We start from the raw sequence: 55668 nt of genomic DNA, 5'->3' as shown, positions 1-55668 counted from the left end.
GGAGCGGGCGCCGAGGTCGCGACGGTGGTCGACCACCTGGTAGATCTGCACCGGCCGGCTGAAGCCCTTGACCGTGATCTGGCCCTTGTCGCGGCACATGATCAGGTCCTTGATCAGCGAGTAGGTCTCGTGGGAGATCAGGATCTCGCCGGCTTCCGAGGAGCTTTCCAGGCGGCTGGCCAGGTTCACTTCGCGGCCGATGATGGTGTAGTCCATGCGCGTGTCGGCGCCGAAGTTGCCCACCGTGCAGTAGCCGGTGTTCAGGCCCATGCGGATTTCCAGCGGCTTGGTGATGCCCTGGGCGCGCCACTGCTGGCGCAGCACCTTCATGTGCTTGCGCATGGCGATGGCCATCGACACGGCATTGTGCGCGTCCTTCTTGGCGCCCTGGCTGGTCGGGTCGCCGAAGAACACCAGCACGCTGTCGCCGACGAACTTGTCGATGGTGCCGCCGTACTTGAGGGCGATCTTCGACATCTCGTTGAGGTAGGTGTTGAGCAGGTCGGTGAGTTGCTCGGCTTCCAGCTCCTCGGACAGCTCGGTGAAGCCCTTGATGTCGGAGAAGAACACGGTGAGCTTCTTGCGCTGGGTTTCCAGGCGCACGTGCTTCTTGCCGCTGAAGATCATTTCCCAGACCTGCGGCGACAGGTACTTTGCAAGGTTGCGCGCCAGCCGCGCGGCTTTCTCCTGCTCGCGCTTGATCTCGCTGCGCGCCAGGGTCAGGCGCATGCCCTGTTCGTGGACGAAGTAGGCGGCGATGCAGATATATAGAGTGGTCAGCAGGATGCTGGTGAGGGCTACCAGGCTGGGCGTGGCGACGCGTGGTTCCGGCTGGATCAGGGCGAAGCTCAGGGCCATGCTGCCGGTCGCCACCAGCAGCGCCAGGCCCATCCTGCGCAAACCGCCGGCAATCAGCGAGCTGAAGGCCAGGGTCAGCAGGAACATCAGCGTCGGCACCACCGAGAAGCTCATCAGCACGGCGGCGGCTCCCGCGTGCAGGGAATCGACGAAAGTCAGCACCAGGGCCGTCTGCTGCGGATGGTCGCGCTTGAAACGGTTGCCCAGGTGGTAGGCCAGGTGCGGGTAGAGCAGGGCGTAGGGCACCAGCCACAGGATGTCGTAACCGAAATGGTTGACATAGGTTCCGGCGGCCACGGCCGCAGCCGGAGCGATATAGGCCAGGACCCGCGAGTAGTATTCACGGAGCAAGGGGGCAGGCTGCGCCCGGGGCACGGCATTTTTATTCAATTGCGACTATCCCTGCTGAATTTCTGACGCCTCTGGTGGGCGTTTGGCAGCTCTGCAAGAGGCGAGCCAGGCAGGGATCATAACGGGACGCCGGTCACAGGACCAGCGTCGGGTGCCGAATGGCGCGGGCCGGACGACGGGCGCCACCCGGCCCATCGCTCAGAAGCGGATGCGCCCGGTGAAGGCATCCTTGAGCATCACCCAGTCGCCCATGAAGCTGTACAGCGGATACTTGAAGGTGGCGGGCTTATTCTTCTCGAACACGAAGTGGCCGACCCAGGCGAAGCCATAACCGGCAAAGGGCAGGGCCAGCAGCCACAGCCATTGCTGGGTGAACAGCGCGTAGCCGAGGATGCTGAGCACCAGCAGGCTGCCGACGTAGTGCAGGCGGCGGCACACGTCGTTGCTGTGTTCTTGCAGGTAGTAGGGGTAGAACTCGGCAAAGCTGGTGAAGCGGGCGGTGGTTTCAGCGCTCATGGCGTACCTCCTGTCATTGTTGACCGGCAGTCTAGGCGAGCTGTCTCCTGCGGCCAGTGACATACAGTGCCAGTTTAGTATCCTCTCGGCGCCAGACCGTGCATTAGCCACTACAAGAAGAATCATGAGCGAACGTACCACTTCCTCCAGCTGGGCTTCCGGCATCGTCCAGGCATTGGAGCTGGGCGGCGTCGACTGCCGCCAGCTGTTCGCCCGCCTGGGCCTGGATTACGCCGCCCTGAGCGATCCGGACGCGCGCTTCCCGCAGGATGGCATGACCCGCCTCTGGCACCTGGCGGTGGAAACCTCGGGCAACTCGGCGATCGGCCTGAACATGGCCAGCGTGGTGCGCCCCTCGTCCTTCCATGTGGTGGGCTACGCGCTGATGTCCAGCCGCAACCTGCTGGAGGGCTTCAACCGCCTGGTGCGCTACCAGCGGATCATCGCCGAAGGCTCTGACCTCAGCCTGCGCGCGCTGCCGGAAGGCTTCGAGCTGATCCAGGCGATCCACGGCGATCGACTGCCGCCGGCTCGGCAAAGCTCCGAGGCCTCGTTGGCCTACTCGCTGGCCTTCTGCCGCTGGCTCACCGGCAAGCCGATCACGCCGCTGCGGGTCAGCTTCCAGGGGCCACCGCCGGCCAATCTGGAACTGTACCGGCAGGTGTTCCAGGCACCGCTGCAGTTCAATGCCGAGCACTATTCGCTGCTCTACGCGCGCGCCGACCTGGAAGCGCCGCTGCCCAGTGCCAACGAGGCGCTGGCGCAGCTGCACGACCGTTTCGCCGGTGAGTACCTGGCGCGCTTCTCGGAGAGCCGGGTGACCCATCAGGTGCGCCAGGTGCTGTGCCGCCTGCTGCCGCAGGGCGAGCCCAAGCGCGAGGCGGTGGCCCAGGCGTTGCTGCTGTCCGAGCGCACCCTGCAGCGGCGCTTGCAGGAGGAGGGCACCAGCTACCAGCAACTGCTCGACGACACCCGCCGCGAGCTGGCCGAGCAGTACCTGGCGCAGCCCAACCTGCCACTGCTGGAGATCGCCTACCTGCTCGGCTTCGCCGACCCCAGCAACTTCTTCCGCGCCTTCCGCCGCTGGTTCGACGCGACGCCGGGCGAGTACCGCGCGCGGCTGTGATGCCTCCCTCAATCCTTCTAGGGGGGAGGAGTCGAGGGTGAGGGGCCCCCAGGCCGCTCGTTGCCTATCCCTCACCCCAGCCCTCTCCTGGGGGGAGAGGGAGTGGCACCTCCGTGGTATCAGGTGGCGTGCTTTGGGGGAGCCCGTTTTGGGCGAAAAATCCGTTCCGACCGTCGCGAGCGCGCTTCGGCTGGCTCGGCGCTGCGCCGCGCGGTAAAGCGTAGCGAGCAGGCCTGCTGGCTAGGCGTCCCGCAGCGAGAGGCGAGACATAGCGCCTGCTAGGCGAGCCTGGAGCGAGGACGCAACGACGCCAGCGGGACGCGCAGCAGCTTTGCTGCGTGGCGCCTCAGTGGCGCCAGAAGGCGGGGAACAGCAGGACCAGTACCGTCAGGATTTCCAGGCGCCCCAGCAGCATGCCGATGGTCAGCAGCCACTTGGCGATCTCCGGCAGGCCGGCGTAGTTGCCGGCCGGGCCGATGATCGGACCCATGCCCGGGCCGACGCCGGAGACGGTGGCGGCGGCGCCGGTCAGCGCGGTGATCCAGTCCAGCCCGCACAGGGTAAGGGCCAGGGCGAGCACGGCGATGGTGATGGTGAAAAAGAAGGAGAAGGCCAGTATCGAGCGGGCGATGTCTTCGTCCAGGCGATGGCGGTTGTAGTTCTGCTTGATCACCGCGCGCGGGTGCACCAGCTGCTTGAGGTTGGCCTTGAGCAGGATGTAGGCGACCTGGAAGCGGAAGATCTTCAGGCCGCCGGCGGTGGAGCCGGAACAGCCACCGACGAAGCCCAGGTAGAAGAAGATCATGCTGGCGAAGGGGCCCCACAGGTGGTAGTCGCCCAGGGCGAAGCCGGTGGTGGTCATCACCGAGGTGATGTTCACCGCCACAAGGCGCAGCGCTTCCAGCCAGTGCAGTTCGGTGGTCAGGGTGTACCAGCTGGCCAGCGCCAGCCAGCTGATCAGCAGCACCTTGATGAAGCCGCGCACCTGTTCGTCGCGCAGCAGCGCCCGGTAGTTACCTCGCAGGGTAGCGACGTAGAGCACGAAGGGCAGGCTGCCGAGGATCATCACCACGACCGCCACCCAATGCACGGCCGGTTGCTGCCACTTGCCGAGCGAGGCGTCGGAGGTGGAGAAACCGCCGGTGGCAATGGCCGACATGGCATGGTTGACCGCATCGAACGCGCCCATGCCGGCCAGCCAGAAGCCCAGCACGGCCAGGCCGCTGAGGCCGACGTAGGCCACCACCATGTACTTGGCGACCATGTGCGAGCGCGGCATGACCTTGTCCGAGCGGTCCGAGGATTCGGTCTGGAACAGGCGCATGCCGCCGATGCGTAGCATCGGCAGGATCGCCACGGCCATGGCGATGAAGCCGATGCCGCCTAGCCAGTGCAGCAGCGAGCGCCAGATCAGGGTGCCCGGCGACATGCTGTCCAGGCCGGTGAAGATGGTCGCCCCGGTGGCGGTGATGCCGGACATGCTTTCGAAGTAGGCGTCGGTGATGCTCGCGTGTTCAGCGAAAATGAACGGCAGCGCCGCGAAGATCGACACCATCACCCAGCTCGACACGGTCAGCATGTACATGTCGCGCGGGCGCAGCTGGCCTTCCTGCGGGCGCCCCTGGGCGACCAGGGCGATACCGGCGATGAAGGTGATCAGGCTGGACCAGAGGAAGGCATTGATGCCGCGGGTCTGCTCGAACACCAGCAACGTGCCCACCGGCACCAGCATGCTCACCGCCAGGGTGATCAGGAAAATGCCGTTGATGAAGGCCAGGGTGCGCAGGCTGGAGAGGGACAAGGCTCAGTGCTTCCAGAAGGTGCGGGTGAACAGCACCAGTACGGTGAGGATTTCCAGGCGGCCGAGCAGCATGCCGATGGTCAGCAGCCACTTGGCCGAGTCCGGCAGGCTGGCGAAGTTGCCGACCGGGCCGATGATCGGTCCCAGGCCCGGGCCGACGTTGCATACCGCCGTGGCGGCGCCGGTCAGCGCGGTCACCCAGTCCAGTCCGGCCAGGGTCAGGGCCAGGGCCAGCACGCCGATGGTGATGGTGAAGAAGAAGGAGAAGGTGATCAGCGAGCGGACGATGTCCTCGTCCAGGCTGTGGTTGTTGTACTGCTGCTTGATCACCGCGCGCGGGTGCACCAGCTGCATCAGGTTGGCCTTGAGCAGTACGTAGGCGACCTGGAAGCGGAAGATCTTCAGGCCGCCGGAGGTGGAGCCGGAGCAGCCGCCGATGAAGGTCAGGTAGAAGAACAGCAGTACCGCGAAGCTGCCCCAGGTGGTGTAGTCGCCCAGGGCGAAGCCAGTGGTGGTAACCACCGAGGTGACGTTGACCGCGACGATGCGCACGGCATCCAGCCAGCTGTGCTCCGAGTGGCTCCACAGCCAGGTGCCGAAGATCAGCCAGGTGACCAGCAGAAAGCCGATGAAGCCGCGTACCTGATGGTCCCTGAACAGCGCCCGGCGATTGCCGCGCAGGAAGGCGACATAGAGCATGAAGGGCAGGCCGCCGAGGATCATCACCGCCACGGCCACCCAGTGCACGGCCGGCTGCTGCCAGTTGGCCAGCGACAGGTCGGAGGTGGAGAAACCGCCGGTGGAAATCGACGCCATCGAGTGGTTGATCGCCTCGAAGGGCGTCATGCCGGCCCACCAGAAGGCCAGGAAGCCGAGGCCGGTGAGGCCGACATAGACCAGCAGGATGTACTTGGCGGCCATGTGCGAGCGCGGCATGACTTTCTCGCCCCAGTCCGAGGATTCGGTCTGGAACAGACGCATGCCGCCGACCCGCAACAGCGGCAGAATGGCCACCGCCATGCCGATGAAGCCGATGCCGCCCAGCCAGTGCAGCATCGAGCGCCAGATCAGGATGCCTGGCGACATCTTGTCCAGGCCCACCAGCACGGTAGAGCCGGTGGTGGTGACGCCGGACATGGTTTCGAAGAAGGCATCGGTGTAGCTGATGTGGGCGATCAGCACCATCGGCAACGCGGCGAAACAGCACACCACCACCCAGCTGGCGGTGGTCAGCAGGTACATGTCGCGCGGGCGCAGCTGGACGTGCTTGGGCTTACCGGGCAGCGCCAGGGCCATGCCGGCGCCGAAGGTGATCAGGCTGGACCAGAGGAAGGCCGTGAGGTCGTCGGTGCGCTCATAGGCCAGCAGGGTCAGCATGGGGATGACCATGCTGGCGGCCAGGGTAATGAGGAAGATGCCGATGATGAAGCCGATGATACGGAGAGTCGGCAGGGCCATTGGGCGCGCTCTGACGTGAACGAGGGCGCCATTCTACCCGCGCCGGCTGGGCTGTAAATCCGTCGGCGGGGGCTTCACAGCGCCCTGCCGATTCATAGAATAGCGCCCCGGTCGCCGGCCTTCCCCGGCTTTTCCAGTCGCCCGTCCATGTCCGAACCCCATCCTTGCCTCCGTTGTGGTGCCTGCTGCGCCAATTTTCGCGTGTCCTTCTACTGGGGCGAATGCCGGTCCGCCGGCGGCACCGTGCCCGATCAGTGGGTCGAGCAGATCGCTCCCCACCATGTCGCCATGCGCGGTACCACGGGCAAGCCGGTGCGTTGCATCGCGCTGCACGGCGAGGTCGGCTGTGGCACGCACTGCAGCATGTATGAGCAGCGCTCCAGCACCTGCCGCGAATTCACCGCCAGCTGGGAAGATGGCCGGCACAACCCGCATTGCGACGCGGCACGCGCCGCCTATGGGCTGCCGCCGCTGACGCCGCAACACTTCGGCTAGAATGCCGTTCTGCATTCTCTGGAGGTGGTCATGCAAGCCCTCGATCTGCTGCTCAACCGTGTATCCGTCGGCCGTCTGCTGGAACCGGCACCCGATGCCGCCCAGCGTGAGCTGATGTTCCGTGCCGCCCTGCGCGCGCCGGACCACGGCCAGCTGCGGCCCTGGCGTTTCATCACGGTGGACGGCGAGGCGCGTGCGCGCCTGGGTGAGTTGTTCGCCGAGGCCCAGGCGCAGGACCCGGCCAGCAAGCCGGAAGCGCTGGACAAGGCGCGCGCCATGCCACTGCGCGCACCGTTGCTGGTTGTGGTGGTGGCGCGCATCGCCGAGCATCCCAAGGTGCCGCAGGAAGAGCAGCTGCTGTCGGCCGGTTGCGCCGCCCACAGCCTGTTGCTGGCCACCCAGGCGCTGGGCTTCGGCGCCATCTGGCGCACCGGCGCGCTGGCGCAACATCCGCATGTGCTGGCCGGGCTCGGCCTGGAGGCCGGGGAGAAGATCGTCGGCTTCCTCTATGTCGGCAGCTTCGAGGGCGAGCGGCGCACCCCCCCGGCGCTGCAACCGCTCGACTTCGTCAGCGCCTGGCAGGGCTGACGCGCGTCATTCCGCCAGCGGCAACTCCAGGGTGGCGATGAAGCCGCCCTGCGGGTGATTGGCCAGCAGCAGCCGGCCGCCATGCCGCTCCGCCGCGCGGCGGGCGATGGCCAAGCCCAGGCCATGACCTGCCGCCTGCTGGTGCGGGGCGCGGAAGAAGGGTTCGCCAAGCCGCTGGAGGAGTTCCTCGGGCGCGCCGGGGCCGTGATCGCGTACTGCAATATGCAGCTGGCCGGCCTGGCGAGTCACCGTCACCTCGATCGGTTTTCCCTCCGGGTTGAAGCGCAGCGCATTGCGCAGCAGATTGTCCAGTGCGCGTGCCAGCATGTCCGGCCAGCCCTGCAGGGGGCTCGGGCCATCGTCCAGGTGCAGCTCCACCCTCTGCTCCGGTGCCGCCAGCGCCGCATCGGCGAGCAGGCCGTCGAGCAGCGGGCGTAGCTCGATGCTGTGGGCGCTGCCGGGGTCGGCGTCCAGGCGGGCGAGGGCGAGAATCTCGCCGATCAGCGCTTCCAGGCGGTCGCACTCCTGGGTCAGGCGCCCCCACAGTTGCTCGCGTTCCGCCGGCCCGGCCCGTTCGGCCAGGGCCAGCGCCACGCGCAGGCGCGCCAGCGGCGAGCGCAGCTCGTGGGAGACGTCGCGCAGCAGCTGGCGCTGGCTGCCGATCAAGTCCTGCAGGCGCGCGCCCATGCGGTTGAAGTCGCGGGCCAGCACGCCGAACTCGTCGCGCCGTGCCGCCAGGCGGGCCAGGCTGTGCTGCTGATAGGCGGTCTGCCCGAGGTCGTGCACGGCGCCGCGCAGGCGGCCCAGCGGGCGGGTGATGGAGAGGGTCAGCAGCAGGCTGAGCAGGGTCAAAACCACCAGGGCGATGGCCAGGGCGCTGAGCGGCCAGAACAGGCTCTGGCGATGCCAGTCCATCAGCTCCGGGTGGGGAATGCGGTAGATGAACAGGTAGGTCTGGCCACTGCTGGGGCTGACGTATTCCTCGGTCAGGCGGCGCCAGGGCAGCCGCTGCGGGTTGTCCTGGCGAGCCTCGAAGGCGGCGGCGCGTGGCGGGAAGGTGCCGTACACCAGGGAGCGACCGCTGTCATCCAGTACCTGGGTGTCTACCCGGTAGCGCTTCTTGCGCTTCTCTAGGAAGTTCTGCGCGGTCTGCGGCCCCTCTTGCTCGTAGAGCTGGGTCCAGAGCTCCGCCAGGTCACTGACAGCCGGGTGATGGCCGATGACCCAGGCATCCTGATTGAGCGCGCGTCCCAGCAGCATGGACAGCCCGGCGACCAGGGCGATGGCCAGCCAGAAGCTGGCGAAGATGCGCCAGAACAGTGAACGCATGGGGGCTCCTCAAAACAGGAAGCCCGGCTGGATGAGCCGGGCGGGAGTGGGGGCGGGCGGTTACTGCGCCCGCTTGTCCTTCTCGGCCTTCCAGGCCTCGAATTCGGCGCGCTCGGCGCGGCGTTTCTCCATTTCGGCCTTGCGGCTGTCGAAGGTCTTCTGCTGCTCGGCGGTGAGAATGCCACGGATGGCCTTGTCATGCTCCAGGCGGGCGGTTTCCAGCTCCTTCTTCAAGGCGTCCTGGTCGGCCTGTGGCAGCTTGCCCAGGTACTTCTGGGTGATCTCGCGCGGGTCGTCCTTGCGCTCGCGCATCAGCTTGCCCAGCTGCTCGCGTTGTTCGGCGCTGAGGTCGAGGCCCTTGAGCGGGCCGCCGCCACGGTGTTCGCCGTGCATCGACTTGTGGCAGGGGGCGGGACCGTCTTGCGGCATGGCCAGGGCGAGGGTCGGCAGGCTGGCGGCCAGGATCAGGGCGGTGAGGGTCTTGCGCATGCTGTATCTCCTTGTCTCTGAACCGGTGGGTTACCGGATGAGCCCAGTCTAGGGCGGGCAAGGTCAAGCGCAGTCAGGTCTGGGTAAAGGCTGGGTAAAGCCGAACCTGCCCAGAAGCCCGCTGCGCGTCGGGCCTGCTGCGTTAAAGCTGTGCTCAGAAGGCCGCTTGCGGCCAACGCACGTCAGTGCGGCCCCATGGGGCGAGCGCAGCGAGTCATGCTCATTTACTCTCGTAAACTGCGCTTCTTCACCCAGCTTTGCCTTGCATACCTCTAGCTCGCGGTCTTCTGAGCAGTTTCTCAGGGCGCGTAGTAATAGCCGCGGCTGCGCAAGGCGACGATGCGCGGGCGGCCGTCCGGGTGCGGGCCGAGCTTCTTGCGCAGGTTGCTGACGTGCATGTCCAGGCTGCGGTCGTAGAGGGTCAGCTTGCGGCCCAGCGCCAGCTGCGCCAGGGCCTGCTTGTCCAGCGGCTCGCCGGGTTGCTGCAGCAGGGCTTCGAGGATGCGGCCCTCGGACAGCGTCAGGGTGATCTCCTGCTCGCCCAGGCTGGCCACGCCGCGCTGCGGGCTGTAGCTGATGTCGCCCAGCTCCAGGCGCGATGGCATGGCCGGCGGTTGGCTGCGGCGCAGTACGGCGCGCAGGCGGGCGGTCAGCTCGCGCGGGTCGCAGGGCTTGGCCAGGTAGTCGTCGGCGCCCAGTTCCAGGCCGAGGATGCGGTCCAGCGGCTCGCCGCGTGCCGAGAGCATCAGCACCGGCAGCTCGGCATGCTCGCTGCGCAGCTGCTTGAGCAGTTCCAGGCCGCTGCCGTCCGGCAGCATCACGTCGAGAATCACCGCCGCCGGGGCCGGTTCGGCCAGGGCGCTGCGGGCGCTGGCGCCGTCATGGCAGGCGCGGACGCTGAAACCTTCCTGCTGCAGCCAGCTGGCCAGCAGCTCGCACAGTTCGCGGTCGTCGTCGATCAGCAGCAGGTCGGTCATGGTGTTGGTGTCTGGTTTCGGCGCGGGTCAGACCCACTCGCTGCGGCGTTTGTTCCGTCCACCGGCACTCAGGCGGCCGATGACGAAGGCGAGCAGCGCGGTGCCGGCGCCGATGGCGTACCACAGCTGCTGCTCGCTGAGCAGGCGCGGCGGCTGCTCGGCCTGGGCCTGCTTGAGTTGCAGCTTGAGGCGCTGGTTGTCCTGGCGCAGGCGGCTGATCTGGGCGGTCTCGCGTTCGCCGGATTGCAACTCGCCGAGCTGGCGCTGGCTCTCGGCCAGTTGCTGTTGCAGGGCGGCGATCTGGCTGGCGCTGTCGGTGGCCGGAGCCGGCGTGGCGGCCTGGGCCGCCGGCACGGGGTTGAGCGCCAGTGGCTGCGACTCTTCGGCATGCACGGCGGAGGTGACGCAGAGCGTGGTGAGCAACAGGTAGAGCGGGCCTTGGCGCATGGGGAACTCCGGTTTCCTAGTTATTGTTATGGGCCTGCGTCGTGGGTCAGATCAGGGCAGCACCTGCTTGAACGGTTTGACCAGCACGCTGGCATAGACGCCGGCTGCACGGTAGGGGTCGGCATCGGCCCAGCTCTGGGCGGCGGCCAGGGACTCGAACTCGGCGACGATCAGGCTGCCGGAAAAGCCGGCCGACCCTGGGTCGTTGCTGTCGATGGCCGGGTGCGGGCCGGCCAGTACCAGGCGGCCCTCGTTCTTCAGCTGTTCCAGACGGGCCAGGTGCGCCGGGCGGGTAGCCAGGCGCTTGTCCAGGGACTCGGGGGCATCGCTGGCGATGATGGCGTAGAGCATGTCAGTCCTTGCTTTGCTGGGGGGCGTCGTCATGGATATGGCGCGCCAGGTAGACGCCCTGGGCGACCAGGAACAGCACGGTCATGCCGAGGCTGCCGAAGACTTTGAAGTCGACCCAGATATCGTGGAAGGTGAAGGCGACGAACAGGTTGGCGCAGCCGCTGAAGACGAAGAAGGCGATCCACGCCAGGTTCAGGCGGGTCCAGATTGCTTGCGGCAACTGGATGGCGTGGCCCATGACGCGCTGGATCAGCACCTTGTCGCCGATGAAGTGGCTGCCGGCGAAGCCCAGGGCGAACAGCCAGTTCACCACCGGGGCCTTCCACTTGAGGAAGGTCTCGCTGTGGAAGGCCAGGGTCATACCGCCGAACACCAGGCAGGCCACCAGAGTCAGCCACTGGCCTTTCTCCAGTTTGCGCTGGACCAGGAACAGGGTGCCGTAGACCAGGATGGAGCTGATGATCAGCACCGCGGTGGCGCTGAAGATGCCACCCAGTTCGAAGGCCTGGCCGGCCAGTTCGACGTTGCGGGGATCGAGCTTGTAGACGATGAAGAACAGGATAAGCGGGATGAAATCGATGAATTGTTTCACGGCGGCAGCCAGAAGCGGGATGTGGCGGCATAATAACAAACAACCTTATTAACGAAAGACGCGCCATGAAGGTCGATCTGCACTGCCACAGCACCGCATCCGACGGCGTTCTCGCGCCCGCCGAGGTGGTCGCGCGCGCCCACGGGCGTGGCGTCGAGCTGCTGGCCCTGACCGATCACGACACCCTGGAGGGCCTGGACGAGGCACGTCAGGCCGCGGACGGGCTGGGGCTGCGCCTGGTCAACGGCGTGGAACTGTCCTGTACCTGGGGCGGGGCGACCATCCATGTGCTCGGCTACGCCTTCGCCGCCGACGCCCCGGCCCTGCGCCAGGCCATCGCCGAACTGCACCAGGGGCGCTGGCTGCGCGCCGAGGAGATAGACCGGCGCCTGGCGGCCAAGGGCATGCCCGGTGCGCTGGAGGGGGCTCGCGAAGTGCAGCAGGGCCTGGGCGACAGCGGCAATGCGCCGGCGCGACCGCACTTCGCCGAGTTCCTGGTGCGGGCCGGGCATGTACGTGACCATGCCGAGGCGTTCCGCAAATGGCTCGGCTCGGGCAAGCTCGGTGACGTCAAACAGCACTGGCCGACCCTGGAGCAGGCCGTCGGCACCCTGAAGTCGGCTGGCGCCTGGATCAGCCTGGCGCACCCCTGGCAGTACGATTTCACCCGCAGCAAGCGGCGGCGCCTGGTGGCCGACTTCATCGCCGCCGGTGGCCACGCATTGGAAGTGGTCAACGGTCTGCAGCCGGCCGAGCAGGTCGGTGGCCTGGCCATCCTGGCCCGCGAGTTCGGCATGCTGGCCAGTGTCGGCAGCGATTTTCACGCCCCGGGAGACTGGTCGGAGCTGGGCATGTACCGTCCGTTGCCGGAAGATCTGTCTCCTCTATGGGAGCGCTTCGACCATGCACGCGCTACTACCGCCTGAGCAGGGAGAGTTCATGAGCCAGTTCTTCCAGGTCCACCCGGAAAACCCCCAGCCGCGCCTGATCAAGCAGGCCGTGGAAATCCTCCGCAGCGGCGGGGTGATCGTTTATCCGACCGATTCCTCCTACGCCATCGGCTGTCTGATCGGCGACAAGGGCGCGGTGGAGCGCATCCGCCGCCTGCGTCAGCTGGACGACAAGCACAACTTCACCCTGGTGTGCAGCGACCTGTCGCAGATCGGCCTGTTCGCCAAGGTCGATACCGGTGCTTTCCGCCTGCTCAAGGCGCATACGCCGGGGCCCTACACCTTCATCCTCAGTGCCACCCGCGAAGTGCCGCGCATGCTGCTGCACCCCAAGCGCCGCACCATCGGCCTGCGCGTGCCGGCGCACCCGATTGCCCTGGCCCTGGCCGAGCAGCTGGGCGAGCCGCTGATGAGCGTGAGCCTGATCCTGCCCGGCGAAGAGCTGCCGATGAGCGATCCCTACGAGATGCGCCAGATCCTCGAGCATCAGGTCGACCTGATCATCGACGGCGGCTACGGCGGCCTGGAGGCCTCCACCGTGATCAACCTGGCCGAGGGTGAGCCGGAAGTGATCCGCGTGGGCTGCGGCGACCCGACGCCCTTCCAGGAGCACGAGGCGTGAGCGAGCAGGTCGACAGCCAGGCTGGTGCGCAACAGGAACTGCCGTTCGCACTCGTCTACGGCCAGGCGGTCACCCAGCTGCCGATCGACCTGTATATCCCGCCGGACGCCCTGGAAGTCTTCCTCGAAGCCTTCGAAGGCCCGCTCGACCTGCTGCTGTACCTGATCCGCAAGCAGAACATCGACATCCTCGACATCCCGGTGGCCGAAATCACCAAGCAGTACATGGGCTATGTCGAGCTGATGAAGTCGGTGCGCCTGGAGCTGGCCGCCGAGTATCTGGTGATGGCCGCCATGCTGGCCGAGATCAAGTCGCGCATGCTGCTGCCGCGCTCGGCCGAGACCGAAGAAGAGGAAGATGACCCGCGCGCCGAGCTGATTCGCCGCCTGCAGGAATACGAACGCTACAAGGCTGCTGCCGAAGGTCTGGACGAGATCCCGCGGCTCGGTCGCGACCTCAGCGTGCCGCGCCTGGATGCGCCGGAGGCGCGGGCGCGCAAGCTGCTGCCGGATGTCAGCCTGGAGGAGGTGCTGCTGTCCATGGCCGAGGTGCTGCGCCGCGCCGACATGTTCGAGAGCCACCAGGTGACGCGCGAGGCACTGTCCACCCGCGAACGCATGAGCGAGGTGCTGGAGCGGCTCAAGGGCAACGGCTTCGTGCCGTTCGTTACGCTGTTCACGGTGGAGGAGGGGCGGCTCGGTGTGGTTGTCACCTTCATGGCAGTGCTCGAACTGATCAAGGGACAACTGGTGGAACTGGTGCAGAATGAGCCCTTCGCGCCTATCCACGTCCGTGCCCGAGCCGAATAGATGAACCTGAACGACCCCAAGGAACTCGCCTCCCTGCTGGAAGCCTGGCTGCTGGCCCTGGGCCGGCCGCTGTCGCTGGAGCGCCTGGGCGAGCTGTTCGAGGAAGGCGAGCGGCCGGAGCCGGCGCAGATTCGCGAGGCTTTGGAGGTGTTGCGCCAATCCTGCGAGGGCCGTGCCTTCGAACTCAAGGAAGTGGCCAGCGGCTACCGCCTGCAGGTGCGCGAGAAGTTCGCCCCCTGGGTTGGTCGCCTCTGGGAGGAGCGCCCGCAGCGCTACTCGCGCGCCATGCTGGAGACCCTGGCGCTGATCGCCTACCGCCAGCCGATCACCCGTGGCGAGATCGAGGATATCCGCGGCGTGGCGGTCAACAGCCAGATCATCAAGACCCTGCAGGAGCGCGACTGGATTCGCGTGGTCGGTTACCGCGACGTTCCTGGTCGGCCAGCCATGCTGGCCACCACCAAGGCCTTCCTCGACTACTTCAACCTCAAGAGCCTGGAAGAGCTGCCGCCGCTGGCCGCCCTGCGCGAACTGGAGCCGGAGCCGATGCTGGCGCTGGACGACGACCTGCCGGTGCCACCTGGCCTGCAGGCGCGGGTGGATGCCGAGCAGGGCGAGGAGTTGCCGGCCGAGCCGCGCGAGGAAACCAGCTTCCGCAGCCTGCTGGTCGAGCTGGACCAGATGGAGCAGGGCCTGAAGACCGATTTCAGCGACCTGCCGTCCTCTGCCGACGACACGGAAGAAGCGCAGGGCGAAACGCTGGATAGCGGCGAATCCCTGCATTGAGGGGATTGAGACTTTCAATCCCGAGCTGAGGCCTTCTCGGCCTAAGCTGGCGGCGCCTTCCCCGAACGGTTGCCGTCATGAGCAAGAACCCCTGCATCAAGATTTGTCAGTTCGACGCCGACATCTGCGTCGGCTGCGGCCGCAGCAAGCGCGAGATCAAGGCCTGGAAGAAGCTCGACAAGGCCGAGCGCCTGAGCCTGCTGGCCGAAGCCGACATGCGCCTGCTGGCGCTACAGGCGACCGGGCGGCGCAAGCACCGCTGAGCGGGCTATAGTCAGTCAGCCGTGCGTGCTGTCGGCGATCCGCGTATGATGCGCGACCTTTTTCATCCTCAGTTACACCGGGAGGTGCCCAGATGAGCGAATCCGAATTCGAACCCCGTCCCAGCGGCGAGAAGCTGCAGAAAGTCCTGGCCCGTGCTGGCCTCGGCTCGCGCCGTGACATCGAGCAGTGGATCACTGACGGCCGCGTCAAGGTCAACGGCGTGGTCGCCAGCCTCGGCGCCCGCGTCGAGCTGCGCGACGCGATCAGCGTCGACGGCCAGCTGCTCAAGCGCGAAGACATGCAGCAGACCGTGCGCCGCGTGCTGATCTACAACAAGCCGGAAGGCGAGATCTGCACCCGCGACGACCCGGAAGGCCGCCCGACCGTGTTCGACCGTCTGCCGCGGCCGAAAGAGGGGCGCTGGATCAACATCGGTCGTCTGGACATCAACACCACCGGCCTGCTGCTGTTCACCACCGATGGCGAGCTGGCCAACCGCCTGATGCACCCCTCCTACGAAATGGACCGCGAGTACGCCGTGCGCGTGCGTGGCGAGGTCACCGAGGAGATGATCGAGCAGCTCAAGGCCGGCGTGATGCTGGAAGACGGCCCGGCCAAGTTCACCGACATCAAGGAAGCGCCGGGTGGTGAAGGCTTCAACCGCTGGTTCCACTGCGTGGTGATGGAAGGCCGCAACCGCGAGGTGCGTCGCCTGTGGGAGTCCCAGGGCGTGGTGGTCAGCCGCCTCAAACGCGTGCGTTTCGGTCCGGTGTTCATGACCTCCGACCTGCCCATGGGCCGCTGGCGCGAGATGGGTCAGCGCGAGCTGGACATCCTCAGCGAGGAAGTCGGCCTCAAGCCCATGGCCCTGCCGGCGATGAACGAGAAGATGCGCGACAAGCTCGACCGCCTGCAGCGCAAGGCGGCCAGGCCGCTGGCGCGTGGCGAGCGGCCCAAGCGCGTATTGCGCCCGGCGAGCGAAGCTGGCGAGGCGCGCGATGCCACGCGTGGCGAACGTGCCCCGCGCGGGCCGCGCAAGGACGGTGAGCAGCGCGCGCCGCGAGCTCCGCGTAAGGAGTCCGGCGGCCGTCGCGAGGGTGACCGTGGTACGCCAGTGGCCGAGCGCCCGGCCGACGTGAACAAGAAGCGCACACCGCGCCCGGCAAGCGAGACGAGCGAACGTCCGGCCCGCAAGCCGCGCCCGGCGGCGCCCGGCAAGCGCCCACCGGCGGGCGATGGCCAGCGTCCAGGCTTCGGTCGCAAGCGCTGATCGCCAGCCAATGAAAAAGGGGCTCCATGGAGCCCCTTTTTGTTGGCGGGTGTTTCTCAGCCCGCCATCGACAGGCGGTTGCGCCCTTCGCGCTTGGACACGTACAGCGCATTGTCGGCACGGCGCAGCAGGCTGTCCGGCGACTCGCCGGCCAGCAGGGTGGCGCAACCCAGGCTGATGGAGAGTTCCAGAGCGCGCCCTTCCTCGACGTGCTGCAGGCCCAGCACGGCCAGGCGCAGGCGCTCGCCGACCATCTGTGCGGCTTCGCGGCTGGTGTTGGACAGCAGCACCAGGAACTCTTCGCCGCCGTAGCGGAACACCATGTCGATGTTGCGCAGGCTGTCCTTGAGGACGGTGGCCACGGCTTTCAGTACTTCGTCGCCGGTGGCATGGCCGAAGCGGTCGTTGATGCTCTTGAAGTGGTCGATGTCGAGCATCAGCACCGACAGCGGCTGCAGGTTGCGGCGGGCCAGATCGACCTCGCGCTGCAGCGACTGGTTCATGGCGATGCGGTTGCCGGTGTCGGTCAGCGGGTCGCGCAGCGCGCTCTGCAGGGCGGCGCGATACAGCAGGGCATTACGCAGCGGGAACAGCAGGCTGGCCAGGAGAGATTCCAGCTGGCCCAGTTCGTCGTCGCTGAAGCGCTGGTTGCGGCGGAAGGTCAGCTCGCCCAGGTATTCGCCTTCGTGGCTCAGGCGGTAGCCGGCCGAATGATTGGCGCGCTCGCCCAGATCCAGGCGCAGGTCGCTTGCGGCCAGCTGGTAGCTCAGAGCGTTCAGCGGCACCAGACGCTGCACTTCCTGGAAGAACAGGCCAAGGATGCGATCGACTTCCAGCGATGTCTGCAGCTGCAGGCTGAGCTGCTGGCGCAGCTGGGCCAGGCTGACCGGCTTGAGCAGGCGCTGGCCGCGGCTGGCATAGCCGAGACGTTGCAGTTTGGCGGCATCGAAATCGATGGTGTTGGAAGGGGTGTGAGGAACCATGTAACTCGACCTCTGGCGCTGGTGCGCCCTGACAGCCGAGATATAGCGAGTTCTGTGCCAGCTTTATAAAAGTCTTTTAAATCAGGGTTTTAGGCTGAAATTCAGACGTCTTCCGGCAAGGGATTGCCGCTTCTTTGGCGCGGGTGCTGGCAATCTGATGCCGGCTGGCGAGGAGGCCGCCGGAAAACCGGCGGCCTGTCGTTCTGGCTTACTGGGCGTCAAAGGCCTGGCCGTTGACGCCGCGGCTGTCCGGCCCCATCAGGTACAGGTAGACCGGCATGATGGCTTCCGGCAGCGGGTTGCTCGCCGGGTTTTCGCCCGGGTAGGCCTGGGCGCGCATGCCGGTGCGGGTGGCGCCGGGGTTGACGCTGTTGGCGCGTACCGGGGCGACGCCCTCCACTTCATCGGCCAGAGTCTGCATCAGGCCCTCGGTGGCGAACTTGGACACGCCGTAAGCGCCCCAGTAGGCGCGGCCCTTGCGGCCGACGCTGCTGGAGGTGAATACCACGGAGGCGTCTTCGGACAGTTTGAGCAGCGGCAGCAGGGTGCTGGTCAGCATGAACATGGCGTTGACGTTGACCTGCATGACGCGCATGAAGTTGTCGCCGGACAGCTGCTCCAGCGGCGTGCGCGGGCCGATGATGGCGGCGTTGTGCAGCAGGCCGTCGAGGCGGCCGAACTCGGCCTCGATGGTGGCGGCCAGCTCGTCGTACTGGTGCGGCAGGGCGGTTTCCAGGTTGAACGGGATGACTACCGGCTGCGGGTGGCCGGCGGATTCGATCTCGTCATACAGCTGGTTGAGATTGCCCTCGGTCTTGCCCAGCAGCAGCACGGTGGCGCCGTGGGCGGCGAAGGTCTTGGCGGCGGCGGCACCGATGCCGCGACCGGCGCCGGTGACCAGAATCACGCGGCCCTTGAGCAGGTCGGGGCGGGCGCTGTAGTCGAACATGGGCAGAATCTCGTTGTTGCGTGAAAAGGGTCAGCAGCTGCACAGGGCGCGGTCGAGCACGGCGCGCAGCTCCAGGGGGTGGTCCACCACCACATCGGCGCCCCAGTGGCGCGGATTATCGTCGGGGTGGATGTAGCCGTAGGTGACGGCGGCGGTCTTGCAACCGGCAGCGCGGCCGGCCTCGATGTCGCGGGCATCGTCGCCGACGAACAGCACATCGCCTGGGGCGATGCCCATCTGCTCGCAGGCCAGCAGGAGCATGTCCGGCGCTGGTTTGCTGCGCGGCACGTGATCCGGGCACACCAGCACGGCCGAGCGCTCAGCGAGATTCAGCTGCTGCATGATGGGTTCGGCGAAGGTTACCGGTTTGTTGGTGGCCACGCCCCATTGCAGGTGCGCGCGCTCGATGTCCTCGAGCAGCTCGGGCATGCCGTCGAACGGCCTGCTGAGTACGGCGCAGTGCTGCTGGTAGCGCTCGAGGAACTCCAGGCGCAAGGCCTCGAAGCCCTCGGCGCCGACCTCCAGGCCGAAGGTGACGGACACCATGGCGCGGGCGCCGCCGGAGACCACGTCGCGGATCAGTTGCTCATCCAGTGGCGGCAGGTCGCACGCGGCGCGCATGGCCTGGCACACGGCGACGAAGTCGGGGGCGGTATCCAGCAGGGTACCGTCCATGTCGAAGAGAACTGCTCGCAGGGCCATGCGCCTCAGTCCTCGCGCAGGGTCTGGATCATGTAGTTGACGTCGACGTCCGCTTCCAGCTTGTAGCGCTTGGTCAGCGGGTTGTAGGTCAGGCCGATGATGTCCTGCACGTTCAGGCCGGCAGCACGGCTCCAGGCACCCAGCTCGGACGGGCGGATGAACTTCTTGAAGTCGTGGGTACCGCGCGGCAGCAGGCGCATCACGTACTCGGCGCCGATGATGGCGAACAGGTAGGCCTTGGGATTGCGGTTGATGGTGGAGAAGAACACCTGGCCGCCGGGCTTGACCAGCTTGTGGCAGGCGCGGATGACCGAGGACGGGTCCGGCACGTGTTCGAGCATTTCCAGGCAGGTGACCACGTCGAACTGGCCAGGCATCTCCTCGGCCAGGGCCTCGGCGGTGATCTGCCGGTACTCCACGGCCACGCCGGACTCCAGCTGGTGCAGCTGGGCCACGGCCAGCGGCGCCTCGCCCATGTCGATGCCGGTTACCTTTGCGCCGCGCTGGGCCATCGACTCGCTGAGGATGCCGCCGCCGCAGCCGACGTCCAGTACTTTCTTGCCGGCCAGGCCAACACGCTCGTCGATCCAGTTGACGCGCAGCGGGTTGATGTCGTGCAGCGGCTTGAACTCGCTCTCGCGGTCCCACCAGCGGTGGGCGAGGGCTTCGAATTTGGCGATTTCGGCGTGGTCGACGTTGCTCATGGTGTGCTCTTGAAAATAAAGGGTGTCGAAAACGAACTCAGCATTTGCCGGCGATGCGCTCGCCCCAGGCGCGGGCATTGGCGACGATGCGCTGCTCGTCCAGGCGCGTCAGGCGCCCGTCATCGAGCAGCTGCTTGCCGCCGACCCAGAGATGTTTCACGCAGCTGCGGCTGCCGGCGTAGACCAGTTGCGAAACCGGATCGTAGACCGGTTGCTGGGCCAGGCCGGACAGGTCGAAGGCGACCAGGTCGGCCAGTTTGCCCAGCTCCAGGGAGCCGGTGCAGTAGTCCAGGCCCAGGGCGCGGGCGCCGTTCAGGGTGGCCATGCGCAGGGCGCTGTGGGCGCCGAGCGCGGTGGCGCTGCCGGCCACGGCCTTGGCCAGCAGCGCCGCGGTGCGGGTTTCGCCGAGCAGGTCCAGGTCATTGTTGCTGGCCGCGCCGTCGGTGCCGATAGCGACGTTGACCCCGGCCTGCCAGAGCTTCTCCACCGGGCAGAAGCCGCTGGCCAGCTTGAGGTTGGATTCCGGGCAATGGATCACGCTGCTGTTGCTTTCTACCAGCAGGGCGATGTCTTCGTCGCTGATCTGGGTCATGTGCACGGCCTGGAAGCGCGGGCCGAGCAGGCCCAGGCTGGCCAGGCGCTGTAGCGGGCGCACGCCGTGCAGCTCCAGGCTCTGCTGCACCTCGAAGGCGGTCTCGTGGACATGCATGTGGATGCCGGAGTCCAGCTCCTCAGCCAGCATCAGCACGTTCTTCAGTTTGTCGTCGCTGACCGAGTAGGGCGCGTGGGGACCGAAGGCTACCTTGATCCGTGGGTGCTGCTTGAGGTCGTCGAACAGGCGCAGGCCCTTGCGCAGGGCTTCTTCGGCGTCGCGCGCGCCAGGGGTGGGGAAGTCCAGCACCGGGATGGTCAGCTGGGCACGGATGCCGCTCTTGTGCACCTGCTCGCTGGCCACTTCCGGGAAGAAGTACATGTCGGAGAAGCAGCTGACGCCGCCCTTGAGCTGCTCGGCGATGGCCAGCTCGGTGCCGTCGCGCACGAACGCTTCGTCGACCCACTTGGCCTCGGCGGGCCAGATGTGGTCCTGCAGCCAGTTCATCAGCGGCAGATCGTCGGCCAGGCCACGGAACAGGGTCATGGCGGCATGGCCGTGGGCGTTGACCAGACCGGGGGTGAGCACGCAGTTCGGCAGCTCGCGCACTTGCGTGGCGGGATGGCGCAGCGCCTCGGTGCGCGGAGCGATCAGGGCGATGCGGCCGTCGCGAATACCCAGGCCGTGCTCGCGCAACACCACGCCGGCGGGCTCGATGGGCACCAGCCAGGAGGGCAGGAGCAACAGATCGAGCTGCTGGCGCGGTTCGGGCATGGCATTTGTCCGGGCAAATGAAAAGTCGCGGCAGTATAACTGAGCCTTGGAGAGGGCGGCTCGCTATAATCCGCGGCTTTTCGTTTCGGCGTTGGGGATGTCATGCGCGACAAACTGTTGGCGGCAGAGAAGGTAAAGGCCATCGAATGGCGCGACGTCAAGTTGGGCCTGCTGGACCAGCGCGTACTGCCGCGCGAGGAAACCTGGTTGACCTACGATTCGGCGGCCGGCGTGGCCGAGGCCATTCGCAGCATGGTGGTGCGCGGGGCGCCGGCCATCGGCATTGCCGCCGCTTTCGGCCTGGTGCTAGGCGCGCGGGCACGCCTGGCCGCCGGTGGCGACTGGCAGGCGGCGCTGGAGGAGGATTTCAAGGTGCTGGCCGAGTCGCGGCCGACCGCCGTCAACCTGTTCTGGGCCCTGGATCGCATGCGTGAGCGCCTGCAGCGCTTGAAAGAGGGCGAAAATGCCCTTGCAGCGCTAGAGGCGGAGGCTGTCGGCATCTTCGACAGCGACCGCGAGGCCAATCTGACCATGGCGCAGCTGGGCCTGGAGCTGATCCGCAAGCATCAGGACAGCCCGCAGAAACTGCTGACCCACTGCAACACCGGTGCTCTGGCCACCGGCGGCTTCGGCACCGCGCTCGGCGTGATCCGAGCCGCCCACCTGGCAGGGCTGGTCGAGCGGGTATTCGCCGACGAGACCCGGCCCTGGTTGCAGGGCTCGCGCCTGACGGCCTGGGAGCTGGCCGGCGAGGGCGTGCCGGTCAGCCTCAATGCCGACTCCGCCGCCGCGCACCTGATGAAGACCGAGGGCATCACCTGGGTCATAGTCGGCGCTGACCGCATCACCGCCAATGGCGATGTGGCCAACAAGATCGGTACCTACCAGCTGGCGGTCAACGCCATGCACCACGGCGTGCGTTTCATGGTGGTGGCGCCCAGTTCGACCATCGACATGAGTCTGGAAGAGGGTGAAGACATCCCGATCGAGGAGCGCGACGGTCGCGAGCTGCTGGATGTCGGCGGCCAGCGCATCGCCGCCGAGGTGCATGCGGTCAATCCGGTGTTCGACGTGACGCCGGCCGACCTGATCGACGCGATCGTCACCGAAAAGGGCGTGGTCGAGCGGCCGGATGCGGCGAAAATGGCGCAACTCATGTGTCGCAAGCGCCTGCACTGAGCCCGCCCGGCGGGGTAGGTCTGGGCGGGTGACTGTGGTAAGCTCCGGCAGTTCTCGGGTGGCCCCGTGCGGGCCACTCCAATAGCGCCAATAACCGACTTAACTCGTTGATTTGTCGTGAGTCGCCGCCAAGCAGGGGCGACTACGGCGGACTCCGGTCTGACCCAGGAAGGGTACGACGGGGTTTCACCAGAATAAGGAACCAGGCTTCTCATGGGCGAACTGGCCAAAGAAATCCTCCCGGTCAATATCGAAGACGAGCTGAAACAGTCCTACCTCGACTACGCCATGAGCGTGATCGTCGGGCGTGCGCTGCCGGATGCGCGCGACGGCCTGAAGCCGGTGCACCGTCGCGTGCTCTACGCCATGAGCGAGCTGGGCAACGACTGGAACAAGGCCTACAAGAAGTCCGCCCGTGTGGTCGGTGACGTGATCGGTAAGTACCACCCGCACGGCGACACGGCTGTCTACGACACCATCGTGCGCATGGCCCAGCCCTTCTCCCTGCGCTACATGCTGGTCGACGGCCAGGGCAACTTCGGTTCGGTGGACGGCGACAACGCCGCGGCCATGCGATACACCGAAGTGCGCATGGCCAAGCTGGCCCACGAGCTGCTGGCCGACCTGGACAAGGAAACCGTTGACTGGGTGCCCAACTACGACGGCACCGAGCAGATTCCGGCGGTCATGCCGACCAAGATCCCCAACCTGCTGGTCAATGGCTCGTCGGGTATCGCCGTGGGCATGGCGACCAACATCCCGCCGCACAACCTGACCGAGGTGATCGACGGCTGCCTGGCGCTGATCGACAACCCCGAGCTGACCGTCGATGAGCTGATGCAGTACATCCCCGGTCCGGACTTCCCCACCGCAGGCATCATCAACGGTCGCGCCGGCATCATCGAGGCCTACCGTACCGGCCGTGGGCGCATCTATATGCGCGCCCGCGCCACCGTCGAGGATATGGAGAAGGGCGGAAGCCGCCAGCAGATCATCGTCACCGAGCTGCCCTACCAGCTGAACAAGGCGCGTCTGATCGAGAAGATCGCCGAGCTGGTCAAAGAGAAGAAGATCGAAGGCATCACCGAGCTGCGCGACGAGTCCGACAAGGACGGCATGCGCGTGGTCATCGAGCTGCGTCGTGGCGAAGTCGGCGAGGTTGTGCTGAACAACCTCTACGCCCAGACCCAGATGCAGAGCGTGTTTGGTATCAACGTGGTGGCTCTGGTCGACGGCCAGCCGCGCACGCTGAACCTGAAAGACATGCTCGAGGTCTTCGTCCGTCACCGCCGTGAAGTGGTGACCCGCCGCACCGTCTACGAGCTGCGCAAGGCCCGCGAGCGCGGCCACATCCTCGAAGGCCAGGCGGTTGCCCTGTCCAACATCGATCCGGTCATCGAGCTGATCAAGACCTCGCCGACACCGGCCGAAGCCAAGGAGCGCCTGATCGCCACTGCCTGGGCCTCCAGCGCCGTGGAGGCCATGGTCGAGCGCGCCGGCGCCGATTCCTGCCGTCCGGAAGACTTGGACCCGCAATACGGCCTGCGCGATGGCAAGTACTACCTGTCGCCCGAGCAGGCTCAGGCCATCCTCGAGCTGCGCCTGCACCGCCTGACCGGTCTGGAGCACGAGAAGCTGCTGGCCGAGTACCAGGAGATCCTCACCCAGATCGGCGAGCTGATCCGCATCCTGACCAGCGCCGAGCGCCTGATGGAAGTCATCCGCGAGGAGCTGGAGAAGGTCAAGGCCGAGTTCGGCGATGCCCGTCGCACCGAGATCATGGCCTCGCAGATGGACCTGACCATCGCCGACCTGATCACCGAGGAAGAGCGTGTCGTCACCATCTCCCACGGCGGCTACGCCAAGTCCCAGCCGCTGGCCGCCTACCAGGCGCAGCGTCGTGGCGGCAAGGGCAAGTCGGCTACCGGGGTGAAGGACGAGGACTACATCGAACACCTGCTGGTCGCCAACAGTCACGCCACCCTGCTGCTGTTCTCCAGCAAGGGCAAGGTCTACTGGCTGCGTACCTTCGAGATTCCCGAGGCCTCGCGCGCCGCGCGTGGCCGTCCGCTGGTCAACCTGCTGCCGCTGGACGAGGGTGAGCGCATCACCGCCATGCTACAGATCGACCTGGAGGCCGTGCGTGCCCGCTTTGCCGACGAGGAGAGCGAGGACGACGACGTGGTTTCCGAGGTGGTCGAGGTGGAGGAAGCCGAGGAAGGCGATGAATCCGACTTCAGTCAGGACGAGCCGACCGGCGCCTACATCTTCATGGCCACCGCCTACGGCACCGTGAAGAAGACCCCGCTGATCCAGTTCACCAAGCCGCGCTCCAACGGCCTGATCGCCCTGAAGCTGGAAGAGGGCGACTCGCTGATCGCCGCCGCCATCACCGATGGCTCGAAGGACGTGATGATGTTCTCCGACGCCGGAAAGGTGATCCGCTTCAAGGAGAGCAAGGTGCGCATCATGGGCCGTCTGGCCCGCGGCGTGCGCGGCATGCGTCTGGCCGAAGACCAGCGCATCATCTCCATGCTGATTCCGGAAGCCGGCGCGCAGATCCTCTCTGCCTCCGCGCGTGGCTATGGCAAGCGCACCCCGCTGGCCGACTACCCGCGCCGCGGTCGTGGCGGCCAGGGCGTGATCGCCATGGTGATCAACGAGCGTAACGGCAAGCTGGTCGGTGCCGTGCAGGTGCTGGATGGCGAGGAGATCATGCTGATCTCCGATCAGGGCACCCTGGTGCGTACCCGTGTCGATGAAGTTCGTGGTGCCGGCCGTAACACCCAGGGTGTGATCCTGATCAAGCTGGCCGAGGACGAGACCCTGGTCGGCCTGGAGCGCGTACAGGAGCCGTCCGGCGGTGACGAGGATGAGCTGGAAGTGCTGGAAGGCGAAGTCGTCGAGCAGAACGAAGAAGCGGTGACCGAGGCCGAAGACGGCGCGGAGACCGGTAACAGCGAAGAGTGAGAGAGTCGAAGTGAGCAAACGCGCCCATAACTTCTGCGCCGGCCCGGCCGCGCTTCCCACCGCCGTTCTGGAGCGTGCCCAGGCGGAGATGCTCGACTGGCAGGGCAAGGGCCTGTCCGTGATGGAAATGAGCCATCGCAGCGACGAGTACGTGGCCATCGCCGAGAAGGCCGAACAGGATCTGCGCGACCTGCTGAGCATCCCCAGCGACTACAAGGTGCTGTTCCTGCAGGGTGGCGCCAGCCAGCAGTTCGCCGAGATCCCGCTCAACCTGCTGCCGGAAGACGGCGTGGCCGACTACATCGAGACCGGCATCTGGTCGAAGAAGGCCATCGAGGAGGCGCAGCGCTACGGCAACATCAATGTCGCCGCCAGCGCCAAGGGCTACGACTACTTCGCCATTCCCGGGCAGAACGAGTGGCAGCTGTCGAAAGACGCCGCCTACGTGCACTACGCCAGCAACGAGACAATCGGCGGCCTGCAGTTCGACTGGATCCCCGAGGTGGGCGACACCCCGCTGGTGGTGGACATGTCCTCGGACATCCTCTCCCGCGAGATCGACGTTTCCAAGTTCGGCCTGATCTACGCCGGCGCGCAGAAGAACATCGGCCCCAGCGGGCTGGTCGTCGCGATCATCCGCGAAGACCTGCTGGGTCGCGCCCGCAGCGTCTGCCCGACCATGCTCAACTACAAGGTCGCCGCCGATAACGGCTCCATGTACAACACTCCGGCGACCTATTCCTGGTACCTCTCCGGCCTGGTCTTCGAGTGGCTGAAGGAGCAGGGCGGCGTCGCCGCGATGGAGAAGCGCAACAAGGCCAAGAAGGACCTGCTGTACAAGGCCATCGACGCCAGCGACTTCTACACCAACCCGATCCAGCCGAGCGCGCGCTCGTGGATGAACGTGCCGTTCCGCCTGGCCGACGAGAAGCTGGACAAGGCCTTCCTGGTCGGCGCCGAAGCGCGCGGCCTGCTCAACCTCAAGGGCCATCGCTCGGTGGGTGGCATGCGTGCCTCCATCTATAACGCCACCGGCCTGGATGCCGTGGAGGCCCTGGTGGCCTACATGGCGGAGTTCGAGAAGGAGCACGGCTGATGAGTGACGCCGATCAGCTCAAGGCGCTGCGGGTTCGCATCGACAGCCTCGACGAGAAGATCCTCGAGCTGATCAGCGAGCGCGCACGCTGCGCCCAGGACGTGGCGCGGGTGAAGATGGCTTCTCTGCCGGAGGGCGAGAAGCCGGTGTTCTACCGCCCCGAGCGCGAAGCCTGGGTGCTCAAGCACATCATGGAGCTGAACAAGGGTCCGCTGGACAACGAGGAGATGGCGCGGCTGTTCCGCGAGATCATGTCCTCCTGCCTGGCGCTGGAGCAGCCGCTCAAGGTCGCCTACCTCGGCCCGGAAGGCACCTTCAGCCAGGCCGCGGCGATGAAGCACTTCGGTCATTCGGTGATCAGCGTGCCGATGGCCGCCATCGACGAGGTGTTCCGCGAAGTGGCCGCCGGCGCGGTCAACTTTGGCGTGGTGCCGGTGGAGAACTCCACCGAGGGTGCGATCAACCACACCCTGGACAGCTTCCTCGAGCACGACATGGTGATCTGTGGCGAGGTGGAGCTGCGCATCCACCATCACCTGCTGGTCGGTGATACGACCAAGACCGACAAGATCACCCGCATCTACTCCCACGCCCAGTCCCTGGCGCAATGCCGCAAGTGGCTGGACGCGCACTACCCGAACGTCGAGCGCGTAGCCGTTTCCAGCAACGCCGAAGCGGCCAAGCGGGTGAAGAGCGAGTGGAACTCGGCGGCGATAGCCGGCGACATGGCGGCGAGTCTCTACGGCCTGACCAAGCTGCAGGAAAAGATCGAGGATCGCCCGGACAACTCCACGCGCTTCCTCATCATCGGCAGCCAGGAAGTGCCGCCGACCGGCGACGACAAGACCTCGGTCATCGTCTCCATGCGCAACAAGCCGGGTGCCCTGCACGAGCTGCTGGTGCCGTTCCACACCAACGGCATCGACCTGACCCGCATCGAGACCCGCCCGTCGCGCAGCGGCAAGTGGACCTACGTGTTCTTCATCGACTTCGTCGGCCACCACCAGGACCCGCTGATCAAGGACGTGCTGGAAAAGATCAACAGCGAAGCCGTCGCCCTGAAGGTGCTGGGTTCCTACCCGAAAGCGGTTCTCTGAGGAGCCATCATGAGTTGCGATTTCCTCGCCCTGGCCGTGCCGGGCGTGCAGAAACTCTCGCCCTATGTGCCGGGCAAGCCGGTCGACGAGCTGGCCCGTGAGCTGAATCTCGACCCGGCCGGCATCGTCAAGCTGGCCAGCAACGAGAACCCGCTGGGCCCGTCGCCCAAGGCGCTGGAGGCGATCCGTGCCGAGCTGGCCGAGCTGACCCGCTACCCGGACGGCAACGGCTTCGAGCTGAAGACCAAACTGGCTGCCCGCTGCGGCGTGACTCCGGCCCAGGTGACCCTGGGCAACGGCTCCAACGACATTCTCGACCTGGTCGCCCGCGCCTGGCTGGCGCCAGGCCTCAACGCCGTGTTCAGCCAGTACGCCTTCGCCGTGTACCCGATCGCCACCCAGGCTGTCGGCGCCCAGGGCAAGGTGGTGCCGGCCAAGGCGCATGGCCACGACCTGGAGGCCATGCTGGCCGCCATCGACGCCAATACCCGCGTGGTGTTCGTCGCCAACCCGAACAACCCGACCGGTACCTGGTTCGGCCCGGACGCGCTGGAGTCCTTCCTCGCCCGCGTGCCGCAGAGCGTGCTGGTGGTGCTGGACGAGGCCTATATCGAGTACGCCGAGGGTGACGAACTGCCGGACGGCCTCGACTACCTGGCGCGCTACCCGAACCTGCTGGTCTCGCGCACCTTCTCCAAGGCCTATGGCCTGGCCTCGCTGCGCGTCGGCTATGCACTGAGCTCTCCGCAGGTGGCCGATGTGCTCAATCGCGTGCGTGCGCCGTTCAACGTCAACAGCCTGGCCCTCGCCGCCGCCTGCGCGGCGCTGGACGATGCCGACTACCTGGCGGCCAGCCGCCGCACCAATGATGCCGGCATGGCGCAGCTGGAGGCGGGCTTCCGTCGCCTGGGGCTGAGCTGGATTCCGTCCAAAGGCAACTTCATCGCCGTCGACTTCGGCTGCGACGCCGCACCGATCAACCAGGCGCTGCTGCAAGCTGGGGTCATCGTGCGCCCGGTGGCCGGCTACGGTATGCCGACCTTCCTGCGCGTCTCCATCGGTACCGAGGGCGAGAACGCCCGCTTCCTCGAGGCGCTGGAGCAGATTCTCCGTGGCTGATGCAATGCCGCTGCAACACGCGCCGGGCAAACTCGGCCGCCTGGTGGTGGTGGGGCTCGGCCTGATCGGCGGCTCCTTCGCCAAAGGTATGCGCGAGAAGGGGCTGTTCGACGAAGTGGTCGGCGTGGATCTGGATGCCGAGTCGCGGCGCCTGGCCGTGGAGCTGGGCGTGGTCGACCGCTGCGAAACCGAGCTGACGGCCGCCTGTCAGGGCGCCGCGGTGATCCAGCTGGCGGTGCCTATCCTGGCCATGGAAAAGCTGCTGGGCCAGCTAGCCAGGCTGGAGCTGGGCGACGCTGTGCTGACTGATGTCGGCAGCGCCAAGGGCAATGTGGTGCGCGCGGCGCGCCTGGCCTTCGACGGTAAGGTGGCACGCTTTGTACCGGGGCATCCGATCGCCGGCTCCGAGCAGAGCGGGGTGGAGGCCTCCAATGCCGAGCTGTTCCGCCGTCACAAGGTCATTCTCACGCCGCAGGCCTCCACCGATGCCTCGGCGCTGGCGCTGATCGACGGCCTGTGGCGCGCCCTGGGTGCCGATGTGGAACACATGGAGGTGGAGCACCACGATCAGGTGCTGGCCGCCACCAGCCACCTGCCGCACCTGCTGGCCTTCACCCTGGTCGACTCGCTGGCCAAGCGCAGCGAGAACCTGGAAATCTTCCGATACGCCGCCGGTGGTTTCCGCGACTTCACGCGGATTGCCGGCAGCGACCCGGTGATGTGGCACGACATCTTCCTCGCCAACCGCGAGGCGGTGCTGCGCACCCTCGACGCATTTCGCGATGACCTCGACGCCCTGCGCGGCGCGGTCGACGCTGGGGACGGGCATCAGTTGCTGGGCGTGTTCACCCGCGCCCGGCATGCCCGCGAGCATTTCAGCAAAATCCTGGCCCGCAGGGCCTATGTGGACGCCATGCACTCGAACGACCTGATCTATCTCGCCAATCCCGGTGGCTCGCTCTCCGGCCGCATCCGCGTACCGGGCGACAAGTCCATCTCGCACCGCTCGATCATGCTCGGCTCGCTGGCCGAAGGCGTGACCCAGGTGGAGGGCTTCCTTGAGGGCGAGGACGCCCTGGCCACTCTGCAGGCCTTCCGCGACATGGGCGTGGTGATCGAGGGGCCGCACCACGGCAAGGTGACCATTCATGGCGTGGGGCTGAATGGCTTGCAGCCGCCACCCGGCCCGCTGTACCTGGGCAACTCCGGTACCTCCATGCGCCTGCTCTCCGGTCTGCTGGCTGCACAGCCGTTCGACACCGTGCTGACCGGCGACGCTTCGCTGTCCAAGCGTCCGATGAACCGCGTGGCCAAGCCGCTGCGCGAGATGGGCGCGGTGATCGAGACCGGTCCGGAAGGTCGTCCGCCGCTGACCATTCGCGGTGGCCAGCGCCTGACCGGCATGAGCTACGAAATGCCGATGGCCAGTGCCCAGGTCAAATCCTGCCTGCTGCTGGCCGGCCTGTATGCCGCCGGCGAGACCAGTGTCACCGAACCGGCACCGACCCGTGACCATACCGAGCGCATGCTGCGCGGTTTCGGCTACCCGGTAACGGTGGATGGCAATGTCGCCAGCGTCGAGTCCGGTCACAAGCTCAGCGCTACCCATATCGAAGTGCCGGCGGACATCTCCTCGGCTGCCTTCTTCCTGGTTGCTGCCAGCATCGCCGAGGGTTCCGAGCTGGTGCTGGAGCATGTCGGCATCAACCCGACGCGCACCGGCGTGATCGACATCCTCAAGCTGATGGGCGCCGACCTGACCCTGGAAAACCAGCGCGAAGTCGGCGGCGAGCCCGTCGCGGACATCCGCGTGCGCGCGGCCAAACTCAAGGGTATCGACATCCCCGAGGACCTGGTGCCGCTGGCCATCGACGAGTTCCCGGTGCTGTTCGTCGCTGCCGCCTGTGCCGAAGGCCGCACCGTGCTGCGCGGTGCCGAGGAGCTGCGGGTGAAGGAGTCCGACCGCATCCAGGTGATGGCTGACGGCCTGATCGCTCTGGGCGTGAAGGCCGAGCCGACCCCGGACGGCATCATCATCGAGGGCGGCCCGATCGGTGGTGGCGAGGTGTGGAGCCACGGCGACCACCGTATCGCCATGTCCTTCAGCGTCGCCTCGCTGCGCGCCACGGCACCGATCCGCATCCACGACTGCGCCAACGTCGCCACGTCGTTCCCCAACTTCCTCGGTTTGGCCGCTGGCGCCGGTATCCGCGTGGCGGAGGAGGGCAAATGAGCGCCGTAGTCATCACCATCGACGGACCGAGCGGCTCGGGCAAGGGCACCATCGCCGGTCTGCTGGCCGCCAAGCTGGGCTGGAAGCTGCTGGATTCCGGCGCGCTCTATCGCCTGCTGGCCTTCGCCGCCGGTAATCACGGTATCGACCTGACCAACGAGGAAGCGCTGAAGACGCTAGCCGCCCATCTGGACGTGCAGTTCGTCGACAAGCGCATCATTCTCGAGGGCGAGGAAGTCACTGACGCCATCCGCAACGAGCAGGTCGGCGCCGGTGCTTCCATGGTCGCTTCGTTGCCGGCGGTGCGCGAGGCGCTGCTGCAGCGCCAGCGCGCTTTCCGCGAGGCGCCGGGCCTGGTGGCCGACGGTCGCGACATGGGCACCGTGGTATTTCCGGACGCGCCGCTGAAGATTTACCTGACCGCCAGTGCCGAGGAGCGTGCCCGCCGCCGCTACCTGCAGTTGAAAGGCAAGGTGGAAGGTGTTAGCCTGCCGAGTCTGCTAGACGAGATTCGTGCGCGCGACGAGCGCGACATGCAACGCGCAGTGGCGCCCCTGAAGCCGGCAGTAGATGCCGTTCAGCTGGATTCCACCGAGTTGAGCATCGAGCAGGTAATGGAAAGAATTCTCAGCGAAGTCGCCAATCGCGATCTCGTCGGGTAAATGAGTCACGGCTGTCTTAAGTCGAAAGGCTCGCAAGGAGGCAGGCGGGAGACCAGTCATAGTCCCGCAGGCCTCTTTTTACATGAACGAACCCACATTGTCTGGAGTGTGGTTTGGGCGAATCCCCGCCCTTGATCAACAGGAATCAACATGAGCGAAAGCTTTGCAGAACTATTTGAAGAAAGCCTAAAGACCCTCAATCTTCAGGCTGGCGCGATCATCACCGCGATTGTCGTCGATATCGACTACCAATCTGGCTGGGTCACCGTCCACGCTGGTCTGAAGTCCGAAGGCCTGATCCCGCTTGAGCAGTTCTACAACGATGCTGGCGAACTGGCCATCAACGTCGGTGATGAAGTGCACGTGGCGCTGGACGCGGTTGAAGATGGCTTTGGTGAAACCAAGCTGTCCCGCGAAAAAGCCAAGCGTGCTGAGTGCTGGATCGTTCTGGAAGCAGCTTTCGCCGCTGAAGAAGTGGTCAAGGGCGTTATCAACGGTAAGGTCAAAGGCGGCTTCACCGTCGACGTCAGCGGTATCCGTGCGTTCCTGCCGGGCTCCCTGGTCGATGTCCGTCCGGTGCGTGATACCACTCACCTGGAAGGCAAAGAGCTGGAATTCAAGGTCATCAAGCTCGACCAGAAGCGCAACAACGTTGTCGTTTCCCGTCGCAGCGTGCTGGAAGCCGAGAACAGCGCCGAGCGCGAAGCTCTGCTGGAATCCCTGCAGGAAGGCCAGCAGGTCAAAGGTATCGTCAAGAACCTCACCGACTACGGTGCGTTTGTTGACCTGGGCGGCGTAGATGGTCTGCTGCACATCACCGACATGGCCTGGAAGCGCATCAAGCACCCGTCCGAGATCGTCAACGTTGGCGACGAGATCGACGTCAAGGTTCTGAAGTACGACCGCGAGCGCAACCGCGTCTCCCTGGGTCTGAAGCAGCTGGGCGAAGATCCATGGGTCGCCATCAAAGCGCGCTACCCGGAAGGTACCCGTGTTACCGCCAAAGTCACCAACCTGACCGACTACGGCTGCTTCGCCGAGCTGGAAGAGGGTGTGGAAGGCCTGGTGCACGTGTCCGAGATGGATTGGACCAACAAGAACATCCACCCGTCCAAGGTCGTTCAGGTCGGCGACGAAGTGGAAGTTCAGGTTCTGGACATCGACGAAGAGCGTCGTCGTATCTCCCTGGGCATCAAGCAGTGCAAGTCGAACCCGTGGGAAGACTTCTCCGGCCAGTTCAACAAGGGCGACAAGATCTCCGGCACCATCAAGTCGATCACCGATTTCGGTATCTTCATCGGCCTGGACGGCGGTATCGATGGTCTGGTTCACCTGTCCGACATCTCCTGGAACGAAGTGGGCGAAGAAGCCGTACGCCGCTTCAAGAAGGGCGACGAGCTGGAAACCGTCATCCTCTCCGTTGATCCGGAGCGCGAGCGCATCTCCCTGGGCATCAAGCAGCTGGAAGACGATCCGTTCTCCAACTACGCCTCCCTGAACGAGAAAGGCACCATCGTGCGCGGTACCGTCAAGGAAGTGGACGCCAAGGGCGCCGTGATCAGCCTGGGTGGTGACATCGAAGGCATCCTGAAGGCTTCCGAAATCAGCCGCGACCGCGTTGAAGACGCCCGCAACGTGCTGAAGGAAGGCGACGAAGTCGAAGCCAAGATCATCAGCATCGACCGCAAGTCCCGCGTTATCAGCCTGTCCGTCAAGTCCAAAGACGTCGAAGACGAGAAGGACGCGATGAAAGAGCTGCGTAACAAGCAGGACGCCGAAACCACTGGTCCGACCACCATCGGTGATCTGATCCGTGCGCAGATGAACCAGAACTAAGTTCCGGTTTCAGCTGGAAAAAGGGCGACTTCGGTCGCCCTTTTTTGTGCCCGCAATTTCTTCCGGTCGCTTGCAGGCCAGTGTCTGCGAGGTGTTGATGGTTATTTTTTCCATTTCCATATCATTCGTCTTTCTCCGCTTGACATCCGGACTATCCAAAGCTTTTCAGGCGTGCTAAAAACACCCTACTAGATGATCTAGCCGCTTGAAAAAGAAGGGAAAACCATGACCAAGTCGGAGTTGATCGAGCGCATTGTCAATCACCAGGGGCTGCTGTCCTCCAAGGATGTCGAGCTGGCGATCAAGACCATGCTGGAACAGATGTCCCAGGCACTGGCAACCGGTGATCGCATCGAGATTCGCGGCTTTGGTAGCTTTTCCCTGCACTATCGCGCGCCACGCGTGGGGCGCAACCCCAAGACCGGGGAATCGGTTCGCCTGGACGGCAAGTTCGTTCCGCATTTCAAGCCAGGCAAGGAACTGCGCGATCGCGTCAATGAAGATGAGTGAGCTGGACCCGTACGGCTCGCAAGGAGCTGAGCATGCTGACCAGCGCTAAACGTGTATTGTTCGCCGGGTGTCTGTTGCTGGCCGGCGCGGCTGTTCTGTTATTCATGCTGGAGAATCCCCAGCGCATCCATCTGGTCTTCCTCGGTGCCGCCAGCGCAGAGCTGCCGGTTGCGGCCCTGATGATGATTTCCTTCATCCTCGGTCTGCTGACCTGTCTGCTGTTCAGTCTCTGGGTGCTGGGCAGGTGGCGCATGCGTGTGGCGCAGCTGCGGCGTGAGCTTGTTGTTCTTACCCGGCAGTCGGGGCAGGAGCGTTGAACTCCTGCGGTTTGACTCCCCGACAGTTTCCTGACTGCGCCTGCGGCCTAGCCTCGGTTGTTCGTCTGGTTGTCATCGACGCCGACGCGTAGAGGTCGTTTTCTTGAGTTCTGTATGTGTGTTGGTTACCGGGGCCAGCGGTTTCGTGGGCGCTGCTCTGGTAGAACGTCTGGCAAGTGAGCCCGATACCTGGGTGTTGGCTGCCGGGCGTCGAGTTTTTCCGGTCGCCGCAGGGGTTGAGCATAGGTTGCTGGGGGATCTCGGCGAAGCCTGTTATGCCCCCGTGCAGTTTCAAGACGTCGATGTCGTAGTGCATACAGCGGCACGCGTGCACGTCATGCGTGACACCAGTCTTGAGCCTCTGACGGAATATCGTCGGGTCAATGTAGAGGGGACATTGGCGTTGGCCAGGGCTGCGGCCGCGGCAGGTGTTCGGCGCTTCGTATTTCTCAGTTCGATCAAGGTAAACGGCGAGGAGAGCAGGGCGGGCATACCGTTCTCGGCAGATGATTTGCCCGCGCCAAAGGATGCCTACGGTATCTCCAAGCTTGAGGCCGAGCGTGCACTTCGCTCCCTGGCTGCGGCAACGGGTATGGAGGTCGTGATAGTGCGGCCGCCCCTGGTTTATGGTCCTGGGGTCGGGGCCAACTTCCGTAGCCTGATGCGTTGGTTGCAGCGTGGTGTGCCGCTGCCGCTCGGAGGTATCAGCAATAAACGCAGCCTGGTCGCCCTACCCAATCTGGTCGATCTCCTTGCAGTCTGCATTGCTCACCCGGCCGCCGCGAACCAGGTGTTTCTCGCGGGTGACGGCGTTGATATGTCTACTTCCGAGCTGCTGCGACGGCTTGGGTTTGCCCTGGGGTGTCCCGCCCGACTGATATCGCTTCCGGCGGTCTGCATGCGTGTGTTGCTCCTGTCTCTGGGCATGGAACGGATATGGTCGCGACTCTGGGGAGATCTTCAGGTCGATATAGACAAGACCTGCAGGCTGCTTGACTGGCGTCCGCCGGTGCCCGTTGATGTCGCTTTGCGAGAGGCTGCGCAGGGCTTTCAACAGGATGGCTCATGTTGATCGTATTGATTCTTCTGGCAACGTTCAGCCTGGCCTGGCTGATGACTTGGGGGCTGCGCCGCTATGCGCTGGCTCACAATGTCTTGGATGTGCCGAACTCGCGCAGCTCGCACCGGGTGCCGACGCCTCGTGGCGGCGGCATGGCAATAGTGGTGGCTTGCAGTCTGGCGCTGGTTGTACTGGCGCTTTCCGATCTGCTGCCTGCGCCGCTGTTCTATGCACTATCAGGTAGCGGCGCCTTGGTGGCTCTGGTCGGTTTCGTGGATGACCATCGTCCTTTAGCTGCTCGCTGGCGTTTATTGGCGCACTTCCTGGCGGCGACCTGGGGTTTGTTCTGGCTGGGTGGGATGCCAGAGGTTTGGATACCGGGTATTGGCGCGCTGCCCGGCTGGTTGTGGGGGCTGCTGGGGCTGGTCTATCTGGTTTGGCTGCTCAATCTTTACAACTTCATGGATGGCATTGATGGGATTGCCGGCATGGAGGCGGTCTGTGTCTGCCTGGGAGGGGCCATTCTGTACGCCCTCGCAGGGCGTTACGAGATGGTGCTTTTGCCTGTTCTACTGGCCTTGGCCAGTGCAGGTTTCCTATTCTGGAATTTTCCCTCTGCGCGCATCTTCATGGGGGATGCTGGCAGCGGTTATCTGGGACTGCTGCTCGGGTTGTTCTCACTGCAGGCTGCATGGGTTGCCCAAGAGCTGTTCTGGTCCTGGCTGATTCTGCTGGGGGTGTTCATAGTCGATGCCAGTGTCACCCTGCTGCGCCGCCTGTTGCAGGGCTACCGCGTCTATGAGGCGCACCGTAGCCATGCCTACCAGCATGCTGCCCGTCAGTTGGGGCGGCATTTGCCTGTTACCCTTGCGGTTGCCGTGATAAACCTCTGCTGGTTGTTGCCACTCTCGCTTTGGGCTGCACACGGGGGCTACGGTTTTTTTATTCTGCTGTTGGCTTATGCGCCGCTGATACTGTTGGCGCTTCGCTACCGGGCGGGTCTTGCCGAATAGCCCGGCGGGCTGACAGTCAACTGATAATAAGAACGACGGAAGCAGATGGATTTTCAGAATTTTCGACCTTGGCTGTTGGGGTGGCCACGCCGCTACAAGCGTCTTGTGCAGGTAGCGGCTGACGTTGCCATTACTTGGATGGCGCTCTGGCTGGCATTCTGGATTCGCCTGGGTTCCGATAGCCTGGTCAATCCGTTTGGCGACCATCTCTGGCTGTTTGTCTGCGCCCCTCTGGTGGCGATCCCCATCTACATCCGTATGGGGCTGTATCGGGCGGTGTTGCGTTATCTGGGAAATGACGCACTGCTGACGATTTTTCGGGCGGTCAGTGTTTCCTCGCTGTTCCTGGCGCTTCTGGTCTACTGGAATCACTGGGCACCAACTGCGGTGCCGCGCTCGCTGGTGCTCATCTATTGGTGGCTGAGTCTGCTGATGGTGGGGGGCATGCGTCTGCTGATGCGCCAGTACTTCATGGGCGACTGGTTTCATGTGCGGCATGCCATGCCGTTCATGGGGCGTAACGACGGTCTGCCCAAGGTGGCCATCTATGGCGCAGGTACGGCCGGCAACCAGTTGGCCGCCGCTCTGCGCAGCGGCCGGGCCATGCGTCCGGTGGCCTTCATCGATGACGATGCCAGCATCGCCTTTCGCGTCATTGCCGGGCTGAAGGTCTACAAGCCCAAGCACATCCAGCAGATGATCAACGAGACCGGGGCTCAGGAGATCCTCCTCGCCATTCCCTCGGCGAGCCGGGCCAGGCGCAAGGAGATCCTCCAGTATCTCGAGGGGTTCCCGCTGCATATCCGCTCGGTGCCGGACTTCATGGACCTGGCCAGCGGCAAGGTTCGGGTCGAGGACGTGCAGGAAGTGGACATCGCCGATCTGCTCGGGCGCGATGCCGTGCCGCCGCAGATGGAACTGTTCGAGCGTTGCATTCGCGGCAAGACGGTGCTGGTTACCGGGGCCGGCGGTTCCATCGGCTCCGAGCTGAGTCGGCAGATCCTGGGCAGCCAGCCGAAGACACTGCTGTTGTTCGATCACAGCGAGTTCAATCTCTACAGCATTCATACAGAGCTTGAGGCGAGGATGCGCCGCGAGTCTTTGCCCGGTCGCTTGGTGCCCATTCTGGGCTCCGTACGCTCCCAGGTTCGCCTGCAGGATGTGATGCGTAGCTGGGGGGTGGACGCTGTCTATCATGCGGCGGCGTACAAGCATGTGCCGCTTGTGGAGCACAATATCGCCGAAGGTGTCATCAATAACGTGATGGGCACGCTGTATGCCGCGCAAGCCGCGCTGTGTAGCGGTGTGAGCCATTTCGTGCTGATCTCCACGGACAAGGCTGTACGCCCCACCAACATTATGGGCAGCACCAAGCGTTTGGCCGAGATGACTCTGCAGGCACTCAGTCGTGAGTCCGCGCCGGTGCTGTTCGGTGACGCTACCGGTTTGCACTGGGTCAACAAGACCCGTTTCAGCATGGTGCGTTTCGGTAACGTGCTGGGCTCGTCCGGCTCCGTCATTCCGCTGTTTCGCGAGCAGATTCGCCGGGGCGGCCCGGTAACCGTGACCCACCCGGCGATCACCCGTTACTTCATGACCATTCCCGAGGCGGCGCAGCTGGTGATCCAGGCCGGCTCCATGGCGCAGGGTGGCGACGTGTTCGTGTTGGACATGGGAGCGCCGGTGAAGATCCTCGATCTGGCGGAGAAGATGATTCATCTGTCCGGACTCGGGGTGCGTTCCGAGCGCAATCCGCAGGGCGATATCGCCATCGAGTTCACCGGCCTACGCCCGGGCGAGAAGCTGTACGAGGAGCTGCTGATCGGCGAGGGTGCTCAGCCCACCTCGCATTCCATGATCATGCGGGCCAGCGAGGAGCATCTGTCCTGGGAGGCGTTGCGGGAGGTCCTGCGTGAGCTGCTTTGCGCGGTCGAGCAGGATGATTACGGCCATTTGCGGCAGCTGCTGCGAGGTACCGTCAGCGGTTACAGCCCGGAAGGAGAAATAGTCGACTGGATTCATGTGCAGCAGCGCACGGAATCCTGATGCTGTCGGTTTGACATGGCGCTGCCGCCTCCTACGTTGATAGGGCGCATCTGGAGTTCGTGCGCCTCATTCACGACAAGGAGTCGAACATGCTCAAGAAGAAAATCGCTGTAGTGCTGCTTTCCTGCATGGCCAGCCTGCCCATCGCCGTTTCCGCGGCAGAGTCTGCCAAGGCCCCCAGTGTTGCCGTCGAAACGACGCAGAGCGAGGTGTCGGCGGTCAACATCAATACTGCCGATCTGGATGTTCTGCAGAGTGAACTGGTCGGCGTGGGTAAGGTGAAGGCTCAGGCCATCATCGATCACCGCAATGCCAATGGTCCTTTTGCATCAGTCGATGAATTGCTCGAGGTCAAAGGTATTGGGGCTGCGATCCTGGAGAAAAACCGCGATCGCATGAGCGTCAACTAGCCACTGCGTTGTCTGTTGGAAGAAAGCCGGTCTCAGACCGGCTTTTTCGTTTCTGCCTCAATCTGCGATCAGCAGTTACTATTCGCTCCTCATTATTCAGGGAGACGCGCATGCCTGCTTTACCCACAGTCGCTTTCGCCGGCATAGGCCTGATGGGGTTGCCCATGTGTCGTCGGCTGATCGCCGCCGGCTACTCGCTGCGGATCTGGAATCGTTCGCTGGACAAGTGCAGGGCGCTGGAGGAGATGGGTGCCCAGGTGGTATCGGTGCCGGCCAGGTTGGCTGAAGGCGCGGATATCGTGATGCTCTGTCTGGCTGATACGGCTGCTGTGCGTGAAGTGGTGTTCGGTCCGTCTGGCGTAGCCTCGGCGGCCAAGCCAGGGCAGCTGCTGCTGGATTTTTCCAGTGTGGAACCGGCGGCAACCCGCGAAATGGCGGCCCAGCTGGAGCGGCTTAGCGGCATGCGTTGGGTGGATGCTCCCGTTTCCGGCGGTGTGCCCGGGGCCGAAGCGGGGACGTTGGCCATCATGGCCGGCGGGCGTGGTGAGGATGTCGACCTCCTGCGCCCCTTGCTCGCTCATCTGGGGCAGCGTGTGACTCACATGGGGGCGGTGGGTGCCGGGCAGGTCACCAAGGTCTGTAATCAAATGATCGTGGCTTGCAATGCATTGGTCATCGCCGAGGTCGTGGGTTTGGCCGAGCGTTCCGGTGTCGATGCGCGCCTGCTCGCACCAGCCCTGGCAGGCGGTTTCGCCGACTCGCGCCCACTGCAGATACTGGCGCCACAGATGGCCGATAGCCAATTCGAGCCAGTGAAATGGCATGTCCGCACGCTGCTCAAGGATCTGGATACCGCGGCGAAACTTGCGCGAGAGGAGGGCGGGGCCGTGCCCATGAGTGGTCTGGCTGCGCAGCTGATGCGCCTGCATGGCAGCATGGGCAACCTCGAGAATGACCCCGCAACGCTGGTCCGTCTCTACCGCGGAGAGCAGGCATGAGGATTGCTGCCAACATTTCGTTGCTGTTCACCGAGCATCCCATGCTTGAGCGGGTTGCCGCGGCTGCGGCGGCCGGATTCGATGGGGTAGAGGTGCAGTTCCCCTACGAGGCACCTGCCGCAGCGTTCAAAGAGGCACTGGATGGCGCCGCCATGCCTCTGGTGCTGATCAACCTGCCGGCTGGAGATCTGATGAGCGGAGGTGCTGGTTTAGCTGCAGTGCCTGCATGCCAGGCTGAGTTCGATAAAGCGCTGCAAGAGGCGCTGACTTATGCCGCTGTAGTCCAGCCAATATGTGTCAACGTGTTGCCGGGGCGATTGGTTGACGGGGTATCTCGCGAGGAGGCGCTGAGAACCCTGGCCGCCAATTTGCGTAAGGCTGCGGAAGCATTTCAGGTGCTGGGTATTCGAGTGCTAAGTGAAGCGATCAACCCGCTGGATATGCCGGGTTTTCTGATCAACACCCCCGAACATCTCGACGAGCTGCTGCATGCGGTTGATCACCCCAACTGCCTGGCGCAGCTCGACCTATACCACATGGCCCGGCAGGGCCTGGATATCCAGGCGGGATTAAGGTTGCTGGCGGGGCGTATCGGCCATGTGCAGTTCGCCGATTGCCCTGGGCGTGGCGAGCCTGGAAGCGGGGAGCTCGACTTTTCAGCTTTGCTCGGGGAGCTGCAAAGCAGTGGATATGGGGGTTGGCTGGGGGCTGAGTACAGGGTTACTGAGCCGATAGCTGAATCACCGAAGTGGATGGCTTTTTGGCGCAGTGCTCAGCGTTTATGACTCCTTCTATCGGAATTATATTTGTAAAAACCAGTTGATGAATGGGGGCCTAGGACAGTGGCAAATTGGCGTCATTCATCTGTCAAGACTTGAGTTTCGTTCAGTCCTTGGCAGAATTATGAGCTCTAGGTGATGGTGTGGCTTGAGCCCGTAGGGATGACCGGTCTTTCATTTTGGAGCCTAGAGTATGCATGGAGCCCCATGGCCGCTGGCCTGCATTATTAGGTGCCCTCCGCGCTGAACGCTGCGTCTAGAGCTTCATGCGTAGCATCATCTGTCTACTAGAGACGATCTGTCTCTGCATCTGCATCCCCCCGAGTGTCTGTAGTGATATGCGCTCGGTAAGATGTGCTGGTAGCCAGCTCCGTTAGCTGGTGACTGATTGGTCTTTTTTTGAAGCAGGTCGTGTCTTTTTGCCTGTTGCCGAACCGCACGATGCTCTGTCTGTCGCATCGAGCTGTTCAACTATTTTTTGGCGTGGCGTGGCGTGGCGTGGCGTGGCGTGGCGCCAGCTTATGCATGGAAGGAGTATTTGTGAGATCGAGTCAACCGTTGAGTCTGGCCAGTTCGGATGAGATTGATCTTGTAGAGCTGCTTCGTTCTTTGTGGGGGCAGAAGTGGCTTATTGCAGGGGTGACAGCCTTTGTTGCTGGTGCAGCATGTCTGTATGCGTTCCTCGCTACCCCGGTTTATGAGGTGCGGAGCTTGCTGAGACCTGCACTTATCAAAGATCTTGATGAGCTTAATGGCTCTGGGGTGTACAAGCTTGAGCCACTAGATGCGCTGAAAAAGATAGGTGCCTCGCTGGACTCATATGATACCCGTTTGAGTTTCTTTCAGGCGAACCGTAATCTCTTCAAAGAGCTCGATAGTCCCGAAAGTACTTTGGATCAGTCCTTCGACGAGTTCAGTCGTGAGCGCTTTATGATTCTCAGGCCTGACCCGAAGAAGACCGAAGGATTTTCGGACTATGTAGGCATTCAGCTTGTTTATCCCGGTGATTTGGATGGTGTGGCTATTGTCAATGGCTTGGTTGCGCATGCCATAGCAGTTGAGCGTGAGCGTATTGCCTCAGATTTCAAGGTGATCATTGCCAATCGTTTGAGTGCAGTTGAACGGCAGATTAAGGCCGCACGTGCTAATTATGAGGCGGATAAGGCGTCTAAAATCGCCCTTCTAAGCGAAGCAGATGCGCTCAAACGCGCTGAGCTGCAAGATGAGCTCAAGGCGCTGCGTCAGCAGCTTAGAACGAAGAGGCTCAACCGCATCGCCGAATTGGACGAGGCTATCGGGATTGCAGAAAGGCTTGCGATCATTAAGCCCACGACACCTGCGGCAATGGGCGAGCAAGGGCGTGCTCTGCAGGGAGCGGGTAGTGTTATACGCACTGAAGTCAACAATCAGCAAATCCCTCTTTACTTCATGGGGACTGAGGCTTTGACGGCTGAGCGTGACGCTCTGCGACTTCGTCGCTCAGACGATTTCGCAGAGCCGCGAGTAGCGCAAATTGAAAAAGAGCTGCAGTTACTGTCGAGCAATCGACAGATCGAGTTGTTGAGAAAACGGACTAATGAAGACCTTTTTCTAAAACAACTGGCCCAGTTACGAGAGGAGGAAGCGAGGTTGAAAGGTTTGGATCTCGACCTTTCTGCTTTGACCCTAGTACATGTCGATCAGCCAGCAGTTCAGCCACGTGATCCGGTGAAACCACAGAAATTACTAATTGTGACGATTGGCTTAGTGCTCGGCGGTATAGTAGGTGTCTTCCTGGCTCTTGTTCGGGGTTTGTTTCGTCGACGTGTGGCCGCTGCTTAGTCTTCGGTGATACCCGTTGGCTCATGAGGTGTGAAACGCTGGCGTTCGTGTGTACCCCAGCAGGCTGGTGCAAATATGCTGATGTTTATTAATGCAAATTAACAGTTGGCCCCGTTTGGCTAATATTGTGCTGAGGGGCATGACCTTAGGCAGTAAGTTTCTGCTTATTTTCTTCCTGGCGCGCTTCTTAACGCCCTCAGAGCTGGGGCTTTATGGGCTGTTAGCCGCTACTATCGGCTATGCCTTGTACTTGCTGGGATTGGATTTCTATACCTACACCACGCGGGAGTTGCTCAAGCGACCGCGTGAGCAGTGGGGCGCCTTGCTGAAGAATCAGACTGTTTTGACGCTGGTTCTTTATGCAATTTTTCTTCCCTTGCTCCTGTCCATATTTGCCATGGAGCTGCTGCCTTTACATTTGGCTGGCTGGTTTTTCATGTTGTTAGTGCTTGAGCACCTGGGGCAGGAGCTTATGCGTCTGCTAGTCGCTACATCGGAGCAGCTTGTTGCCAGCATTGTGTTTTTTCTGCGTGCGGGTGCTTGGGCGGTGGCGATTGTTGTATTGATGTTTTTTGAGCCAGCTACCCGCAAAATTGAAATTGTGCTTGCGGCTTGGACCGTTGGTGGCTTGAGCGCCTGCCTGCTTGCGTGCTGGAAATTGTTCCAAATGCGCATGGGTGCGTGGCACAAGGAAGTCGACTGGGCTTGGATCCAGTCTGGTATCAAAGTGGCATTGCCATTTCTGGTGGCGACTCTTGCCATACGAGGTGTGTACACACTCGATCGGTACTGGCTGGAGGCTCTTGCTGGACTTGAGGTGCTTGGTGCCTATGTGCTGTTTATTGGTATTGCGAATGCCATGATGTCGTTCTTGGATGCTGGAGTGTTTGCTTTCAGTTATCCGGCGCTGATTAATGCGTTCCAGCAAAACAGGTATGCCGAATTTCGCCAAGAGCTTGTAAGGCTGCTGACTCAGACAGTGGTGTTGTCGTGCGCTTTTTCGATTGCAGCATGGCTGTTGATTGATCCATTGCTGGGTTGGCTTAATAAGCCTCTCTATATCGAGCAGAAGGGGCTCTTTCCTTGGGTTCTGCTGGCTACATTCATATATGCATTGGGTATGGTTCCGCACTATGGGCTATACGCTCAGGGACGCGATCATCCTATTATATATAGTCATGTAGTAAGCTTGGTCGTATTCGTTGGGGTGACCTGGTTTATTTCCTTGTATTGGGCGCATCTTGCGGTTCCAGTAGGTCTTTGTATTGCTTTTTTCTCTGTCTTGGTTTGGAAGTCATTTGCCTATTTGAGGTTTTCGCCAAGCCCTATTCGTTCACTTCAGTCCTGAAAGTTGCAGGCTACAATAGAGGTAATTCATATGTTTAATAATGCATCTATTCTTATTACTGGTGGTACCGGTTCTTTTGGTAATACTTTTGTGCCAATGATTCTGGCTAAGTACAATCCGAAGAAGGTCATCATCTACTCGCGTGATGAAATGAAGCAGTGGGAAATGGCCAAGAAGTTTCAAGGTGATTCCCGTGTGCGGTTCTTTATAGGTGATGTTCGCGACAAAGATCGCTTGTACCGGGCGCTGGATGGCGTGGACTACGTCGTCCATGCTGCGGCCACCAAGATCGTTCCGACGGCTGAATACAATCCGTTCGAGTGCGTGAAGACCAATGTGATCGGTGCCATGAACCTGATTGATGCCTGTATCGACAAGGGCGTCAAGCGGGTTGTGGCTCTGTCCACCGACAAGGCAAGCAGTCCGATCAACTTGTATGGGGCTACCAAGCTGACTTCCGACAAGTTGTTTGTGGCTGGAAACTCTTATTCCGGAGAGCACGGTACTCGTTTCTCCGTTGTGCGCTACGGCAATGTCATGGGCTCCCGTGGTTCGGTCATTCCGTTCTTCATGTCCATCAAGGACGAAGGCGTGCTGCCTATCACCGACGAGCGGATGACCCGCTTTATGATCTCTCTGGAAGAGGGCGTCGAGTTGGTCTGGCATGCCTTCGAAGACATGGAGGGCGGCGAGATCTACGTGAAGAAGATTCCATCCATGAAGGTTACCGATCTAGCGCGTGTAGTCGCGCCTGAGGCCAAGCAGGAAATCGTTGGCATTCGTCCGGGCGAAAAACTGCATGAGCAGATGATCAGCGCGGAAGATGCCTACTACACCTACGAATATCCTGAGCACTTCAAGATTCTACCGGTGATTAACAACTGGGCTGCCTGCGAGAAGCGTATCAAGGACGGTAAGAAGGTCCCGGAGGGCTTCGTTTACGCCAGCGATAACAATACCGAATGGATGAGCGACGAAGAGTTGCAAGCCTGGATCGAAAAAAACCGCGAAAAGATCGGGAGCATCTGAAACATGATTCCCTACGGTCGTCAGGACATCACCCAGGCCGACATCGATTCGGTCGTGGCTGTGCTGCAATCCGACTTCCTGACCCAGGGCCCGATGGTGCCGCGCTTCGAACAAGGTGTGGCCCGGCATGTGGGCGCCGAACATGCGTTGGCGGTGAACAGCGCTACTTCCGCCCTGCACATCGCCTGTCTGGCGCTGGGGCTTGGTCCGGGTGATCGGCTCTGGACCAGTCCAGTCACTTTTGTCGCCTCCGCCAACTGCGGCCTTTACTGCGGCGCTGAAGTGGATTTCGTGGACATCGACCCACGCACCTACAACCTATGCTCTAAGGCACTGGAGGCCAAGCTCCAGCAGGCTGAGCTTGACGGCACGCTGCCCAAGGTGGTGGTGCCAGTGCACCTCTGCGGCCAGCCTTGTGACATGCAGGCCATTGATGCGCTGGCAAAGCGTTATGGCTTCCGCGTTATCGAGGATGCTTCCCACGCCATCGGGGGTAAGTACCAGGGCGAGTTCATCGGCAATTGTCGCTACAGCGACATCACCGTTTTCAGCTTCCATCCGGTGAAGATCATCACCACCGCCGAAGGCGGCATGGCGTTGACCAACGATGCTGCACTGGCCGAGCGTATGGCACTGTTGCGTAGCCACGGCATCACCCGTGAATCGTCGAAGATGACTCACGAATCGGATGGTCCCTGGTACTACCAGCAGATCGATCTCGGCTTCAACTACCGGATGACCGAGCTGCAGGCCGCTTTGGGTGTGACTCAGCTAGAACGCCTCGATCAATATGTCGCCCGTCGTCACGAATTGGCCCGGCGTTATGACCAGTTGCTGGCGGGGCTTGCGGTCACTACGCCCTGGCAACACCCAGATAGTTACTCCGGACTGCACCTTTATGTGATCCGCCTGCAACTGGAGAAGCTGCGCAGCAGCCACCGCCAGGTATTCGAATCACTGCGTGAGCAGGGTATCGGCGTCAACCTCCACTACATTCCGGTCCATACTCAGCCGTATTACCAGCGCATGGGCTTCCAGATCGGCGACTTCCCCGAGGCTGAGCGTTACTACGGCGAAGCCATCAGCCTGCCCATGTTCCAAACCATGACGGAACAGCAGCAGGACGAGGTGATCGCCGCGCTGCACAAGGCATTGGAGATATGAGACTTGCAGTCATCCCTGCGCGTGGCGGCAGCAAGCGAATCCCGCGCAAGAACATCAAGCCATTCTGTGGCAAGCCGATGATTGCGCGCTCGATCGAGGCGGCCCTGGCAAGCGGCTGTTTCGACCGGGTGATCGTCTCCACTGACGATGCGGAAATCGCCGATGTGGCTCGTCAATACGGCGCGCAGGTTCCTTTCATGCGCCCCGCGGAACTTTCGGACGACTACACCGGGACCGTCCCAGTCATCCGCCATGCAGTGGACTGGTTCGTCAGTAATGACGAGGCTCCGGAGCAGGTGTGCTGCATCTACGCCACCGCGCCCTTTGTTTCCGGTGAGGATATTCGCAGGGGGTTGGAGGCGCTGACTAGCGACAACTGCGACTACGCCTTTTCCGTCACCAGCTATGCATTTCCGATCCAGCGAGCCATTCGCATCACATCGTTGGGCCGTGTCGAAATGTTCCAGCCCGAGCATTTCAATACGCGCTCACAGGATCTCGAAGAGGCCTATCACGATGCAGGGCAGTTCTACTGGGGGCGCGCCCTCGCCTGGCAGGAGGGCCGGGTGATCTTCGGTCCGTATTCGTCCCCAGTATTGTTGCCTCGTCATCGTGTTCAAGACATTGATACTCCCGAGGACTGGGAACGGGCCGAATGGCTGTTCAAGGCCATGCAGGCGCAGATTGGACGTTAGGTCGATGAGGATCGCTTTCCGGGCCGATGCCTCGTTGCAGATGGGCAGCGGTCACATCATGCGCTGCGTGACCTTGGCCGATGCCCTGAAACAGAGAGGTGCAGAGTGCCACTTTCTCTGCCGGGACCATCCTGGCCACCTCGTCGAACTGGTTCGCGGCAAGGGCCATGTCGTTCATGTGCTGAATTGCGAGCAGGACAGCCCGATAGATCCTGAGGGACCCGCTCATGCCGCCTGGCTGGGCGCTACCCAGGAGCAGGATGTTCAGGCCTGCCTACCTATCCTGCAGGCGCTCCAGCCGGATTGGCTGATTGTCGATCACTATGCTTTGGATATTCGTTGGGAAGAGCGGCTGCGGCCCTTTTGTCGACGGTTGATGGTTATCGATGATCTGGCTGATCGGGTACATGCCTGTGATCTTCTGTTGGACCAGAACCTAGGACGCTTGCCTGGGGACTATGCGCGCTTAACTCCATCGCATTGCCGAACCTTGATCGGCCCCACTTATGCATTGTTGCGTCCGGACTTTTCTCAGCTTCGTGAGTACAGCCTGCAGCGTAGGAAGACGCCTGCGCTGCGCCACCTGCTAATCACCATGGGCGGAGTGGATCAATACAACGCATCTGGTCGGGTTCTGGATGCGCTGAAGCAGGTCCGTTTGCCTGCCGATTGCAAGATTAGCGTGATCATGGGGTTGCAGGCGCCTTGGGTTGAGCTGGTGCGTACGATGGCTTTACAGATGCCCTGGCCGACAGATGTGCTGGTCAATGTGGATGATATGGCGCAGCGTATGGCTGAAGCTGATCTGGCCATTGGTGCTGCAGGCAGTACCTCTTGGGAGCGTTGCTGCTTGGGCTTGCCAACTTTCCAGCTTGTTTCAGCGCAGAACCAGCAGGAGGCGGCTCGCGCTCTGGAAGAGGTGGGTGCAGTCCGGAAACTATCTTTAGAAGATGATTTGTCCAGCACCTTGCCTCGGCTATTCGATGCACTGGGCAAGCATCTGGAGGGGTTGAGGAACCTTACGCAACAGGCTGCTGCAGTTACCGATGGCAGCGGGTGTAGGCTGTTGATGTGCGAGTTATTAGGAGGACTGAATTATGGTCAGTGACTTCGGCAAGTTGCGTGATATTGCCACTGACGAGCTGGAACTGATGCGAGCGTGGCGTAATGCTCCGGCTGTTAGAGCCAACATGTATACACGTCATGAGATTTCACAAGAAGAACATCTGGCCTGGTGGGCGCATATCTCCGGGCGCAATGACCAGCGGTATTTCATGTACGAGTTAGCTGGCGTTCCTTCCGGAATTGTGGCTTTTACTGGCATCGATAAGGGCAGTCGTAACTCATCCTGGGCCTTCTATTCCGCACCCAATGCGGCCAAGGGGACAGGGAGCAAGATGGAGTATCTTGCACTCGAGCAGGCCTTCGAGGAGCTGCATCTGCACAAGCTTTGCTGTGAAGTGCTGGCCTTCAACTCAGCAGTCATCAAACTCCATCAGAGGTTCGGTTTTCTGGTCGAGGGGGTGCTGCGCGATCAGCATCTGGTTGATGGGAACTTTGTCGATGTGTATCGGCTCGGGATACTTAGTCATGAGTGGGCTGCTCTGCGCCTGAGTATGGCGGAAAAAATCAAGTCTTTTCCCAAGGTGAAATCATGAGTGTACAAATAACCATTGCCGGGCGCGATATTGGCTGTGATTTTCCGCCCTATATAATTGCCGAGTTGTCGGCAAATCATAATGGTCGTCTTGAAACTGCGATGCGCATTATCGAAGAGGCCAAGAAGGCCGGAGCCGATGCGGTCAAGCTACAAACTTATAAGCCGGACACCATTACGCTGGACTCTGATCGCGAAGAATTTCGTATTTATGGCGGGTTGTGGGACGGCAGAACATTGTATGAGTTGTATCAAGAGGCCCACATGCCGTGGGAGTGGCATTCACTGCTATTCGAACATGCGCGCAAGGTGGGGATCACAATTTTCAGTTCGCCTTTCGATAATACGGCGGTTGATCTACTTGAAAGCTTGAATGCTCCGGCATACAAAATCGCTTCCTTTGAGGTTGTGGATTTGCCCCTGATCAAGTACGTGGCCAGCACCGGCAAGCCCATGATTATTTCCACCGGAATGGCCGATGCTGAGGAAATTCAAGAAGCCATTGATGCGGCGCGTGAAGGTGGTTGCAAGGAACTGGCAATCCTCCATTGTGTCAGCGGATATCCCGCCCCGGCCGAGGATTACAACTTGCGCACGGTTCCCGACATGATCCAGCGCTTCGGTCTGGTGACAGGGCTGTCTGACCATACTCTCGATAACACCACGGCTATAGCCAGCGTGGCGCTAGGAGCCTCCATTATCGAAAAGCACTTTACGCTTGATCGCAGCGGTGGCGGGCCTGACGACAGCTTCTCCCTAGAGCCAAATGAATTGGAAGCCCTTTGTCGAGACAGTAAGACGGCCTGGTCCGCCTTGGGGCGAGTTGACTATGGGCGGAAGTCAAGCGAGCAGGGGAACGTTCAGTTTCGAAGGTCATTGTATTTTGTGAAAAGCCTGAAAGCCGGCTCTGTCATTACTGCTGATGTGGTAAGAAGTGTGCGCCCGGGTTTTGGCTTGCCGCCTAAATATCTTGAGCTGGTACTGGGTAAGCGGCTGGCTAAAGATGTGCAGGCTAATTCTCCGGTGATGGATGATTGTTTGGAATGACAGCTTGGGCATCGGGAGAGCTGAAAAACTGTGATTAAACAAAAGGGGCGCGTTTCTCTGTTTATAGGGTTTACTCCTTATCATGCATACGTTGTCAGTCGCATACTTGACCAGTGCGAGGGGCCCGTATACTGCTGCTTTAGCAAGCTTTGGCCGAACTCGTCGCGTAGATATACTCGCCTTGGTTTTGCTCGAGATCGGATGGAGAGTTTAGCAGGGGGGCTTTCTTTTCTAGTCTTCGCCTTCTTTGTTAGGTGGCTTAAAATCCGGCGGATTGCCTTAGATGTTTATATGCCGCATCCGGGGAATATTTTTACCAATTATCTTTTTTTATCGGCGCGAGGTGGGTGTCGTGTGTATATTTATGAGGATGGCATTCTGAACTATTACGATGCTGTGCAGCGTAATACTTTTGTGGGTTTCGGTAAGCGGTTGCTTTCTTGGTTAGGTCTGATGCCTTACCGACCATACAAGGGACATTTGGCAGGTTACGACGCGGGTTGCTATGACGGCGCTTTTTTGTCGATGCCAACGCTGGCAGTCAGGAGAGATTCGTTGGGCATTGTGCGGGCACTACCGGTGCCCGCAAAGAGCCTGAGCGTTGACCCTCATTTGGTGTTGTTTCTGGATCAGAACGTAAGCGCATTCTTGGACGGCGTGCAGCGCCAATCTTGTGTGGATGAGATGTTCAGACTGTACCCACTTGCGGAGTTCCGTTATGTATACAAGCCTCATCATGATTTCTGCTCGGAGATAAGTCACAAAATGAGCAGGTTGTCTGCCGCCGAAGCGGCGTTACCTGCAGAGCTACTGGTGGAAAAAATTTGCCCTGGGCACGTGGTGAGTTTTTTTAGTTCGGCACTGATCAATATTAGGAATGTGTTTCCGGGGATATCTTGTGTATCGCTAGCTTCTTCAATGGTCCCTATCTCTCGGGGTGGTCATCAGGAACCGCTCAGTAAGTTATTTGCTCAGGTCGGGGTTGAATGTTTGGGCGCAGGAGAGCAATGACATGGGCCTTGGGCTTGTCGATGTCTATGCGCTTCTAGTGTTGCTCCTATGCTTTGGTTTTTTCCGTCTCTGCGGCGGAACTCTTAATTTCTTCAATCCAGCATCTCTTTTTTTCCTGTTTCACGTTATTTTATTTGGTGCTGGCTCTTGGTATCGCTGGCTCTATGAAGGGCGAGTGTGGGTTAGTGATGAAGCAGTGTTTATTGTTTATTCCAGTCTAATGTTGTATGTGCTTGGCGCTTTCTCCGTGGCCACGGTGCTATTTTCAAGTGCGCCGTCACTCAGCTTGCCTAGATTGCTGGCCCGGGCTCCTGTCGTTGAGTTGAGTCCTCTGAGCTGCCTAATGGTAGTTATGTTGCCCGTACTGATCTCGCTATTTTACTCCCTGTACATTGGTGGTCTGGTTTGGCTCCAGTCGGATATCGATGATCTCCGTGTGGAGGTGCGCAAGGGGATTGGTTGGCTCGCGTTGCTAGGCATCGCTAGTGCATTTCTGGGTACTTTGTTCTATTTGTTTTCGCGTCGCACTATTGGCTGGCTTGAGGGCTTTTTTGTAGTTGCTCTGCTTTCTGCGTGCGCTGCCTCTTATGGAAATCGTGCTCCTGGTGCAGAAGTGTTCATTGCGGGGATATTTAGTCTGTTAATTTTGAAGTCAGGGCGATTGCCGGTTTTTCGTCTGTTTGTTGTTGGCGGTCTGGCCTTTCTATTGGTGGTAATGGTGGGGCTGTATCGCCAAGGTTTCGAGATGTCTTTTTACGGCATCCTGCAGCAAGGATTATGGCGGCCATTTGTTAATTTTCAGAATTTTCAAATTCTGTACGATGCGTTTCCTTCTTCTATTCCGTTTCAGATGGGCAATGGTTATTTGATTGTTCTTGCAGTTCTGATGCCAGGATATCAGCCGAACTATTCAGTCTGGCTCAAAGATATGCTGCGAATGGAGTTTACGGGGGGGGGATAAATCAGACGTATCTTGGTGAGTTCTATAGTAATTTTTCGTTGCTTCCTGCGCTGCTGTGTAGTTTTTTGTTGGGGGCGATATTCCAGCTTCTGTACTGTCTGATGTGTTTGCTGCGTTTTTCTCCTCAGTTGATGTTGGTCGTCTCGTTCTCGCTCAAGGGGATGGTGAGTTCGGGGTTGATGAGTCCACTTTTGTATAGTTTTATTCCATTTGTTTTGCTGTATTGGATGTATCGGTTGGTTCTAGGTGGTGTGGTGTATGAAAAAGCTTAGTGTTTTGGGTATTCGTGGCGTCCCAGCAATGCATGGCGGCTTCGAGACTTTTGCTGAAAAATTGGCATTATACTTGGTCGATAAAGGATGGGAGGTCGTTGTTTACTGTCAGGAAGGCATAGGTGAAGGGGTTCGTGAAAGCGTTTGGCGTGGCGTAAGGTGTATTCATGTACCGGTCAAGGGCGATGGGGCGTTTAGCACTATTGTTTTTGATCTTAAGTGCATTTTGCATGCCCTTTCAAGCAAAGGCCTGTTTTTGACGCTTGGGTATAATACGGCAGTCTTGAATTTGTTGCAGCGCATCGTTGGGCAGGTCAACTTAATTAATATGGATGGTATCGAATGGCGCCGAGATAAATGGGGGGGCGTCGCCAAAGCATGGTTTTGGCTGAATGAACGGGCAGGCTGCTGGATTGGTAATCACTTGATCGCCGACCATCCGAAAATTAAGGAGCATCTAGCCACTCGGGTATCGGCGGACAAGATCACCATGATTCCGTATGGCGGGGATGAGGTTGTGGAGGCGGATGCAGGCTTGTTAAGCCGTTATGATATTCAGGCCAATGAATTTTCGGTCATCATTGCCCGCCCGGAGCCGGAGAACTCCTTCCTTGAGATGGTGCGAGCGTTCAGCCGGAAGCAGCGAAACCACAAGCTGGTTGTTCTTGGTAATTTCACGCCAGATACCAATGCTTTCCATCGCCAGGTGATGGAGGCTGCCAGTGATGAGGTGGTGTTCCCAGGGGCTATATACGATGCGCCTGTTGTACGGGCGCTGCGCTTTCATAGTCGCTTCTACCTTCATGGTCATCGCGTTGGAGGGACTAATCCGTCGCTGGTTGAGGCCTTAGGTGCCGGTTGTGCTGTCATTGCCCATGACAATCACTTCAATCGTTGGGTTGCCGGCCCTGAGGCGGCGTATTTCAAGAGCGAAGCGGCTTGTGGCGAGCTATTCGACGGTCTTTTATACGACTTGGCATCGGTTGAGCGGATGAAGTTGGCTAGTCGAGCTCGTTTCAAGGAGCGTTTCACTTGGGAGCAAGTCCTGGAGAAGTACGAGGACTTGTTGAGTCGCTGGTATCCCAAATAACGAATCAAGAAAGAGCATATCTATGACTCGCATTCTGGTCACCGGTGGTGCCGGTTTTATCGGCTCTGCCGTCGTTCGACATTTGATCAGTAACACGACATTCGAGGTTGCCAACCTCGACAAGCTCACTTATGCCGGCAACCTGGAGTCCTTGGCTTCGGTGTTCGACTCGCCGCGCTATCGCTTCTACCAGGTTGATATCTGCGATGCGCCTGCGCTGGACGTGGTACTGGCGGAGTTCAAGCCTACGGCGGTGATGCACCTGGCCGCCGAGTCGCATGTGGATCGCTCCATCGACGGGCCCGCCGACTTCATCCAGACCAATATCGTCGGTACCTACACCCTGCTCGAGTCTGTGCGCCGTTACTGGAATGGTCTTGCGGAAGAGAGTAAAGCGGCATTCCGCTTCCATCACATATCCACTGATGAGGTGTATGGCGATCTGGAAGGTACCGAGGATCTGTTTACTGAAACCACTCCTTATGCACCCAGCTCTCCCTATTCGGCGTCCAAGGCCAGTTCGGATCATCTGGTGCGTGCCTGGCAGCGTACCTACGGCCTGCCGGTGCTGGTGACCAATTGCTCGAACAACTATGGGCCTTACCATTTCCCGGAGAAGCTGATTCCCCATGTAATCCTCAATGCGCTGGCCGGCAAGCCGCTGCCCGTGTATGGGGACGGTTCGCAGATTCGCGACTGGCTGTATGTCGAGGACCACGCGCGTGCCTTGGTCGAGGTGGTATGCAAGGGGCAAGTCGGGGAGACCTACAACATCGGCGGGCACAACGAAAAGCGCAATCTCGAGGTGGTGGAGACGATCTGCGACCTTCTGGATGAGTTGGTGCCGCGAGCAGCTGATCGTGGCGAGGGCTGCTCCTACAGAGAGCTGATTACCTTTGTGAAGGATCGGCCGGGACATGACCGGCGCTATGCCATCGATGCGTCGAAGATTGCGCATGAGTTAGGCTGGGTGCCGCAGGAGTCTTTCGACAGCGGTATCCGCAAGACCGTGCAGTGGTATCTAGATAACCGCGACTGGTGGCAGCGCGTGTTGAGCGGCGACTATCGGCTGGGGCGTTTGGGGGAGCAGGTATGAAAGGCATCATTCTCGCGGGGGGCTCTGGCACCCGTCTGCATCCCATTACCCGAGGCGTTTCCAAGCAGCTATTGCCCATCTATGACAAACCGATGATCTACTACCCGCTTTCGGTATTAATGCTGGCCGGTATTCGCGAAGTACTAATCATCTCCACGCCGGAGGATTTACCCAACTTCCGCAAGCTGCTGGGCGATGGCAGCGATTTCGGTATCCAGCTCAGCTATGCCGAACAGCCGTCGCCTGACGGCCTGGCACAGGCCTTCCTGATCGGCGAGGAGTTCATTGGCGACAGCAGTGTCTGCCTGATCCTAGGCGACAACATCTTCTATGGCTACGGTTTCAGCGCCATGCTGCACGAGGCTGCCAGCCGCCCCCGCGGTGCGACCGTATTCGGTTACCACGTCTCCGATCCGGAGCGCTTCGGCGTGGTCGAGTTCGACGCGCAGGGCAAAGCCGTTTCCATCGAGGAGAAGCCGGCCAAGCCGAAGTCGAATTATGCAGTGACCGGCCTGTACTTCTATGACAACTCGGTTGTCGAGATCGCCAAGCAGGTCAAGCCCTCCGCGCGCGGCGAGCTGGAGATCACCGATGTCAACAATGCCTACCTGCAGCGCGGTGAACTGCATGTGAGCCTGCTGGGGCGTGGTTTCGCCTGGCTGGACACCGGTACCCATGACTCGCTGATGGAGGCCAGCCATTTCGTCCAGACCATCGAAGCCCGGCAGGGGCTGAAGGTGGCCTGTCTGGAGGAAATTGCCTACCACCAGGGCTGGCTCTCTGCCGACCGCCTCGCGCACCAGGCTGCCGCCTTGGGCAAGACGGGTTATGGCCGTTATCTGCAGCAGCTGCTGGAACAGGAGCGCACTCGGTGAAGGTGATAGAAACGCAGCTGCCCGGTGTACTGATCATCGAGCCCAAGGCATTTGGCGATCATCGCGGTTTTTTCCTGGAGACTTTTCAGGTCGAGCGCTATCGCGAGCATGGGATCGATCTGCCCTTTGTCCAGGACAATCACTCACGTTCGGCACGTGGCGTGCTGCGCGGTCTGCATTTCCAGCGCACGCGTCCGCAGGGCAAGCTGGTCAGTGTCAGTCGCGGTGCCGTCTACGATGTGGCGGTCGATATCGATCCGCAATCAGCGACCTGTGGCCAGTTCGTCGGCGTGGAGCTGAACGACGAGAACCATCGCCAGCTCTGGGTGCCGCCGGGCTATGCGCACGGCTTCTGCGTGCTCAGCGAGGTGGCTGATTTCCAGTACAAGTGCACCGACTACTATCAGCCGGAGGATGAGGGCGGGCTGCTGTGGAACGACCCCGATGTGGGTATTCCGTGGCCTGTCGCCGAGCCTCAGCTTTCCGCCAAGGATCAGCTGAACCCCAGGCTGCGTGACCTGCTTTCGGGAGTGGCGCGCTGATGCGGGTGCTCGTGTGCGGCGCCCGTGGCCAGGTGGGGCATGAACTGATGCGCCTCGCTCCGGAGTGGGTCGAACCTGTCGGGCTGGGTTCTGCCGAGCTTGATATCACCGACCCGCAGGCCGTCAGTGCGGTTATCCGCGACGTCCGGCCGGAACTGATCATCAATGCATCGGCCTACACCGCCGTGGACAGGGCCGAGTCGGATGTTGCGGGCGCTTATGCGGTCAATCGCGATGGCGTCGGCTATCTGGCCGCCGAGGCTCAGCGCCTGGGCATTCCGCTCTTCCATATCTCCACCGACTATGTGTTTTCTGGCGATGCCAGTGGGCCCTACCGCGAGGATCAGCCGACCGGGCCTACGGGGGTCTATGGCGCCAGCAAGCTGGCTGGCGAGCAGGTGCTTGCCGCCACCTGTTCCCGGCATCTGATTCTGCGCACCAGCTGGGTCTTCGGCAGCCACGGGGCCAACTTCGTCAAGACCATGCTGCGCCTGGGGCGTGAGCGCGAAGAGCTTGCCGTGGTGGCCGATCAGCAGGGCTGCCCGACTTCGGCGCGCAGCATTGCGCAGGCCCTCTGGCATTCGGCCGCGCTATGGCGGCGGGACGCCGTGCTGGAGTGGGGTGTCTATCATTTCGCCGGGCAGCCGGCGGTGAGCTGGCACGAGTTCGCCGTGGAGATTTTCCGCCAGGCCCAGGAGTCCGGGCTACTCGCGCGTATTCCGCGGGTCAGGCCCATCACGTCACAGGAGTATCCCACCCCGGCCAGGCGTCCTCTCTGGTCGGTACTGGATTGCAGCAAGGGCAGGGCGCGTCTTGGTCTCGAGCCTGCGCCCTGGCGAGAAGAGTTGCGTCTGGTGCTCGCCGAGTTGCCCTCCTGAGCCTGGTGAGGCAAACACCGCGCCAACTGTGTTAACTTTGGGCGCTTTTTAAACTCCGGTTCGCCCATGCCCCC

The 55668-nt window shown here is 62.1% G+C and carries 55 protein-coding genes (1 of these 55 only partly in view); 40 read left to right on the top strand and 15 right to left on the bottom strand.

The genetic code is table 11. The features are described 5' to 3' along the window. Positions 1-1248, bottom strand: the 5' portion of a protein-coding gene (locus tag PA6_RS17945) for an adenylate/guanylate cyclase domain-containing protein (RefSeq protein ID WP_021702378.1). 135 nt of this gene lie to the left of the window's left edge; 1248 of the gene's 1383 nt are visible here — the first part of the coding sequence; it begins with the start codon at positions 1246-1248; its stop codon lies beyond the left edge, outside the window. 159 nt (positions 1249-1407) lie between these two features. Then, positions 1408-1725, bottom strand: coding sequence for an Mpo1-like protein (locus PA6_RS17940; protein WP_021702377.1), 318 nt, complete (start codon positions 1723-1725; stop codon positions 1408-1410). A 124-nt stretch (positions 1726-1849) separates the two neighbouring features. Between PA6_RS17940 and PA6_RS17935 the strand changes: the two genes are divergently transcribed. Continuing rightward, positions 1850-2851 (top strand): AraC family transcriptional regulator, encoded by a 1002-nt coding sequence (locus PA6_RS17935; protein ID WP_021702376.1) that lies wholly within the window; start codon positions 1850-1852, stop codon positions 2849-2851. Positions 2852-3197: 346 nt separating this feature from the next. Here the strand turns inward: PA6_RS17935 and PA6_RS17930 are convergent, their stop codons facing one another. Then, entirely contained in the window at positions 3198-4652 is a 1455-nt protein-coding gene (locus tag PA6_RS17930) for a TrkH family potassium uptake protein (RefSeq protein ID WP_021702375.1), read from the bottom strand. 3 nt (positions 4653-4655) lie between these two features. Beyond that, positions 4656-6110 carry a TrkH family potassium uptake protein gene (locus tag PA6_RS17925; protein ID WP_021702374.1) on the bottom strand — a complete coding sequence of 485 codons (1455 nt, stop codon included), beginning with the start codon at positions 6108-6110 and terminating at the stop codon, positions 4656-4658. Positions 6111-6257: 147 nt separating this feature from the next. Between PA6_RS17925 and PA6_RS17920 the strand changes: the two genes are divergently transcribed. After that, positions 6258-6605 (top strand): YkgJ family cysteine cluster protein, encoded by a 348-nt coding sequence (locus PA6_RS17920; RefSeq protein ID WP_043216954.1) that lies wholly within the window; start codon positions 6258-6260, stop codon positions 6603-6605. A 30-nt stretch (positions 6606-6635) separates the two neighbouring features. After that, entirely contained in the window at positions 6636-7193 is a 558-nt protein-coding gene (locus PA6_RS17915) for a nitroreductase family protein (RefSeq protein WP_021702372.1), read from the top strand. A 6-nt stretch (positions 7194-7199) separates the two neighbouring features. Here PA6_RS17915 and PA6_RS17910 read toward each other — a convergent pair whose 3' ends face one another. From PA6_RS17910 to PA6_RS17885, 6 genes are all read right to left on the bottom strand, one after another. Beyond that, positions 7200-8522, bottom strand: a complete 1323-nt coding sequence (locus PA6_RS17910; protein WP_021702371.1) for a sensor histidine kinase — start codon at positions 8520-8522, stop codon at positions 7200-7202. A gap of 60 nt (positions 8523-8582) precedes the next feature. Beyond that, positions 8583-9011: a Spy/CpxP family protein refolding chaperone gene (locus tag PA6_RS17905; protein WP_021702370.1), complete on the bottom strand. Its 429-nt coding sequence runs from the start codon at positions 9009-9011 to the stop codon at positions 8583-8585. Positions 9012-9310: 299 nt separating this feature from the next. After that, on the bottom strand, positions 9311-9988 hold the full coding sequence (locus PA6_RS17900) for a response regulator transcription factor (RefSeq protein ID WP_021702369.1): 678 nt from the start codon (positions 9986-9988) through the stop codon (positions 9311-9313). Between the two features lie 27 nt (positions 9989-10015). Further along, positions 10016-10435: a hypothetical protein gene (locus tag PA6_RS17895; protein ID WP_021702368.1), complete on the bottom strand. Its 420-nt coding sequence runs from the start codon at positions 10433-10435 to the stop codon at positions 10016-10018. Between the two features lie 51 nt (positions 10436-10486). Then, positions 10487-10786, bottom strand: a complete 300-nt coding sequence (locus tag PA6_RS17890; RefSeq protein ID WP_021702367.1) for a YciI family protein — start codon at positions 10784-10786, stop codon at positions 10487-10489. A gap of 1 nt (position 10787) precedes the next feature. Further along, positions 10788-11378 carry a septation protein A gene (locus PA6_RS17885; protein ID WP_043216951.1) on the bottom strand — a complete coding sequence of 197 codons (591 nt, stop codon included), beginning with the start codon at positions 11376-11378 and terminating at the stop codon, positions 10788-10790. A 65-nt stretch (positions 11379-11443) separates the two neighbouring features. On the opposite strand from PA6_RS17885, the gene PA6_RS17880 reads away from it, so the two are divergent. The 6 genes from PA6_RS17880 to rluB all read left to right on the top strand — a co-directional run bounded on the left by PA6_RS17880 (position 11444) and on the right by rluB (position 16079). Next, the gene (locus tag PA6_RS17880; RefSeq protein WP_021702365.1) at positions 11444-12304 is read left to right on the top strand and encodes a PHP domain-containing protein; all 861 of its coding nucleotides are present in this window, start codon (positions 11444-11446) and stop codon (positions 12302-12304) included. A 13-nt stretch (positions 12305-12317) separates the two neighbouring features. Beyond that, positions 12318-12950 carry an L-threonylcarbamoyladenylate synthase gene (locus PA6_RS17875; RefSeq protein WP_021702364.1) on the top strand — a complete coding sequence of 211 codons (633 nt, stop codon included), beginning with the start codon at positions 12318-12320 and terminating at the stop codon, positions 12948-12950. Beyond that, complete coding sequence (locus PA6_RS17870; protein WP_021702363.1) at positions 12947-13759, top strand: segregation and condensation protein A; 813 nt, start codon at positions 12947-12949, stop codon at positions 13757-13759. Before PA6_RS17875 ends, PA6_RS17870 begins: the two co-directional genes overlap by 4 nt. Next, positions 13760-14545: an SMC-Scp complex subunit ScpB gene (gene scpB / locus PA6_RS17865; protein ID WP_021702362.1), complete on the top strand. Its 786-nt coding sequence runs from the start codon at positions 13760-13762 to the stop codon at positions 14543-14545. 77 nt (positions 14546-14622) lie between these two features. Next, positions 14623-14808, top strand: a complete 186-nt coding sequence (locus PA6_RS17860) for a DUF1289 domain-containing protein (RefSeq protein ID WP_021702361.1) — start codon at positions 14623-14625, stop codon at positions 14806-14808. Positions 14809-14900: 92 nt separating this feature from the next. Beyond that, positions 14901-16079 (top strand): 23S rRNA pseudouridine(2605) synthase RluB, encoded by a 1179-nt coding sequence (gene rluB, locus PA6_RS17855; RefSeq protein ID WP_021702360.1) that lies wholly within the window; start codon positions 14901-14903, stop codon positions 16077-16079. Between the two features lie 56 nt (positions 16080-16135). On the opposite strand, the gene PA6_RS17850 is transcribed toward rluB, so the two are convergent. The 5 genes from PA6_RS17850 to PA6_RS17830 form a co-directional block, all read right to left on the bottom strand. Beyond that, complete coding sequence (locus tag PA6_RS17850) at positions 16136-17062, bottom strand: GGDEF domain-containing protein (protein ID WP_021702359.1); 927 nt, start codon at positions 17060-17062, stop codon at positions 16136-16138. A gap of 208 nt (positions 17063-17270) precedes the next feature. Next, positions 17271-18011 carry a YciK family oxidoreductase gene (locus PA6_RS17845; RefSeq protein WP_021702358.1) on the bottom strand — a complete coding sequence of 247 codons (741 nt, stop codon included), beginning with the start codon at positions 18009-18011 and terminating at the stop codon, positions 17271-17273. Between the two features lie 30 nt (positions 18012-18041). Then, entirely contained in the window at positions 18042-18713 is a 672-nt protein-coding gene (gene mupP / locus PA6_RS17840) for an N-acetylmuramic acid 6-phosphate phosphatase MupP (protein ID WP_021702357.1), read from the bottom strand. Positions 18714-18718: 5 nt separating this feature from the next. Next, entirely contained in the window at positions 18719-19417 is a 699-nt protein-coding gene (gene ubiG / locus PA6_RS17835; protein ID WP_021702356.1) for a bifunctional 2-polyprenyl-6-hydroxyphenol methylase/3-demethylubiquinol 3-O-methyltransferase UbiG, read from the bottom strand. 37 nt (positions 19418-19454) lie between these two features. Then, a complete protein-coding gene (locus tag PA6_RS17830; protein WP_021702355.1) occupies positions 19455-20783 on the bottom strand; it encodes a TRZ/ATZ family hydrolase in 1329 nt (442 codons plus the stop codon). 102 nt (positions 20784-20885) lie between these two features. Here PA6_RS17830 and mtnA point away from each other — a divergent pair, with 102 nt between their 5' ends. The 31 genes from mtnA to rfbD all read left to right on the top strand — a co-directional run bounded on the left by mtnA (position 20886) and on the right by rfbD (position 55594). Beyond that, positions 20886-21962, top strand: coding sequence for an S-methyl-5-thioribose-1-phosphate isomerase (mtnA, locus tag PA6_RS17825; protein ID WP_021702354.1), 1077 nt, complete (start codon positions 20886-20888; stop codon positions 21960-21962). 213 nt (positions 21963-22175) lie between these two features. Continuing rightward, complete coding sequence (gene gyrA / locus PA6_RS17820) at positions 22176-24932, top strand: DNA gyrase subunit A (protein WP_021702353.1); 2757 nt, start codon at positions 22176-22178, stop codon at positions 24930-24932. Between the two features lie 10 nt (positions 24933-24942). Further along, positions 24943-26028, top strand: a complete 1086-nt coding sequence (gene serC / locus PA6_RS17815; RefSeq protein WP_021702352.1) for a 3-phosphoserine/phosphohydroxythreonine transaminase — start codon at positions 24943-24945, stop codon at positions 26026-26028. Further along, on the top strand, positions 26028-27125 hold the full coding sequence (pheA, locus tag PA6_RS17810; RefSeq protein WP_021702351.1) for a prephenate dehydratase: 1098 nt from the start codon (positions 26028-26030) through the stop codon (positions 27123-27125). Before serC ends, pheA begins: the two co-directional genes overlap by 1 nt. Before the next feature lie 9 nt (positions 27126-27134). Then, positions 27135-28244 carry a histidinol-phosphate transaminase gene (hisC, locus tag PA6_RS17805; protein WP_021702350.1) on the top strand — a complete coding sequence of 370 codons (1110 nt, stop codon included), beginning with the start codon at positions 27135-27137 and terminating at the stop codon, positions 28242-28244. Positions 28245-28248: 4 nt separating this feature from the next. Beyond that, entirely contained in the window at positions 28249-30477 is a 2229-nt protein-coding gene (locus PA6_RS17800; protein WP_043216947.1) for a bifunctional prephenate dehydrogenase/3-phosphoshikimate 1-carboxyvinyltransferase, read from the top strand. Continuing rightward, on the top strand, positions 30474-31139 hold the full coding sequence (cmk, locus tag PA6_RS17795) for a (d)CMP kinase (RefSeq protein WP_021702348.1): 666 nt from the start codon (positions 30474-30476) through the stop codon (positions 31137-31139). Before PA6_RS17800 ends, cmk begins: the two co-directional genes overlap by 4 nt. 150 nt (positions 31140-31289) lie before the next feature. Continuing rightward, complete coding sequence (gene rpsA / locus PA6_RS17790) at positions 31290-32975, top strand: 30S ribosomal protein S1 (protein ID WP_021702347.1); 1686 nt, start codon at positions 31290-31292, stop codon at positions 32973-32975. Positions 32976-33200: 225 nt separating this feature from the next. After that, positions 33201-33485, top strand: coding sequence for an integration host factor subunit beta (ihfB, locus tag PA6_RS17785; RefSeq protein WP_021702346.1), 285 nt, complete (start codon positions 33201-33203; stop codon positions 33483-33485). Between the two features lie 32 nt (positions 33486-33517). After that, positions 33518-33802, top strand: a complete 285-nt coding sequence (locus PA6_RS17780) for a LapA family protein (RefSeq protein ID WP_043216944.1) — start codon at positions 33518-33520, stop codon at positions 33800-33802. Positions 33803-33920: 118 nt separating this feature from the next. Next, positions 33921-34874 carry an NAD-dependent epimerase/dehydratase family protein gene (locus tag PA6_RS17775; protein WP_306303627.1) on the top strand — a complete coding sequence of 318 codons (954 nt, stop codon included), beginning with the start codon at positions 33921-33923 and terminating at the stop codon, positions 34872-34874. Then, positions 34868-35875, top strand: a complete 1008-nt coding sequence (locus PA6_RS17770) for an MraY family glycosyltransferase (protein WP_021702343.1) — start codon at positions 34868-34870, stop codon at positions 35873-35875. Before PA6_RS17775 ends, PA6_RS17770 begins: the two co-directional genes overlap by 7 nt. A 45-nt stretch (positions 35876-35920) precedes the next feature. Next, positions 35921-37921, top strand: coding sequence for a polysaccharide biosynthesis protein (locus PA6_RS17765; protein WP_043216941.1), 2001 nt, complete (start codon positions 35921-35923; stop codon positions 37919-37921). An 89-nt stretch (positions 37922-38010) separates the two neighbouring features. Further along, entirely contained in the window at positions 38011-38331 is a 321-nt protein-coding gene (locus PA6_RS17760) for a ComEA family DNA-binding protein (protein ID WP_021702341.1), read from the top strand. 110 nt (positions 38332-38441) lie between these two features. Then, positions 38442-39329, top strand: a complete 888-nt coding sequence (locus tag PA6_RS17755; protein ID WP_021702340.1) for an NAD(P)-dependent oxidoreductase — start codon at positions 38442-38444, stop codon at positions 39327-39329. Next, positions 39326-40114, top strand: a complete 789-nt coding sequence (locus tag PA6_RS17750) for a hydroxypyruvate isomerase family protein (RefSeq protein WP_021702339.1) — start codon at positions 39326-39328, stop codon at positions 40112-40114. Before PA6_RS17755 ends, PA6_RS17750 begins: the two co-directional genes overlap by 4 nt. A gap of 393 nt (positions 40115-40507) precedes the next feature. Beyond that, on the top strand, positions 40508-41929 hold the full coding sequence (locus PA6_RS17745) for a Wzz/FepE/Etk N-terminal domain-containing protein (protein ID WP_255209937.1): 1422 nt from the start codon (positions 40508-40510) through the stop codon (positions 41927-41929). Between the two features lie 91 nt (positions 41930-42020). Next, positions 42021-43277, top strand: coding sequence for a lipopolysaccharide biosynthesis protein (locus PA6_RS17740; RefSeq protein ID WP_021702337.1), 1257 nt, complete (start codon positions 42021-42023; stop codon positions 43275-43277). A gap of 30 nt (positions 43278-43307) precedes the next feature. Next, on the top strand, positions 43308-44306 hold the full coding sequence (gene pseB, locus PA6_RS17735; RefSeq protein WP_021702336.1) for a UDP-N-acetylglucosamine 4,6-dehydratase (inverting): 999 nt from the start codon (positions 43308-43310) through the stop codon (positions 44304-44306). Positions 44307-44309: 3 nt separating this feature from the next. Continuing rightward, complete coding sequence (gene pseC, locus PA6_RS17730) at positions 44310-45470, top strand: UDP-4-amino-4,6-dideoxy-N-acetyl-beta-L-altrosamine transaminase (RefSeq protein WP_021702335.1); 1161 nt, start codon at positions 44310-44312, stop codon at positions 45468-45470. Further along, positions 45467-46165 carry a pseudaminic acid cytidylyltransferase gene (gene pseF / locus PA6_RS17725; protein WP_021702334.1) on the top strand — a complete coding sequence of 233 codons (699 nt, stop codon included), beginning with the start codon at positions 45467-45469 and terminating at the stop codon, positions 46163-46165. The genes pseC and pseF overlap by 4 nt, the downstream gene beginning before the upstream one ends. Positions 46166-46169: 4 nt before the next feature. Beyond that, positions 46170-47273 carry a UDP-2,4-diacetamido-2,4,6-trideoxy-beta-L-altropyranose hydrolase gene (pseG, locus tag PA6_RS17720; protein ID WP_021702333.1) on the top strand — a complete coding sequence of 368 codons (1104 nt, stop codon included), beginning with the start codon at positions 46170-46172 and terminating at the stop codon, positions 47271-47273. Beyond that, entirely contained in the window at positions 47263-47823 is a 561-nt protein-coding gene (gene pseH / locus PA6_RS17715) for a UDP-4-amino-4,6-dideoxy-N-acetyl-beta-L-altrosamine N-acetyltransferase (protein WP_021702332.1), read from the top strand. The genes pseG and pseH overlap by 11 nt, the downstream gene beginning before the upstream one ends. Then, the gene (gene pseI / locus PA6_RS17710) at positions 47820-48869 is read left to right on the top strand and encodes a pseudaminic acid synthase (protein ID WP_021702331.1); all 1050 of its coding nucleotides are present in this window, start codon (positions 47820-47822) and stop codon (positions 48867-48869) included. The genes pseH and pseI overlap by 4 nt, the downstream gene beginning before the upstream one ends. Positions 48870-49070: 201 nt before the next feature. Further along, on the top strand, positions 49071-49880 hold the full coding sequence (locus PA6_RS23465) for a hypothetical protein (RefSeq protein ID WP_147289536.1): 810 nt from the start codon (positions 49071-49073) through the stop codon (positions 49878-49880). 1 nt (position 49881) lies between these two features. Beyond that, complete coding sequence (locus PA6_RS17705) at positions 49882-50841, top strand: hypothetical protein (protein WP_021702329.1); 960 nt, start codon at positions 49882-49884, stop codon at positions 50839-50841. Between the two features lie 258 nt (positions 50842-51099). Then, positions 51100-52203 carry a DUF1972 domain-containing protein gene (locus PA6_RS17700; protein WP_021702328.1) on the top strand — a complete coding sequence of 368 codons (1104 nt, stop codon included), beginning with the start codon at positions 51100-51102 and terminating at the stop codon, positions 52201-52203. 22 nt (positions 52204-52225) lie between these two features. Beyond that, positions 52226-53299, top strand: a complete 1074-nt coding sequence (rfbB, locus tag PA6_RS17695) for a dTDP-glucose 4,6-dehydratase (RefSeq protein ID WP_021702327.1) — start codon at positions 52226-52228, stop codon at positions 53297-53299. Further along, entirely contained in the window at positions 53296-54174 is an 879-nt protein-coding gene (gene rfbA / locus PA6_RS17690) for a glucose-1-phosphate thymidylyltransferase RfbA (RefSeq protein WP_021702326.1), read from the top strand. The genes rfbB and rfbA overlap by 4 nt, the downstream gene beginning before the upstream one ends. Further along, on the top strand, positions 54171-54716 hold the full coding sequence (gene rfbC, locus PA6_RS17685; protein ID WP_021702325.1) for a dTDP-4-dehydrorhamnose 3,5-epimerase: 546 nt from the start codon (positions 54171-54173) through the stop codon (positions 54714-54716). The genes rfbA and rfbC overlap by 4 nt, the downstream gene beginning before the upstream one ends. Further along, entirely contained in the window at positions 54716-55594 is an 879-nt protein-coding gene (rfbD, locus tag PA6_RS17680; protein ID WP_021702324.1) for a dTDP-4-dehydrorhamnose reductase, read from the top strand. The genes rfbC and rfbD overlap by 1 nt, the downstream gene beginning before the upstream one ends. Positions 55595-55668: the final 74 nt, after the last annotated feature.

The organism is Aquipseudomonas alcaligenes NBRC 14159, assembly GCF_000467105.1.
Classification (GTDB): Bacteria; Pseudomonadota; Gammaproteobacteria; order Pseudomonadales; family Pseudomonadaceae; genus Aquipseudomonas; species Aquipseudomonas alcaligenes.
Note: the sequence above shows the minus strand (reverse complement) of the source record. Positions and strands in the feature narration are given on the sequence as shown.

What these genes read in the sequence shown, in the direction of transcription:
- PA6_RS17940 (WP_021702377.1), bottom strand. Translation starts at nt 1,725, where the DNA reads ATGAGCGCTGAAACCACCGCCCGCTTCACCAGCTTTGCCGAGTTCTAC.
- PA6_RS17935 (WP_021702376.1), top strand. Translation starts at nt 1,850, where the DNA reads ATGAGCGAACGTACCACTTCCTCCAGCTGGGCTTCCGGCATCGTCCAG.
- PA6_RS17925 (WP_021702374.1), bottom strand. Translation starts at nt 6,110, where the DNA reads ATGGCCCTGCCGACTCTCCGTATCATCGGCTTCATCATCGGCATCTTC.
- PA6_RS17920 (WP_043216954.1), top strand. Translation starts at nt 6,258, where the DNA reads ATGTCCGAACCCCATCCTTGCCTCCGTTGTGGTGCCTGCTGCGCCAAT.
- PA6_RS17915 (WP_021702372.1), top strand. Translation starts at nt 6,636, where the DNA reads ATGCAAGCCCTCGATCTGCTGCTCAACCGTGTATCCGTCGGCCGTCTG.
- PA6_RS17910 (WP_021702371.1), bottom strand. Translation starts at nt 8,522, where the DNA reads ATGCGTTCACTGTTCTGGCGCATCTTCGCCAGCTTCTGGCTGGCCATC.
- PA6_RS17905 (WP_021702370.1), bottom strand. Translation starts at nt 9,011, where the DNA reads ATGCGCAAGACCCTCACCGCCCTGATCCTGGCCGCCAGCCTGCCGACC.
- PA6_RS17900 (WP_021702369.1), bottom strand. Translation starts at nt 9,988, where the DNA reads ATGACCGACCTGCTGCTGATCGACGACGACCGCGAACTGTGCGAGCTG.
- PA6_RS17895 (WP_021702368.1), bottom strand. Translation starts at nt 10,435, where the DNA reads ATGCGCCAAGGCCCGCTCTACCTGTTGCTCACCACGCTCTGCGTCACC.
- PA6_RS17890 (WP_021702367.1), bottom strand. Translation starts at nt 10,786, where the DNA reads ATGCTCTACGCCATCATCGCCAGCGATGCCCCCGAGTCCCTGGACAAG.
- PA6_RS17880 (WP_021702365.1), top strand. Translation starts at nt 11,444, where the DNA reads ATGAAGGTCGATCTGCACTGCCACAGCACCGCATCCGACGGCGTTCTC.
- PA6_RS17875 (WP_021702364.1), top strand. Translation starts at nt 12,318, where the DNA reads ATGAGCCAGTTCTTCCAGGTCCACCCGGAAAACCCCCAGCCGCGCCTG.
- scpB (WP_021702362.1), top strand. Translation starts at nt 13,760, where the DNA reads ATGAACCTGAACGACCCCAAGGAACTCGCCTCCCTGCTGGAAGCCTGG.
- PA6_RS17860 (WP_021702361.1), top strand. Translation starts at nt 14,623, where the DNA reads ATGAGCAAGAACCCCTGCATCAAGATTTGTCAGTTCGACGCCGACATC.
- rluB (WP_021702360.1), top strand. Translation starts at nt 14,901, where the DNA reads ATGAGCGAATCCGAATTCGAACCCCGTCCCAGCGGCGAGAAGCTGCAG.
- PA6_RS17850 (WP_021702359.1), bottom strand. Translation starts at nt 17,062, where the DNA reads ATGGTTCCTCACACCCCTTCCAACACCATCGATTTCGATGCCGCCAAA.
- PA6_RS17845 (WP_021702358.1), bottom strand. Translation starts at nt 18,011, where the DNA reads ATGTTCGACTACAGCGCCCGCCCCGACCTGCTCAAGGGCCGCGTGATT.
- mupP (WP_021702357.1), bottom strand. Translation starts at nt 18,713, where the DNA reads ATGGCCCTGCGAGCAGTTCTCTTCGACATGGACGGTACCCTGCTGGAT.
- ubiG (WP_021702356.1), bottom strand. Translation starts at nt 19,417, where the DNA reads ATGAGCAACGTCGACCACGCCGAAATCGCCAAATTCGAAGCCCTCGCC.
- PA6_RS17830 (WP_021702355.1), bottom strand. Translation starts at nt 20,783, where the DNA reads ATGCCCGAACCGCGCCAGCAGCTCGATCTGTTGCTCCTGCCCTCCTGG.
- mtnA (WP_021702354.1), top strand. Translation starts at nt 20,886, where the DNA reads ATGCGCGACAAACTGTTGGCGGCAGAGAAGGTAAAGGCCATCGAATGG.
- gyrA (WP_021702353.1), top strand. Translation starts at nt 22,176, where the DNA reads ATGGGCGAACTGGCCAAAGAAATCCTCCCGGTCAATATCGAAGACGAG.
- pheA (WP_021702351.1), top strand. Translation starts at nt 26,028, where the DNA reads ATGAGTGACGCCGATCAGCTCAAGGCGCTGCGGGTTCGCATCGACAGC.
- hisC (WP_021702350.1), top strand. Translation starts at nt 27,135, where the DNA reads ATGAGTTGCGATTTCCTCGCCCTGGCCGTGCCGGGCGTGCAGAAACTC.
- PA6_RS17800 (WP_043216947.1), top strand. Translation starts at nt 28,249, where the DNA reads ATGCCGCTGCAACACGCGCCGGGCAAACTCGGCCGCCTGGTGGTGGTG.
- cmk (WP_021702348.1), top strand. Translation starts at nt 30,474, where the DNA reads ATGAGCGCCGTAGTCATCACCATCGACGGACCGAGCGGCTCGGGCAAG.
- rpsA (WP_021702347.1), top strand. Translation starts at nt 31,290, where the DNA reads ATGAGCGAAAGCTTTGCAGAACTATTTGAAGAAAGCCTAAAGACCCTC.
- ihfB (WP_021702346.1), top strand. Translation starts at nt 33,201, where the DNA reads ATGACCAAGTCGGAGTTGATCGAGCGCATTGTCAATCACCAGGGGCTG.
- PA6_RS17780 (WP_043216944.1), top strand. Translation starts at nt 33,518, where the DNA reads ATGCTGACCAGCGCTAAACGTGTATTGTTCGCCGGGTGTCTGTTGCTG.
- PA6_RS17770 (WP_021702343.1), top strand. Translation starts at nt 34,868, where the DNA reads ATGTTGATCGTATTGATTCTTCTGGCAACGTTCAGCCTGGCCTGGCTG.
- PA6_RS17765 (WP_043216941.1), top strand. Translation starts at nt 35,921, where the DNA reads ATGGATTTTCAGAATTTTCGACCTTGGCTGTTGGGGTGGCCACGCCGC.
- PA6_RS17760 (WP_021702341.1), top strand. Translation starts at nt 38,011, where the DNA reads ATGCTCAAGAAGAAAATCGCTGTAGTGCTGCTTTCCTGCATGGCCAGC.
- PA6_RS17755 (WP_021702340.1), top strand. Translation starts at nt 38,442, where the DNA reads ATGCCTGCTTTACCCACAGTCGCTTTCGCCGGCATAGGCCTGATGGGG.
- PA6_RS17750 (WP_021702339.1), top strand. Translation starts at nt 39,326, where the DNA reads ATGAGGATTGCTGCCAACATTTCGTTGCTGTTCACCGAGCATCCCATG.
- PA6_RS17740 (WP_021702337.1), top strand. Translation starts at nt 42,021, where the DNA reads ATGCAAATTAACAGTTGGCCCCGTTTGGCTAATATTGTGCTGAGGGGC.
- pseB (WP_021702336.1), top strand. Translation starts at nt 43,308, where the DNA reads ATGTTTAATAATGCATCTATTCTTATTACTGGTGGTACCGGTTCTTTT.
- pseC (WP_021702335.1), top strand. Translation starts at nt 44,310, where the DNA reads ATGATTCCCTACGGTCGTCAGGACATCACCCAGGCCGACATCGATTCG.
- pseF (WP_021702334.1), top strand. Translation starts at nt 45,467, where the DNA reads ATGAGACTTGCAGTCATCCCTGCGCGTGGCGGCAGCAAGCGAATCCCG.
- pseG (WP_021702333.1), top strand. Translation starts at nt 46,170, where the DNA reads ATGAGGATCGCTTTCCGGGCCGATGCCTCGTTGCAGATGGGCAGCGGT.
- pseH (WP_021702332.1), top strand. Translation starts at nt 47,263, where the DNA reads ATGGTCAGTGACTTCGGCAAGTTGCGTGATATTGCCACTGACGAGCTG.
- pseI (WP_021702331.1), top strand. Translation starts at nt 47,820, where the DNA reads ATGAGTGTACAAATAACCATTGCCGGGCGCGATATTGGCTGTGATTTT.
- PA6_RS23465 (WP_147289536.1), top strand. Translation starts at nt 49,071, where the DNA reads ATGGAGAGTTTAGCAGGGGGGCTTTCTTTTCTAGTCTTCGCCTTCTTT.
- PA6_RS17705 (WP_021702329.1), top strand. Translation starts at nt 49,882, where the DNA reads ATGGGCCTTGGGCTTGTCGATGTCTATGCGCTTCTAGTGTTGCTCCTA.
- PA6_RS17700 (WP_021702328.1), top strand. Translation starts at nt 51,100, where the DNA reads ATGAAAAAGCTTAGTGTTTTGGGTATTCGTGGCGTCCCAGCAATGCAT.
- rfbB (WP_021702327.1), top strand. Translation starts at nt 52,226, where the DNA reads ATGACTCGCATTCTGGTCACCGGTGGTGCCGGTTTTATCGGCTCTGCC.
- rfbA (WP_021702326.1), top strand. Translation starts at nt 53,296, where the DNA reads ATGAAAGGCATCATTCTCGCGGGGGGCTCTGGCACCCGTCTGCATCCC.
- rfbD (WP_021702324.1), top strand. Translation starts at nt 54,716, where the DNA reads ATGCGGGTGCTCGTGTGCGGCGCCCGTGGCCAGGTGGGGCATGAACTG.